Origin of the sequence: Streptomyces sp. NPDC056161, from assembly GCF_042268025.1 — a bacterium.
Lineage (GTDB): Bacteria > Actinomycetota > Actinomycetes > Streptomycetales > Streptomycetaceae > Streptomyces.
Genome location: NZ_JBHJUV010000002.1, coordinates 288,357 through 332,107, shown reverse-complemented (window position 1 = coordinate 332,107; position 43,751 = coordinate 288,357). Strand labels below are relative to the sequence as shown.

Below are 43,751 nucleotides of genomic sequence, written 5' to 3'. Positions count from 1 at the left end.
CTGTACGGGGGCGGCGCGGGCGCGCCCAGGCGCGGCGAGTCGCCGGCGGGGGGGGCGGGGGGCCGGCCCCGGGGGGGGGCGTGAGCCACATCCTCCACCGGGGGGGGGCGCCGGGTACCCCCGGGCGCCCCCTCCGTCGTGTCACTCGGCTCGCTCGGCGCTGGTCGGCCGGATCGGCTCTCACCCGGCCCCGGTCGGCCGCAACGAGTCCGGACCCAGCCGTTCTCGCCCGGCCCCGGCCCCGGTCCCGGCAACTGGCCCAGCCGCCGTCTTCTGGATTCAGCCGTCCCGGATTCAGCCGTCCTCGCGGCGCACCGAGAGCAGATCCTCCAACTGCTCCTCGCGGGCCTGGGCCGCCACGAACAGCAGCTCGTCACCCGCCTCCAGGGAGTCCTCCTTGGAGGGGGCCAGGACGCGGTTGCCGCGGATGATGGTCACCAGCGAGGTGTCCTCCGGCCACTCCACGTCGCCGACCTGGGTCCCGGCCAGGGCCGACTCCTCCGGCAGGGTCAGTTCGACCAGGTTCGCGTCGCCGTGGCTGAACCGGAGCAGCCGGACCAGGTCGCCGACGCTGACCGCCTCCTCGACCAGCGCGGACATCAGACGCGGGGTGGACACCGCCACGTCGACGCCCCATGCCTCGTTGAACAGCCATTCGTTCTTCGGGTTGTTCACCCGGGCCACGACGCGTGGAACGCCGTACTCCGTCTTCGCCAGCAGGGACACGACCAGGTTGACCTTGTCGTCGCCCGTCGCGGCGATCACCACGTTGCAGCGCTGCAACGCGGCCTCGTCCAGGGACGTGATCTCACAGGCGTCGGCCAGCAGCCACTCCGCCTGCGGGACGCGTTCGACCGAGATCGCGGTCGGCGCCTTGTCGATGAGCAGGACCTCGTGGCCGTTCTCCAGCAGCTCGCCCGCGATCGAGCGGCCGACCGCGCCGGCACCGGCAATGGCGACCCTCATCAGTGACCGCCCTCCTCTTCGGGACCCTCGGTGAACGCCGCCTCGACCTTGCCCACGTCGTCGGTCCGCATCATCACATGGACCAGGTCGCCCTCCTGGAGCACCGTCTGGGAGGTGGGCAGGACCGCCTCGCCGAGCCGGGTGAGGAACGCCACGCGGACCCCGGTCTCCTCCTGCAGCTTGCTGATCTTGTGGCCGACCCAGGCCGGGGAGGTGTGCACCTCCGCGAGCTGGACGCCACCGGTGGGGTCGCGCCACAGCGGTTCGGCTCCCGAGGGGAGCAGCCGGCGCAGCATCTGGTCGGCCGTCCAGCGGACCGTGGCCACTGTGGGGATGCCCAGCCGCTGGTAGACCTCGGCGCGACGGGGGTCGTAGATGCGGGCCGCGACGTTCTCCACGCCGAACATCTCCCGGGCCACCCGCGCCGAGATGATGTTCGAGTTGTCGCCGCTGGACACCGCGGCGAAGGCGCCCGCGTCCTCGATGCCGGCCTCGCGGAGGGTGTCCTGGTCGAAGCCGATCCCGGTGACCCGGCGACCGCCGAATCCCGGGCCCAGCCGGCGGAAGGCGGTGGGGTCCTGGTCGATCACGGCGACCGTGTGCCCCTGTTGCTCCAGGGTCTGGGCGAGAGCGGAACCCACTCTCCCGCAGCCCATGATGACGATGTGCACGACCGTCCTTCCGATGTCCATAAACCGACAGCTCAGCCCCATCAGGGTCTCAGACCGACGTTCAAGCTACACACGCACTCTCCGCGCCCGGCACCCCCGTGCAGCTTCGTCCGTGCTCAGCGGCGCGTGATGCTGCGCACGCTGAGCAGCGTCAGGAGTCCGAGGCCGACGAACGAGGCGAGGGCACCGATCAGCTCTGCGGTCGCGGGCATGGAACCTCCGGGGCGGCGACGGGCGGGTCTGCCATCTAGGCACGGCGGGCGCTCCATGCCCGGAATCTGCCGTTTTGTTCGCCTCAGATTTCACTCGTGAGGCAGATCTGGGACGGCAGGTGGGCGGCTGCCAGTTCGAAGCCTTACGATGCTCTGTCGTGTCCAAACTGACCGACGTGCCCAAACGGATCCTGATCGGCCGCGCACTGCGCAGCGACCGTCTGGGGGAAACGCTCCTGCCGAAGCGCGTCGCGCTCCCCGTCTTCGCCTCCGACCCGCTGTCCTCCGTCGCGTACGCACCGGGAGAGGTCCTGCTGGTCCTGTCCATCGCGGGCGTCTCGGCGTACCGCTTCAGCCCCTGGATCGCGGTCGCGGTCGTCGTGCTGATGTTCACGGTGGTCGCCTCCTACCGGCAGAACGTGCACGCCTACCCGAGCGGCGGCGGCGACTACGAGGTCGCCACCACCAACCTCGGCTCCAAGGCGGGCCTCACGGTCGCGAGCGCACTGCTCGTCGACTACGTCCTGACCGTCGCCGTATCCATCTCCTCCGGCATCGAGAACCTCGGCTCCGCGATCCCCTTCGTGGTCGAGCACAAGGTGCTGTGCGCGGTCGCGGTGATCGTGCTGCTGACGCTGATGAACCTGCGCGGCGTGAAGGAGTCCGGCACGCTGTTCGCGATCCCGACCTACGTCTTCGTCGCGGGCGTCTTCATCATGATCGTGTGGGGCGCGTTCCGGGGCCTGGTCCTCGGGGACACCATGCGCGCGCCCACCGCCGGCTACGAGATCAAGGCCGAGCACGGGGGCCTCGCGGGCTTCGCCCTCGTCTTCCTGCTGCTGCGCGCCTTCTCGTCCGGCTGTGCCGCGCTCACCGGCGTCGAGGCGATCTCCAACGGCGTCCCCGCCTTCCGCAAGCCCAAGTCGAAGAACGCGGCGACCACGCTCGCGATGATGGGCCTGCTCGCCGTGACCATGTTCTGCGGGATCATCGCCCTCGCCATGACCACCAAGGTCCGGATGGCCGAGAACCCCGCCACCGACCTGCTCCACCACGGTGTGGCGCTCGGCTCCGGCTATGTCCAGAACCCGGTGATCTCACAGGTCGCCGAGGCGGTGTTCGGCAAGGGCAGCTTCCTGTTCGTCGTACTGGCCGCGGCCACCGCGCTGGTGCTGTTCCTGGCCGCCAACACGGCCTACAACGGCTTCCCGCTGCTCGGCTCGATACTCGCCCAGGACCGCTACCTGCCCCGCCAGTTGCACACCCGCGGCGACCGGCTCGCCTTCTCCAACGGCATCGTGCTGCTCGCGGGCGCCGCCGCCCTGCTGGTCTTCGTCTACGGCGCCGACTCGACCCGGCTGATCCAGCTGTACATCGTCGGTGTGTTCGTGTCCTTCACGCTCAGCCAGACCGGCATGGTCCGGCACTGGAACCGGCACCTCGCGGTGGAGCGGGACCCGGGCCGGCGCAGCCACATGATCCGCTCCCGGGCGATCAACGCGTTCGGCGCCTTCTTCACCGGCCTGGTCCTCGTCGTCGTCCTCGTCACCAAGTTCACCCACGGCGCCTGGGTCGCCCTCCTCGGCATGGTGATCTTCTACGCCACCATGACGGCGATCCGTAAGCACTACGACAGCGTGGCCGAGGAGATCGCGGCGCCCGAGGAGCCGAGCGACGAGAGCGTACGGCCCTCCCGGGTCCACTCGATCGTCCTGATCTCCACGATCCACCGCCCCACGCTGCGCGCCCTGGCCTACGCCCAGCTGATGCGCTCGGACACCCTGGAGGCGCTCACCGTCAACGTCGACGCGACGGAGACGAAGGCGCTGCGCGAGGAGTGGGAACGGCGCGGTATAGAGGTACCGCTGAAGGTGCTCGACTCGCCCTACCGGGAGATCACCCGGCCGATCATCGAGTACGTCAAGAACCTGCGCAAGGAGTCGCCGCGCGACGCCGTCTCGGTGATCATCCCCGAGTACGTGGTCGGCCGCTGGTACGAGGCCCTGCTGCACAACCAGAGCGCCCTGCGCCTCAAGGGCAGGCTGCTGTTCACCTCCGGTGTCATGGTGACCTCGGTCCCGTACCAGCTCCAGTCCTCCGAGGTGGCCAGGAACCGGGCCCGCAGGCGGCAGGAGTGGACCGCGCCCGGCGCGGTGCGTCGCGGCCCGGCGGAGCAGCGGCCGAAGGACCCCGGCGCCGGCGAACCGAGCCGGGGCGAGCCCGCCGGGAAACTGACGGGGGGAGAGCCCGGCACCGGGAACTGACGCGAGGGGGTCGCGGTGCGGGGTCCCCGGTGCCCGGACCTGGGGGCTGCGGGGAGCACGTAGACTGGTGGGCTGTTGTCGGCCCGCGAGCGGGCCGTTCCCCTCACCCCGATCTGGAGTCACCCCGCCATGCAGGCACAACGGAAGCAGTCGCAGGCGGGGTCGCTGGTGGGGGAGGAGTACGAGGTCGAGGTCGGCCCCGTCGCGCACGGCGGCCACTGCATCGCCCGCACCGCTGAGGGCCAGGTCCTGTTCGTGCGGCACGCGCTGCCGGGCGAGCGGGTGGTGGCCCGGGTCACCGAGGGCGAGGAAGGCGCCCGCTTCCTGCGCGCGGACGCGGTCGAGGTCCTGGAGCCGTCCAAGGACCGCGTTCCGGCACCATGCCCCTACGCCGGCCCCGGCCGCTGCGGTGGCTGCGACTGGCAGCACGCCAAGCCGGGCGCCCAGCGCCGGCTGAAGGGCGAGGTCGTCGCCGAGCAGCTGCGGCGCCTCGCGGGCCTCACCCCCGAGGAGGCCGGCTGGGACGGCACCGTGATGCCGGCCGAGGGCGACAAGCTCCCGGCGGGCGAGGTGCCGCGGTGGCGGACCCGGGTGCAGTACGCGGTCGACGCCGCGGGGCACGCCGGGCTGCGCCGGCACCGCTCGCACGAGGTGGAGCCGATCGACGACTGCATGATCGCGGCGGCGGGCGTCGCCGAACTGGGCATCGAGAACCGCGAGTGGCCCGGCATGGACTCGGTCGAGGCCATCGCCGCGACCGGTTCGGGGGACCGGCAGGTGATCCTCACCCCGCGTCCCGGCGCCCGGCTGCCGCTGGTGGAGCTGGACAAGCCGGTCTCGGTCCTCAGGGTCGACGAGACGTCCGGCGGTGTGCACCGGGTGCACGGCCGCCCCTTCGTCCGCGAACGCGCCGACGGCCGCACCCACCGGGTGGGGGCCGGCGGCTTCTGGCAGGTCCACCCGAAGGCGGCCGACACCCTGGTGACCGCCGTCATGCAGGGCCTGCTGCCGCGCAAGGGCGAGACGGCCCTCGACCTGTACTGCGGCGCCGGTCTCTTCGCCGGCGCCCTCGCCGACCGCCTCGGCGAGAAGGGCGCGGTGCTCGGCATCGAGTCCGGCAAGCAGGCGGTGGCCGACGCCCGCCACAACCTCGCCGAATTCCCGCGCGTGCGCATCGAACAGGGCAAGGTCGAGTCGGTCCTCCCGCGCACCGGGATCACCGAGGCCGACCTTGTCGTCCTGGACCCGCCCCGCGCGGGCGCCGGCCGCCGAACGGTCTCCCACCTGGCCTCACTCGGCCCCCGCCGGATCGCCTACGTCGCCTGCGATCCCGCTGCGCTGGCAAGGGACTTGGGGTATTTCCGCGAGGAGGGTTACCGGGTGCGGACGCTGCGGGCGTTCGATCTGTTTCCTATGACGCATCATGTGGAGTGCGTGGCGATCCTGGAGCCGGTGGGGAAGGGTGCCTGACCTGCGGGTTCGGGTGGTGTGCGTTATGTGCGGTGTAGGCGTTACGGGCGATATCTTGACGCTGAAATGACGCTCCCAGGGGTATCTTGACGCTCGTTTGACGCTCGTTCTGATGGGGTGCCAGGCACCTTTTTGGGCAGCTCAGGCCCTCTCAATATGGCGAGTGCCATGGGAGAGTCGAGGACTGGTGACGCTCTCGGTGGCACGGCCGGAAGCGGGATCCGCCCTTCTACCGGTCGCACCGGCTCGTGCTACGACAACGCCGTCACCGAGAGCTTCTTCGCCTCCCTGGAGACCGAACTCATCGACCGAACCGCCTTCCTCACCCGTCACCACGCCGAGCAAGCCCTCTTCGGCTACATCCAAGGCTTCTATAACCCCCGCCGCCGCCATTCGTCGAACGGGCAGCTCAGCCCGGCCGAGTACGAACGTCGCCACACTGCGAAGACACCACATAGCATGGTCCACGCAGCCGCATAACTCGCAAGCCCATCGGTGTCTGTCAGACCGGGGCAACTCCACTCATGGGGGTGCCCCCACGCCCGTTCAGGGCAGTGGGGGACACGCTCCCCCAAGCTTTCGGCTGCGCTCAAGCAGGGGGCACCTCCATGACGCCGCTCCTTCACGGGCAAACGTCACCTGCCGGGGCACTGGAAGCAGCGGCAGGACCTCCAAGGGCCGTCACGGCCGTTGCTGGGGCCACCCGCCCTTGACGTCAGAGAAGTTGACCGCCTTCGTCTTCCTTCCGTCTCGGGCACGCGTCGGACAGTTGGACCTCAAGACTTCTGAACTTCCGCACCACCATGCGGTTCTGCCGCTGCGGCGGGCCGGCCAGGGCCAGCGTGTCGATTCGCTGGGCGAGTTGGCGGAAGGCTATCTCCGCGGTGACCAGGGCCAGTTCGGCGCCCCCGCAGCGGTGGGTTCCGAGGCCGAAGGACAGCACGTCCCTGGGGTTGGCGGCCGGTGCGGTGAATCGGTCCGCTACGAAGGTGTCTGGGTTCGGGAAGCGGCGGGGGTCTCGGCCGAGTGCGCCCAGGCACACGAGCACCAGGCTGTCGCGGGCGATGCGCAGTCCGCCCAGTTCGGTGTCCTCGACGGCGACCCTGGCGCCGTACTGGACCGGCGGGTCGTGGCGGAGGGTTTCGAGGACGAACGACGTCAGCAGGGCGTCGTCGTCACGCAGCCTGCGGAGCAGGGTGTTGTCCCGTGCGAGGTGGAGCAGTCCGCTGCCGAGCAGGGAACTCGTGGTCACCGTGCCGGCGCCGAGTACGAACACCAGGTTGCTGACCAGGTCTCGTTCGTCCAAAGCGCCGAGCTGGGCGAGCGAACCGACAAGGCTCGCGCCGTCCGCCGCCGGTGCGCCGAGCAGTTTCTCCCGGACGTAGGCGGCCAGGCGCAGCGCGGCGTCGTCGGCCTGCCGGAGCGGCTTGTCCGGCGAGTGCAGCTCGTTGCGTTCAAGGAACATGTCGAGCCATCCGGCCAACTGCTCCATGTCGTCGTGGGGGATGCCGAGCAGTTCGCCCATCACGGAGTTCGGGAGGGCGGTGAACGAGTACGCCGCGTCGGCACCGCTGCCGTCTGCGACGAGTGCGGCGACGTGTGCGGCGGCCTGCCGTTCGATCATCGGGCGCATCAGCGTGACGCGCCCGGGGTGGAAGGAGCGGGACAGCAGGCGGCGAACCGGCTGGTTGTCCGGCGGGTTGAGAAAGAGCAGGCTGCGATAGAGCAACGCGGTCGACGGATGCTCCTGCCAACCGGGCCAGGAGCGGTCGGCGTAGTCACGGTCGGGCACCTTGAACAGTCGGGTGTTCAGCAGAACGTCGGCGCTCTCCCGGAATCCCATCACCACCGCGCGCTTACCCCCGACGGGCAGTACGGGGGCCCGCTCCAGCAGTTCGCCGTAGAAGGGATACGGGTCCCTCCGCCCCTCCGGGCTGAACAGCCGCAGCAGGACGACATCTTCAGGAACGGTCACCGCGCACCTCGCCGTGCCGACACGACTTCCCGTCCGCTGACGACGAGGCCGCTCATCGTGAGGAGTCTGCCGCCGCCTCCTGCCGGATCTTCGGCGGTTCCCCGGGCTGTGCTCGGGAGCATTCCACCGGCGGCTCCGTCCGCGCTCCCGTCGGCATCGCCATCCGCATCGCCGGCCGCGGCGCCGCCGGTGTGGGTGACGCGCAGTCGCACGTCCCGCGTCTCCCGGCTCGACAACGTGAGGTCGTTGGCCGCGGTGTGCAGGGTGAGCTCCCCTATCGAGTGCGGTGTGGCGTACCGGTTCGGCGTACCGGTGGCACACGCGGTCTGCAGCAGGGCGTCCGCCAGTAGCCATGGGATGCGGTGCCGGGAGAAGAACTCCAGCTCCTGCGCCGGGATCTCCTGGCGGACCTGTGGCTCCCATCCTGCCGTTGCCGTCAGCTCGGTGAGCGTCACGTCCCGGACCTGGTCGAAGAGGCCGGACATCGACATCACCGCCGGTGCGCGCCGCACGCCCGCACCGGCCTGAGGCGCGGCGCGCCCGCCGGGCGCGGCGCTGTCGCCCGCACCGTCGCCGATGGGAACGAGCACGTCGAAGTGCTGGACGCGCCGATCGTGGTGTCCGGTGACAACCCGCGAGCGGATACCGACCCGGACGGTGCCGCGGGCGAAACCGGCCGGGTCGAACGAGGCGGTGAGCACGTAACGGACCACCTGCGGGTCCACCGCGATCGGTGCCCGGAAGCGGATGTCCCGGAAGCTGTGTACGGGCGCTGCGCCGACGAGGAAGTCGGCTGCCTCCGCCGCGAGTTCCAGTGCCAGCGCACCCGGCAGCAGTGCCCGCGACTCCCTGCGGTGTCCGAAGAGGTGTCCGTACCCGGCGAGATCGAGTTCCCAGACGGCGCCGTCCTCGCCGACCCACGAGGGAGCCCCAAGATAGGGGCGCCGCTCGGGGGTGTCCACCAGGGCCGGGAACCGGGAGCGCAGCATGCGCCGTTCCGCGTCGCCCAAGGGCACGGGCACGGCCCGGCCCGGCCGATCGGCTTCGACCTCCGCGTTGAACAACCGCTGTCCCTCCGCGTCGGCGAGCAGGCCGAGAGTCCCGGCGTTCGCCGCGTACTGTGTGAAGCCGGCCCGCGGGCCGAGACCTGACGCGCCCCACAGGCTCCAGTTGATGACGTACTCGGCGGCACCGGAGTCCGCCGACCCGTCGCACGCCGGCGCGTCCGGGTGTGCCGACGGCTCCCGGGACGCCGCCGACTCCGGGGACGTCGGCAACTCCCCGTGCGCCGACGACTCCCCACGCACCGACCTCGACCGCGCCTCCTCATAGCGCGCCGCGGCGTTCAGAACGTCGTTGGCCGGCCCGTAGTCGCTCTCGCCCACCAGCCCGAACGCCCCGGCGACCGAGCCGAAGGTGCACCACAGGCGCGGTGCGGACGCCGCGAACGCGGACTTGAGGTGGTGGTGTCCTGCGACCTTGGTGTCCCGGACCTTGCGGAAGGTCGCCAGGTCCTTCGCCGTCAGCCGCCGGGCCCCGCTGATCCCGGCGCCGTTGACCAGCAGATCGATGCGAGGCGTCACACCGCGGATCACCGCGGCGGCGCGGTGCACGGCGCTCTCGTCCGTGACGTCGCATCCCAGGTAGTGGACCCGTTCCGCACCGAACCGCTGCCGCAGGGCGGCGAGGCCGGCCAGGGATTCGCGGGACCTGCGGCAGCGGTCGTAGGTACCGCGCAACTCGGCTATCGGTACGTGGGGTTCGGCGGCTCGGCGTCTTCGTACGTACTCCTCGGCCGTGGCCGTGCCTATCTCGTGGGAGTTCGCCGCCATCGTCGCGGAGTCGGTGCTGCCGAGCAGCCAGAGCATGGACGGCGGGGTCCGCATACCCTCCAGGCACCGCGCGGTGATCCCACGGGCGCCTCCCACCGCAAGGACGACAGGACCACTTCCCGGCCGTCCCGGAGGGGCGGTGGCACCTGCGGCGTAGGCGCCGTCCCCCGGGGACAGCCCTTCCACCGGCCCCGCGTCCGCCACCGGCGACAACCTTTCCTGCGAGCGCTCCACCGGCAGCAGCCGTTCCTCCCAACGCGCGCCGGTCGCGGGCTCCCCCCGGTAGTAGGCCACCGGCAGTCCTCTGACGCAGCCGGACTCGTGCCGCAGTCGCGCCAGCGCGGTCGGCAGGGTGGCCGCGTCGGTCACCACGGCGTACGCCTCGGTGTGCGGCAACTCCCAGGTGAGGGACTTGATGAGGCCGGTCAGCAGCGCGCCGTACGGGTGGGGTGCGCCGTCCGTGAAGGGGTCGAGGACGAGGGCCACCACCGACGAGTCCGGTGGGGCGGAACGCGCGAGCCGCTTCGCAGCCAGGAAGGCCGCCTCCTGCAGGGCCAGCATACGCGGTTCGGGCGCGGCGGGCCACGTGGCCGGGTGCAGCGAGGCGATGACACGGATATGGCAGGGGAACGCGTCACCGGCGGGCAGGAGTGCGGTGATCGCGTCCTCGTCCCAGGCCGCCGCCTCCGGCGGCACGACGACGGTGGTGACGTCCGGCCGCGCCGTCCGGGAGAGGTGTACCGCGGTCTCCCGGTCGTCGGTGAGCACGAGCGCGCCGCGCGGCAGGGGGTCGCGTTCCGGCGAGACCGTCACGGCCGGCGCCGGCACGAGCCGCAGTGTGTACAGCGGGGTCATCGTGTTCCTCCGAAGTTCAGTCCCGCGCGGGCGGAAGGACGGTGACGGTCGGTCCCGCCGAGCCTGAGAACCGCCGGGGAAGTTCGCCCGCGAGGACGGCACGCAGTACGGCGACGATGCCGTCCGCGGCGAGGAAGCGCGGGGGCTCCCGCCGGTCCGCCGCGCCGGGCTCGGTACGGAGCCCGGTCCGCACGCGCGCGAGCACCGGCCAGCCGCGTTCCCGTGCGGTCTCGGGGCGGGCGAGGGCCACCGCGTAGGCGCCTTCCGCGAGCTGGTCCGGGGCGAGGCCGAGCGATTCCGCGGCCTGCTCCAGCGCGCCCGCGCTCCATGCCATCACCAGGGCGAGGTCGACGTCGCCGCGCCGCAGGTAGCAGCCCGCCGCGTGCAGCGCCGCCAGTGCGGAGTCCGGTCCCGCGTCCGCCATCATCGTGGGGCCGTGCAGATCCCTGCGGTTCGCCACCCAGCCGAGCGCGGCCGACGACATCCGGCTGATGAGGGTGTAGGCGCCGAGCGGCTCGCTGTTCGACCGGCGTTCGCGCAGGTAGTCGGCCGCCGCCCGTGCCTGCGCGCCCTCCAGCGAGCGGGCGGTAGCGGTACCCAGACACCGCAGTGTGGAGTCGACGGCGGAGCGGTTGAGGCCGTAGTGCGCGCCGAAAACGCCGGTGCGCTCCTCCAGCCCCGCCCAGAGCGGCTCGGGGCGGTGCTCCAACGCGCCGAGTCTGCCCGCGAGTTCGAGCACCAGCAGCTGGCCCGTGTCCAACTGGGCCGACACCTTCGGCGGGATCAGTGACTTCTCGAACGGCGGTACGGGATAGGGGGTTTCGAAACGGGATGTCTCCGCCGGTGCCTCGCCCCGGGACAGCCGCGCCGCGACGGCGTTGTCGTCGGGCCGGCCAGGGAGCAGGGCGCTCCAGCGGACGAGGACCAACTCGTCGCAGAGCGGGGGCGGTGCCGATCGCACCGTCTCCTGCCGGGCTCCCGGGGAGCGCAGGAGCTGGTAGCCGTTGATGCCTCCCAGTCCGCAGGCGAACACGCCCGCGAGCGGCGGATCGCCGCCCGTCGTCGACGCGTCGAGTGCCACCGGGGCCGAGGGGACGCGGAGCGGGAGTGCGCGGGCGTACTCGGGCAGTTCCGTGTGCTGGGGTTGCCGGGGGATGGTGGCGCGGTGCAGCCCCAGTGCGGCCTGGATGAGGGAGACCGCGCCGCAGGCCATTCCGGTGTGGCCGAGTGCGGGCTTGTTGCCGGTCACCCAGGGCGTGCCGCCGGAGTGCGCGGCGGCGATGGAACGCAGCTCGGTGGCATCGCCCGCGCGGGTGGCCGTGCCGTGGCCCACGACCCACGCGATCCCGCTGCCGGGCACGCCGTTGACGTTCATCGCCCGGGTCATCGCGCGAGTCTGGCCCTGCTGGCCGGGCGCGAAGATGGCCTTGCTCTTTCCGTCGGACGCTGCGCCGAAACCGGCCAGTACCGCGAGCACCGTGTCGTGGTCGCGGACGGCGTCGCCGAGCCGTTTGAGTACGACGAGCGCGGCGCCCTCCGAGAAGACGGTGCCGTCCGCGGCCGCGTCGAACGCCCGGAGCTCGCCGGACGGGGACAGCGTTCCCATCTCGGAGAAGTAGGACTGCCGCAGCGGCCCGTGCGAACTCACCCCGCCGCAGAAGGCGATGTCCACCTCCCCGTCCAGCAGGTGCCTGGCGCCGAGGTCCACGGCATACAGGGAGGACGGGCAGATATTGTCGATGACCAGGATCGCGGTGTCCTGCGGCAGGACGCCCTCGACCGCCCGCCTGGCCTGCTCGTACGGCAGGTACGCGCTGTGGTGGGAGGCCGCGCACGGATCGGCCCGTGCCAGCCGGCGTCGCATCCCGTCGGCCGGGGCGCCATCCTCCTCGGGCGGCAGGTGCGCCGCCGCGCCGGTGGCGATCAGGTCGGCGCTGAGGGCGGCGTCGATCTCGTAGCTGGTGTCGGTGGACGCGGCGAGGAAGAGACCGGGTCTGGACAACTGCCCGGGTACGGCCGTGAGGCACTGCCGCAGGGCGCGGCGCAGCCAGGAGACCTGGAGGTCGCCGGGCTGATCGTCGGTGGTGCCGGGCACTTCGCCGAAGCGCAGGTCATGGATCTGGCCGCCGTCCTCCCGGACGGCCGCGGCCAGTTCCTCGTGACCGTGGAACCGGTGCGGGAGTCCGAGCGGCAGCGGACCCTCCTGCGCACGGCGCCACAGATCCTCGATCTCCTCGCAGCCGGGTAGCACGGCCCCCGCCGCGACCAGGCAGACAGGCTCCTCGTACACCGCAGCTCACAATCTTTCGTGCGTGGGATCGGGACGCCGCTCCGCGGGTCCGGAGTCGACGTGCAGCTCTTCGCGGACGGGGTTGCGGCGCTGTGCCGCCTGCCCGGTGTCATGGCTGCGCAGCAGGTCGGCCACCGTTGAGAGGGTGAGCGTCGCCGGAGACTCGGCATTGCCCAGTTCCACGTCCCACAGCTCCGCGGCGCGCCACAGCACGAGCCGGTGTTGCAGGGAGTCCAGGCCGAGTTCCGCTTCCAGGTCGACGTTCGGCGTCACCAGTTCCTCGGGGATCTCCAGCGCCGTGGCGTACATCGTCCGCAGGCTCGCCAGCAGGGCATCGGGTTCGGGCAGCATGGTCACTCCTTGAGGTGGCGCCGGACATCGTTGTCAGTCAGGCGTTTTCTGAACGGGGCCCACGTGTGGACGGTGTCCCCCGCGATCTCGGCGACGAACTGGGAGAGGGTGTCCTTGAGGCCGCATTCCACGAAGCGGTCGACACCCGCTGCAAGCAGTCGAGTGACGGCCTGCGCGAAATCCAGCGGATGGGTCAACTGGGCCGCGGTGACGGCGATCAGGTCGTCGCCCGCACGGAGCCGACGCCCGAGGACCGGTGAGTCCACAGGTATTCGCGGTGCTCCCTGCGGAACGGCGCGCACGGCGTCGAGGTAGCGGGTGCGGGCGGCGCCGAGGCACGGGTGATGCTGCGGATACGGGCCGGTGCGTAGCGTCGTCGCCAGTATTCCGCGGGAATCGGCGGCGCTCAGCAGTAACCGCAGCTGCTCGGCCGGTCCGGAGAGGATCACCTGTGACGGGCCGTTCACCGCGGCGACGACCACGTCCCGCGCCGACCTGGCGAAGTCCTCAGCCTCCGCCGCGGACAGCATGAACGCCGCGGTGGCGCCGGTCGGTCGGGCGTGCAGTCGCAGGGCGCGGGCCCGTTCGCACAGCAGCAGCGCCCCGTCCTCGACCGTGAGTCCTCCCGCGGCGACCAGAGCGGTGATCTCGCCGAGGCTGTGTCCGACGACCACGTCGGGACGCAGGCCGAACTCTTCGTCGAGGATGCGCAGGCAGCAGAGTTGGAAGTGGTAGGTCCGCAGTTCGCTCGCCTGATCCCATGAGGTCCGTGTCCGATCCGGCTCGGTGCGCACGGTCGGCCAGCCGTACGAGGCGCTGACCGCGTCGACGCGGTCAGCGAGCTCGGCGGCGATGCGCCGGCCGGGCGGGTAGTGCGCGAAGGGGTCCGCGTAGGAGGAGCCCGCGCCGGGGAACATGAAGGCTGTGACCATGGGAACCTTGCTCGGGCTCGATCGGTACGGTGAGTTGGCCCGGTCCGTCTGATGGGAGCGACGGACTGCGGTGTGCTGTGCTCGGCGGCGTCGGGGTGACGCGCTCTCGGGCAGGGGGTATCGCCGGTGCGGCGACGTCCTTTTCGGGGGCTGCGGGGCGTGCCGATCGGGCGCGACCGTCTGTCCTGCGTAGGGCAGTGGACCGCACCGATCGACAACATCGATTGCGGATTGAACATAACTGCGCTTTGGCTGATTGGGAAGTCCTTACCTGGGAGCACGCAGGCAAGAACGGATTCGGCCATACTCGGGTCTCGCACCCGCCCGGCGCCCTCCCCCTCCGCACGCGAGGCCGCAGATCTGGCGTGAGCTGAACCGGCAGGGACAGGCAGTGGCCCGCTGTATCGTCGAGCGCCCCTTGCGCGAGTTCGGCACCACCGGCGCCGTCCGCCGCAGGAAGGTGATCACCATGCTCTCCGGCGGGCGGGTCGAACGGGCTCCCGACCGTCTGGAGCGCGCCTTCGTCGACGAGGCGGTGAACCGGTGCTGGGTGGCGGACTTCACCTACGTGAGGACCTGGGCTGCCACCGTCTACGTCGGGTTCGGCGGGACACCTTTTCCCGCTGGAGTGTCGGCTGCTCGGCCGCCACCGTCGAGGATGCCGTTTTCGTCCTGGACGCTCTGGAGATGGCCGTTCGGCAACGTGACTGCGATCAATATTCCATCCAGCCAGGAGAGTCGATTCATCACTTGTACTCCAGCCGGAGATCTTGAGGATCGATGATGGGTGGGATCGGCCGGTGGTGGGCCCAGGGGCGGAGGTGGTGCGGGAGCGGGTCTCCGCGGCGTCGGTAGTGGCTGACCATGGCGCGGGTCTGGTGAAGTCGGCGCCATAACTCGCAGGGCAGGAGGGTCTCCACGGGGTGGCGCGGATTGAGGTGGGTGGCGGCCAGGCAGTGCCGGATGGTGTGGACCGAGGGCCGCAGGAGCGGGCCGGGGATCAGCCAGCGGCCTCGCTCTCCTCGATGCCCGGAGCTTTTCCCTGATCGGGGGCTTGCTCCGGGCCGGTGTCCTGCTCGGGTTCGGGGGTCTGGTCGGGTTCGGGGATGGCGGCGCGTTGAACGCTGAGGAACGCGGTGGCCAGCATGCAGGCGGTGACGTGAAGGTGCCAGGGGGTCCACTTGCGGACCTGGTACTGGGCCAGGCCGACAAGCTGCTTGTTGATCTCGTTGTCCTCCTCGATCTGCCAGCGGCCACCGGCCCTGGCGATGACCTCCGAGACTGTGGTGCCGACGGGGGCGTGGACGAGGAAGTAGGCGATCTCGCGGTGGAGTTGTCCGTCTTTGCCACGCCGGTTGGGGTGCAGGGACCGTCGCAGCACCAGCCAGTGCGTGAAGCCCTCGGCCGGGTTCTCGTCTTTGACCTGCACGGCGAAGGCCGTCCAGTCATAGAGTCGCTCGCCCTTGGCGCCGTCGCCGCAGGCGCGGCGTTCCCACTGGTCACGGACTTTCGCGTAGTGGAGCAGGTCGTCGGCGCGCCGGACGGCCGGCTGGCTCGGCTTGCCCGGCGGGCCATCGATCGGGAGGCCGACCGGGACGCCGAACACGTACGGCACCTTCCGCACGTGGCACCAGGCCCGAAGCTGTGGGTCACGGCCGTGGCCGGCGTCAGCCGGCACCCAGGAGAACGGCACGTGGGCCGCGCGGGCCCGCACGAGCATCGAGATGGCCAACTCGGGCTTGGTGGCGAAGGTGATCTCGTCAGGCACCCCGGCCTCTCCTCACTCCACGGCCTTCAGTGGGTCGTAGTCATGGGGATGAGGGTCGGCGCAGGCGAGGCAGAGCGAGCGCCGACCACTGGCTGGGCCTCGTTGGGCGGAGGTCAGCTCATGCCTCGGCCGTGACGCTCGTTTGACGCTCCGAGCGTTCGAAGGGTCCTTCGGCGGGGCTATAAATGGCGTCTTACCTGCGAATACGTTAGATCCTCCCCATTCTGACGTCTTTCCGATGACGCATCATGTGGAGTGCGTGGCGATTCTGGAGCCTGCGGCAAAGGGCGCCTGACCTGCGGGTTCGGATGGTGTGCGTTATGTGCGGTGTGGGCGTTACGGGCGATATCTTGACGCTGAAATGACGCGCTCAGAGGTATCTTGACGCTCTTTCTGATGGGGAGTCAGGTGAGTTGCGTCGCTGGTCAGGCGGCCTGATGGCTAAGTAGCTGTTGTCTTTCCGGACGTGATCGCCGCGTTTCCGCTGGTCGGGCATAGGGTCGGTGGTTCGGTGGGAGTCGTGGCCTGTCGGGTCGTTTCTTGCCGGAAGGTCGCGGATGCCGTCGGTCGTCGGACTGCTGGAACAGCACGAGCTTGCCGCTCGCCGTCGGGTCGACGGCCTACGGGAGGAGGCTGACCGCATCCACGCCGAGTTGGCCGTGGCCGAGCTGGAATGGCAGGAGTGGGCGATCGCCCGCAGGCGAGTCGATACGGTGCTGGCTCCGGACGGCGGCGACACCGCCGGGACGGACGTCACCCCGGATCCGCGGGATGTGGACGCTCCAGCCGAAGCCCCGCGATGCGGCGAAGCCGAAGCCGCAGGTGCCCGTGTGGCGTGAGGGGCTGGCCTGGTCGGTGCTGTCGGCGGACTACCAGCGCATCCTGCAGGTGCTCGCGGACCGGTCCCGGACCGTCAAGGGCCGCTGACCTGCCAGGAGATGGCCAGCGCAAGCCACGCCCAGGTCCGGCGGAACGATGGAGCATTGCGCGTATTCGCCTACACCCAGACCCAACTCAGAAGCGCGTACCACCTGAACTTTCCAGCCATCAGTGGCCAAATTCCAGCGCCACCGAGTGAACGCCCGGTTTTTCCATACAAGTTGACCGGCCAGAGTGACACAGATCACCAAAGAAACAACAAGCCGCCTCGTGTCCACCTTCTGCGATCTTGTTACCGTTTCCGATCTTTACCTGACGCATACCTTCACATTGACATCACATGGGTGATGTTGATGAAAATGCGAGAGGTCGAAGACTCATGACGGTTCACAGACCCGCGCCACGACGGCGCGGGCGGCCTTGGCTCGGGGGGAACGTTCGCTGGACAGCGGGCGGTGTCGCCTTGGCCATGGCCATCACCCTGCTCGACGCCACAAGTTCCGTTGCAACAGCACCGCTTGAAGTCGTGAACGCGCCGAAGAAAGCGACAGCAACCCAGGCAGCTGACATTCCTTCCGCCCGAGTCGCGGCAAGGCTATCCGGCAAGCGGGTTGAAGCGCTCTCGGAGCGCACCGAGACGTCGACGACGTGGGTGAACAAGGACGGCAGCCTCACCACCGAGTTCGCGGCCGGGCCGGTCCGTTTCGAGCGGGACGGCAAGTGGGTCGATGTCGATGTGGAACTGCGTGAATCCGGCTCAGGTGTGGAACCGGTCGCGCACCCGGAGGGGCTGCGGCTCGCGGGCAAGACAGGTACGCCAGCGAAATCATTGACAGCTGCGCGCGAGGCCAAGGCCACCGACCTGGTGACGCTCGGCGAGGGCGACCAGCAGATCACCCTGCAGTGGAAAGGCGGCCTGCCGAAGCCGACACTGGACGGTACACGGGCAAAGTACGTCGACGCCGTTCCCGGTGCGGACGTGGTCGTCGAGGCCACACGCACTGGCTTCGAGCAGTACGTCGACATCAAGCAGCGCCCGGACTCGGGCGGCTACTCCTACACGCTGCCGCTGAAGGCCAAGGGCCTGAAGGCCAAGCAACTGTCCGACGGAAGTGTGCTGTTCACCGACAAGAAGAACACCAAGCGGGCCGTCATGCCTGCCCCGGTGATGTGGGACGCCACCGTCGACAAGCGGTCCGGCGAGCACACCCACAAGGCCAAGGTCGGTCTGAAGGTCGTGCAGAAGGGCTCCTCCGTCGACCTGGTCGTCACGCCGGACGCAGAGTTCCTCGCCGACCCGGACACCCAGTACCCGGTCACCGTCGACCCGTCCACCTCCTCGCTGTCCAACGTCTTCGACACCTACGTCCAGCAGGGCGAGACCGTCGACTGGTCCACCGACACCGAGCTGGACTTCGGCAACCCCGGTACGAAGAACGCAGACGGCACCCCGCGCACGGCACAGACCTTCGTCTCGTGGAACACCACACCGGTCCAGGACGCGCTGATTCTCGACGCGAAGCTGAGCCTGTGGAACTTCCACTCCGGTAACACCGACTGCAAGCTCTACCCGTGGGAGGTGTGGGCATCCGGCGCGGCGTCCACCTCCAGCCGGTGGACGAACCGCCCGACGATGACGGCGAAGAAGGCCACCTCCACGGAGACCCGCGGCAACGCCGGCTGCTCCACCCAGCCGGACGGCTGGGTCAACGCCGACGTGACGACGCTGGTGCAGGAGTGGGCATCGGCCAAGGCCACCCGAGGCCACATGGGCATCCGCGCTTCCGACGAGACGGTCGTCGCCCAGTGGAAGCGGGTCAACTCCGCCAACGCCACCTCCAACCCGCCGAAGCTGGTCGTCAACTACAACTACCGGCCGCGCACCGGCACCAAGCAGGAGGCCGGCCCGCCGTACTTCTCCTACAGTGGCGCCTACGTGGTGAACACCACCACCCCGACGCTGCGGGACACCTTCGTCGACGCCGACGGTGACAAGGTCAACGGCACTTTCCAGATCTACGACAACGCCACCAACACCCAGGTCGGCGACGTTATCGTCTCCAAGTACGTGCCCTCCGGGCAGGTCGCCTCGGTGACCGTCCCCGCCGGGGTGCTGGCCAACGGCAAGACGTACAAGTTCCGTACCAGCCCGTACGACGGCACGCACTACAACACCGGCTGGTCAGCCTGGAAGACCTTCACGGTCGACACCAGTGCCCCCTCCGCCCCGTCGAAGATCGTCTCCACTGACTACCCGTCGGGCGAGTGGGTCAAGGGCGCTGGGCAGTCCGGCACCTTCACCGTCACCCCGCCCGCGTCCGACCACAACTGGCTGGAGTGGTCCCTGGACGGCGTCACCTGGACAAAGGTCGCCACCGGCGGCTCCACCGCCGACAAGGCCATCCCCATCACCCCACCACAGGACGGCACCCACACCCTGCAAGTGCGCACGGTCGACAAGGCGGACAACAAGTCCGAGGCGATCGAATACACCTTCCATGCCGGACCGGGCGGCTTCGTCCAGCCCTCGGACGGCGAGCGCACCGCACGCCGCCTGTCCCTGGTCGCCGAGGCCGACGCGATCAGGTACGACAGCGTCTCGTTCTCCTGGCGCCGCTCCGAGGCCGACGCTTGGGTCAAGATCCCGGTAGGAGACGTCACTTCGGGTGGCAACACGCTCACCGCGTGGCCGGTCGCCCTAACCAACGGCAAGAACACAGCTCTGGTCTGGAACACCACCGACACCGTCGACCCCGACGGCACCGTGCAGATCAAGGCCGACTTCGCGGGACCGAACAGCGCCTCGGGCAGCACCGAGCCACTGACCGTGGTTGTCGACCGCAACGCCGAGGGGGCAGCCACCGAGCGGCTTGGCCCAGGTCAGGTCAACCTGCTCACCGGCGACTACACCATCTCCGAGACAGACGTTTCCGCGTTCGCACTCTCCGTTTCACGCACTGCGTCATCCAGGACCCCCAACAAGGGAGCCCAGGAAGAGGGCCAGGCTGCCATCTTCGGCAAGGAATGGGTGTCTGGCACGGTCGCGCAACTCACGGAGTCGAGCTCCGCCTACCTGCGCAAGATATCCGACACGGCCGTAGACGTGGTCTCGGCAGACGGTGACAGCATCCACTTCACCGCCAACGCCGCGAAGGACGGCTGGATCCCCGAGCCGGGCTCGGAGTCCCTCACACTGACGGGCAGTGTGAGCGGCAGCTTCACGCTGACCGACACCGAGGGGATCGAAACCACCTTCACCAAGCCCGAGGCGAGCGCCACGACATGGCAGGTGTCGAAGACCGAGCCTCTCGGCCTCACCAGCAACAGCACAACCATCGTGTCCGAGACCATCACCTCGGGCGGCAAGACACTGGCCCGCCCCAAGCGGATCATTGCCCCGAACTCCGGCGTCACCTCGACGTCCTGTTCTTCGGATCCGGCCACGAAGGGGTGCCGTGTCCTGGAGTTCGTCTACGCGACGACCACCACCGCCACAGGCAGCGCATTCGGCGACTACAGCGGGCAGGTAAAGGAGATTCGGCTCTGGGCAACGGAACCCGGTGCGGCGAACGCCACATCCAGGGTCACCCAGACCTACGCCTACGACGACCTCGGCAGGCTGCGCGAGGCTTGGAACCCGCAGATCAGTCCCGCTCTGAAGGCGACGTACACCTACGACAGCTCTGGTCGGGTCACCCAGCTCACGCAGCCGGGCGATCTGCCGTGGAACTTCACCTATGGCAAGGCAGGAGCCAACTCGGCGGCTGCTGACGGAATGCTCCTCACCGTCTCCCGGCCCGCCCTGCAGCAAGGCACCCTCGACGTGGTGGACGGCGAGGCCGTCACCAGCCTCGTGTACGACGTGCCGCTGACCGGCACGGCAGCCCCCTCCGCGATGGGCTCCTCCAACGTCAGGGCATGGGGGCAGACCGATACGCCGACCGACGCAACCGCGATTTTCCTCGCCGATGTGAAGCCTGTCTCCCATGCCGGTGACGGGCTTACGGCCACTGGCTATCAGCGCGCCAGCATCCACTATCTGGGCGCCTCCGGGCGCGAGGTCAACTTTGTCGTGCCGGGCGGTCACACGACGACCACCGAGCACGACCAGCACGGCAACACCGTCCGCCAGCTCTCCGCCGCCAACCGGGCAATCGCCCTCGGACTGACTGCGGCTGACCGAGAGCAGCAGGCCGAGTTGGGCATCGGTCAGCTGACCAGTGCCGAGCGCGCCGAATTGCTTTCCGACCGCTGGGTGTACAACAGCACCGGGACTCGCGAACTGGAAGAGTTCGGGCCCCTACACAGGGTGGATCTCACTTCCGACCTCAAAGCCGGCACGACCACTCTTGCTCCCTCCGGGACTTCGGTGACCGGACGCTCCTGGACGCTGACCACGTACGACGAGGGCCGCCCCACGAACGGCACAGCCAAGGTCAAAGACCAGGTCACCAAGGTCTCCTCGGGTCTGGAGGTGCGCGAACACCCCGGCGTCCAAGGTGAGGCGCGGATCACGGAGACCACGTACGACTGGGCCAAGGGTCTTCCTGTGAAGTCCATCCAGGACCCAGCCGGACTGGCCCTGACCACCACGACCGAGTACGACGCACAAGGTCGCGTCACCAAGAAGATTCAGCCCGGGGCCGCCGGGACCGACGCCACGACCCAGGTGATCACCTACTGGGCGGCAACCGGAACGGGAACGTGCCAGGGACGCCCCGAGTGGGCCGACCAGGTGTGCACCACCAGCCCAGGGGGTGTGATCACCGGCGGCGGATCCAACCCCACTCAGCTGCCGACCAGCGCGACAGAATACGACTGGTGGGGAAACCCGGCCAAGGTCACTGACACCGCGAACGGCGTGACCCGGACCACCACCACGTCGTACGACGGGGCTGGCCGTGTCACCACGGTGAAAACGAGCGGCGGCACAGGACAAGCTCTGCCGGAGAGCACCACCGAGTACGACACCGCCAGCGGCCGCGCGGTCAAGACCGTGTCGCCCACTGCCGGAAGCATCACCAAGCAGTACGACAGACTCGGCCGTCTGGTCTCCTACACGGATGCCGACAACGGCAAGACCACGACCGAGTACGACATCCTCAATCGCCCGGTCAAGGTGAGTGACTCCGTCCCGTCAACCATGACGTACACGTACGATCACTCCGTTGAACCGCGGGGCCTGGCCACGACCACGACAGACTCGGTCGCCGGTGCCTTCAAGGCAACGTACGACGCGGACGGCTCGGTCAGCAGCGAGAAGATGCCCGGCGGCTACACCCTCAAGGTGACCGACGACACGACGGGTGCGACTGTCAGTCGCACCTACACCCGGGACAGTGACGGCACCATCGTCTACTCGGACACGGTGGCCACAACGGCTCACGACCAGGTGTCCCGGCATGCCGGCTGGTCCGACCAAACCTATCAATACGACGCAGCGGGACGTCTCACCACTGTCGAGGACACCTCCGAGACGATCTGCACCCGCCGCGGGTACACCTTCGACGCCCGCACCAACCGCAAGTCCCTCACCGCCGCGACCAGCTCGCCGGGCGCCGACTGCCCCACCAGCGGAGGCACCACCACCAATTACACGTACGACAGCGCGGACAGGCTCGTCGACACCGGCTACACGTACGACGGGTTCGGGCGATCCACGGCGGTGCCCGGTGACGGCACGTTCAGCTTCTACGTCAACGACCTCGTCTACCAGCAGAGCGCGAACGGCGAACGTCAGACCTGGGCCCTGGACGCGGCACAGCGCTTCCGGTCATGGACGGTGGAGACCGGCAGCGGCAGCTCGTGGACCACAGTGCAGACCAGGCTGAATCACTACTGCAGCGAGTCCGACAGCCCTCGCTGGATCGTCGAGGGCACCTCCACCGGAGCAGTGACCCGCAATGTCTCCACCGCAAGCGGCGAACTGACCGCCACGACGAGTAAGACCGGCGACCGGGTCCTGCAGCTCACCAACATCCACGGCGACGTTTCCCTGCTGCTCCCGCTGGACAGCGGCGCGGCTCCGCTCGCGCTCGACAGTGACGAGAACGGTAACCCGCGGGCCGGACAGGAGGACGTCCGCTACGGCTGGCTGGGTGGAAAACAGCGCTCGAGTGAGACCCTCACCGGTCTCACTCTGATGGGGGTTCGGGTGTACAACCCGGACAGTGGGCGCTTCCTTTCGGTCGACCCGATCGTCGGGGGCGGCGCGAACCTCTACGGCTACCCTGGCGACCCGATCAGCCAGTTCGACCTCGACGGTCAGGCATGGAAGTGCAAGGCCAAGTGCGCCTTGGTCGGCAGTGACCCCAAGTGCACCGGATATGTTTGGGGCGCAGGCTCGGGCAAAACCCAGGACGCGGCAAGCAAAGCGGCGAAAAAGGACGCTTCCAGCCAGGCGCCCCGAGGCTGCCGGACCAAGCACTGTCGGACTGTGGATTGCAGCAAGAACCGTTTGAGGCAGTGGTGGGATGCCGACTTCACCCCCAGGGTCATCCACACGCGCAATCCTCCTGACTGGATGCGCCGGATGAACCGCTGGACGTGGGGCATCGCGTGGCACGATTACGTCTGGCGCGGCACGTACGGCAGCTGGTGCGGATGCGGTCCGTGACCGATCTGACAGCTGACGCCCGGTAGACGAGGGGATCGGCCACCACTCTGTACGGTGGCCGATCCCCTACACCATCCCCCAATGGAAGGACCCAGAAAATGAGTGACGCGCCTGAGCTCTGGAAAGTGGTGATCGCTCTGGAAGCCACGGCAGAGCAGAAGGAGGCTCTGGTCGACCGCTTCGTCGACGCCATCTGCCCAGATCCGAGTCATGAGGGTTGGTGCGATACACCCTGGGCCCTCCATGTAGTCGAGGGTGACTCGCTCAGCACAGATGAGCAGGAGCGGCTCCGGGACGAGATCAAGGACACCATGGAAAGCTGACAGAGAGGGGCGGCACCAACTGTCAACGGTCTCGTCTGGCTCAGAAGTCGTTGTGAACCTTTTCCAAGGCCAGGTACTTAGCGTTTCCGCAGGTCCTCTCTCTGACAGCCTTGGCTGAGACGCCCGCTTTGCCGGGTTAGGCTGGAAGGGCGAGACAGGAGTACACCCCGGCATGGCCAGCACCACCCCCCGAAGCTCCGGATCGGATCCGGCGCCCCGTCCAAAGCGGCGGACGTTTTCCGCGGAGTACAAGCTGCGTCGCCGAGTACGACGCCGCCCCGACCGGGGAGAAGGGTGCGATCCTGCGGCGTGAGCGGCTGTACCACTCGCACGTGAGCTGGACGCGGGGAACTACTGGTGTTCGCAGCGGACGATGTACCGGCTCCTGTCCGCCGCCGGGCAGAACGGCGAACGCCGCCGCCAGGCCACCCACCCGCCCAGGACGATCCCCGAACTGCTCGCGAACGGGCCCTCGGAGGTTTTCACCTGGGACATCACCCGACTGCCCGGCCCGGCCAAAGGCATCTGGTTCCACGCCTACGTGATCATCGACATCTTCAGCCGCTACATCGCCGGCCACACCGTCGAACTCGCCGAAACGGCCGAGCGGGCCAGGGAGCTGATCCGCGAGGCCATCGAGCGCAACGGCATCGTGCCCCACACCGTCCACGCAGACCGCGACACCTCCATGACCAGCAAGAAGGTCTCCCAGCTACTGATCGACCTCGGCGTCACCAGGAGCCATTCCCGCCCCACGGTGAGCAACGACAACCCCTTCAGCGAAAGCCAGTTCCGCACCACCAAGTACGCACCCGACTATCCCGAACGCTTCGACTCCCTGGCGCACGCCAGGGAGTGGATGGACGCGTTCATCAGCTACTACAACCACGACCACCGTCACTCCGGGATAGGACCTGCACACCCCCGCATCCGTCCACGCTAGTACGGCCATCAGCCGCCGCCCCTCCGCGGCGCTTAGACTCTCACCGTGGTAGGAGAGGACGCCCACTTAAAGGGAATCTCGAGAGCGAAGAGAGCCAAGCTCTACCTCGAGGGCACGATGCGGATCTGTGGGGCCTTCGCGAACACGGACTCGGACGCCTGGGCGAGGAAACTGACACTCGCCTGGCCGGAGGGCGGACAGACCTTCTCCTTCGACCTGGGCGGGTCGATGCGGGGCGCCCCGTACCACGGCGACCAGTTCTGCGCGGAGGTCAAGCACTATCAGGGGCCGGCGGACCAGGGCACTCACTTCGTCGAGTTCCTCGCCAAGTGCTACGTCGCGCACCAGGAGAAGTACCTCTTCGGTGATCACTACATGTGGATCACCTGGGCCCCCTTCAATGTGAACAGTTGGTCGCAACTACACGAGCCGCAAAGGATCGAGTCCGCTGTCGTCCAACACCGGCAACGCATCTTCGGTGACGTCTCCGAGGACGAGGCCAGGAAGAGGATCGACGCGAACGCGGTCCAGAGCGTGTCCGAGCGCGTGTGGCGCATCGTCCTGTCAAAGAAGCAGGAGGGTTTGCTGCCCCTCACGGAGTGGCGGGCCATCCTGGCGCACGAGCTGACCCTAAAGGGGGAGTGGTGAACGCCGTCGCATCGTCGATCGCCGAGGCACTCGAGGCGGACGACCCGTACCGCTCGTTCGCCGAAATCAAACGACTCCTCGAACAGCACCTTCGGCAGATCAATCCGCAGATCCGGACCAGGCGCACCGGATACTACAACCACACCCACATGCCGGACCTGGTCATGCGATGGCCGCATGACGACGACCTCAGCGACCGATACGTCTACCTGCGCAGCACGACGGACGCGGACGAGCTCGGGTTCGACATCAGGCGCCTTGCTCGCCAGGACCGGCCCATTGTTCTGACGCTCGGCGCTCTCCGCCCGTCCTTCGACGCCCGCACCCTGGATTCGCTCGCGATCGACCACCACACCCTGGTCTTGGACTTGGCGGCTTTTGCGGAGCTGACCGCTGGCGAGTCGGCCGACGCCGCGTTGAGGCGTCTGATCGCGAACACCGTCATTGAAGGTGGCCAGGGCCTCCTTGACGAGCGCTCCGTATCCCGGCTGGCCCGTGCCATGACGACCGGCGCGCAGGCAGCCCGCCGTGGTGAGCATGAGGGGACTGAGGACGCGCTTGCCTTTGCCTCGGACACGCTGTCCCCACCGATCGCGCGCCGCCTGACGGCCTTCTTGGGTACCTTATGGCGCGCCAGTGGTGCACCGGTAGCCGCACTCGAACGCGCTCCCAAATATCCGCAGCAACTGGACGAGTCGTCGCTCGATTACCTCCTCGACGGCCAGGAGATCCCTGATGGCAACTTCTGGAGCCGTATCGCCCGTGAGATCACTCTGACCGATCTGCTGCGGCACGGCAGGATCACCGTCACCGACAATCTCCAGCACCTCATGCGCGCCGCGCTGAGCACATGGAACGCCCGGGTATGCGGTGTAGCCCCCTCCTCCGTCGCCGCTCGCCGTGGCGCAGCCCCCCTGCACTGGACTACGGGCGAGGGAGTCCTGAGCTTCGACGCGCCCGGCTTCGTTCTCACGCTCGCACAGAAGGTCGACCACCTGACATCGTCGGCGGCACGAGCGGCGTACGAACTGCCGGCCCTCGACGAGGTCGGCAATCGTCTGCCGCTCCTAGGGCTGAGTCTCAAGGCCATCACACTGGTCAACGGTGGCGGAAAGGTGGCGTACGAAGGAGAGGTGGGTGCCTTGCATGGGGACCGTCTCCGCCACCTCAGTGAATCTCTCGGACCTGGAACCCTGGTCAAGACACTCGAAGCAGCCCTGCCGCCAAGTGGCGTACCGGTGAGGTACAACTTCTCCACCCGGACCGCCTCGGTAAAACCACCCCGCGGCAGTGTCCCCCTACTGGAGCTCGTGAACACGTCCATTCGACTCTTCACGGACCTATCCCACGCGGAGGAGGAACGCCTCGTCGAGGTGATCCCGTCGGGCGGCCGCACCCTGCATGCTGGAATCGATCACGACATGCAGGGGACAGAGCCCCCCGCCGACTGACGCGCGGCGGGTCCACAGTGGGCGCACCGACACGACTCCACCGCGTGAGGCTCCGTACCGGGGGAGGCGCTGCCGTACTGCGGGTAGCCATGCCACGCCAGATTGTCCGTGCCGAACCGACGTACGGCCGTGACGCTCATTTGACGCTCCGGGCGCCCGCTGGCCCTCATGGGTGCGGGTTCGGGTGGTGTGCAGTATGTGTGGCGTGGGCGTTACGGGCGATGTCCTGACGCTGAAATGACGCTCTCGGAGGCATCGTGACGCTCATTTGGCGCTCCGCCGCTGACCTGCCTAGAACGTGGCCGCGTAGGGCTCGTTGGAGCCGTCGGCCCGGGAGCGGTCCGGATCTTGTCCTCAGGGAGACGGGCCTGGTCGTCTGTCGACGCCGTACCCCTCGGCTCGTGGGCTGCTCCCAGTGGATGTGTCGGCCCGCGCAGTGCTACGGCGAGGTGGGCAGGTGCGGGGAGCGGAGTACGAGCAGGGTGATCTCGCTGGGGGCGAAGACACGGAACGGTGGGCCCCAGAAGCCGGTGCCGCGGCTGGTGTAGAGGAGGGTGCGGGTGCCGTGGTGGCTGAGGCCGGCGAGGGCGGGCTGGTCGATGCGGACCAGGTGGTGGAAGGGCCAGATCTGGCCGCCGTGGGTGTGGCCGGAGAGTTGGAGGTCGATGCCGTCGGCCGCCGCCCGGTCGACGAACTTGGGCTGGTGTGCCAGGAGCAGGACGGGCAGGTCGGGGTCGGCGCCGTCCAAGGCTCCGGCCAGGTGGGCGCGGTGGCCTGCCAGCCCGGAGGACTCGGCGGTGACGTCGTCCACGCCGGCGACCACGAGGGTGTCGCCTCCGCGTTCGAGCAGCAGATGGCGGTTGCGCAGCGGCTCCCAGCCCAGCTCGCCCATCAGGTCGACCCAGCCCTGGGCCTCGCTGTAGTACTCGTGGTTGCCGGTGACGTAGACCCGGGCCCGGGTGGCCCGCACGGTGCCGAGTGGGACGGCCTGGGCGCGGCGGCGTTCGGCCGTGCCGTCCGCGATGTCGCCGGTGTGGCAGACCAGGTCGGCTTCCAGAGCGTTCACCGTCTCGCACACCCGCGCCGACCAGCGAGCGCGATCGAGCGGGCCGTAGTGGGTGTCGGTGATGAGGACGACGCGGAGGCCGTCCAACCCGGCACCCAGCCGGGGGAGTTGCACGTCGAGGCGGCGCACCCGTGGCACGCGACGGGCCTCAGCGTATCCCCAGCCGAGCAGTACGGCGGATATGCCGAGGACGGCCCAGGTGACGATTCGGGCCCGGTCCTGACTCTCGCCGACGCCGGCCACGGTCAGGGCGAGCCGCAACAGGACGCCGAGCAGAACGGACCAGGTGAACAGGACCCAGCTCGTGCCCAGCAAAGTGTCACCGACGATCGCCGCCCGGTCCTGCTGGCGCCGGCCGTGGCCGCGCACCATCGCGAGCGGCATACCGATGAGGCCGAGGACGAACAGGGCGGTGCCGGCCAGGGTGACGGGCAGCGGCCAGTGCTGGCCGGTGTACAGGAGCACCCAGCAGGGCACGGCCCACAGCAGGACGGGGGCGATCAGGGGGATGGAGCGCATCAGGCGGCGCAGTCGGCTCTGCCGTGGAACTTGCGCTTCGCTGTCGGCGGGTCGGGTGTTGCTGGTGTCGGTCACGCTTCCCCTCTCTGATCGGGCTGCCGTCCCGCGCACTGTATCCGGTCGTCCTCGGGCCGGCCGGACGGGCGTTCATGGGTCCGGACGGGCGTTCATGGGTGCGGCCCCGTGGGCGGAAGGGCGCGAAAGCCGTCCTCACCCTGGAGCGGCAACCGGCGCTGATGGGCAAGTGGGCAGCTCTCGTCGGCGCGCTTCTCGGTTCGCATCACTCCACTCCAACTCCTGCTGAGGAAACCTCGGTCCCCGGCCCGGCCTTGGCGCAGGACAGCGGCGGACCACCGTGCCGCGACCGCCCGCACCCCGCACGGACCTGAGCCCGGCCGCCTGACCGAGGCTCCCTGGGACCCCGAGCTGACCCGTGCCAGGACCGAACACGGCACCGACGTGGTCGAGGAACTGGTGGCCGACGTCCTGTTGGCAGACCTGGCCGAAGCGATCGGGTGAGGAAACCGCTCCGGCCGGACGTGACGCCCACGCGACGGCCACGCGACGCCCACCTGACGCTCCGGGTGCCCGAAGGCCCTCCGGCGGACCGGAAAACCGGTACGGCGACGCACGAGCTGATCGCGGCCGGCTGACCGTCTTCCGCTGCCCGCGGCGACCGAAACCTCAGGAGATCGTTCACATCCGCACTCGGCGGGGAGCGCGGCTCGGAAGGCGGGCCGGCGATGGGCCGCTGTCGCGCACGGGGACCGCCTGGGCACGCCCGTCCAGGGCAGTGGGGGCCACGCACCGAAAGCCGCTCCTCGACGGGCGGACGGTGCCTGCCGGGGGCACTGGACAGCGGCCGTCACCCGGTCGTACCGCCTCGGGGGTGCATCCGGGCGTGTGGCCAGCACCGTAGAGGTACGAGGGCGCGGTGCGAGGCATCGGCGCGTGGGCGAGCACTGGGACGGCACCCGTGGCGGACGAAGCGACAGGGACGGCGGCCGGGGGCCGGGTGTCGGCGGGTGCGGCGCCGACCTGCCTGGTGACCGGCGCGAGTGGGTACATCGGCGGTCGGCTGGTGCCCGAGTTGCTGGACGCGGGGCACCGGGTGCGCTGCCTGGTGCGTACCCCGCGCAAGCTGCGCGACCATCCGTGGGCGGACCGGGTGGAGATCGTGCGGGGCGATGTCACCGACGCGGCATCGGTGGCGCGGGCCGTGGACGGCGTGCACGTCGCCTACTACCTGGTGCACGCGCTCGGCACCGGCCGCGACTTCGAGCGGACCGACCGCGACGCGGCCCGCGTCTTCGGGGAGCAGGCCCGTCGGGCCGGTGTCCGCCGCCTGGTCTACCTCGGCGGCCTCACCCCGGAAGGCGTGCCCGAGTCACGTCTCTCCCCGCATCTGCGCTCCCGCGCCGAGGTCGGCCGGGTCCTGCTGGACTCGGGCGTGCCGACCGCCCACCTGCGTGCGGCCGTCATCATCGGCTCCGGGTCGGCCAGTTTCGAGATGCTGCGCTACCTCACCGAACGGCTGCCGGTGATGGTCACCCCGCGCTGGGTGCACACCCGCATCCAGCCGATCGCCGTACGGGACGTCCTGCGCGTCCTGGTGGGCTGCGCCGGCCTGCCGGCAGACGTCAGCCGCGCCTTCGACATCGGCGGCCCGGAGGTGCTCACCTACCTGGAGATGATGCAGCGGTACGCCGCCGTCGCCGGCCTGCCCCGGCGGCTCATCGTGCCGGTGCCCGTGCTCACGCCCGGTCTGTCCAGCCACTGGGTCGGCCTGGTCACCCCGGTGCCGGCCGCGGTCGCCCGTCCGCTCGCGGAGTCCCTGCGGCACGAAGTGGTCTGCCGGGAGCGGGACATCGAGCGGTACGTGCCCAGCCCGCCCGGCTGCCCCCTCGGCTTCGACCGGGCCGTCGACCTGGCGCTGCGCCGGGTCCGGGAGGCGGAGGTCGCCACCCGCTGGTCCTCGGCGTCCGTGCCGGGCGCCCCCAGCGGTCCGCTGCCCACCGACCCGGACTGGGCGGGCGGCAGCCTCTACACCGACCTGCGGGAACGCGAGGCGGACGTGGCGCCGGAGGCACTGTGGGAGGTGATCGAGGGCATCGGCGGGGAGAACGGCTGGTACTCCTTCCCGTCGGCCTGGGCCCTGCGCGGCCGACTCGACCGGTTCGCCGGCGGTGTGGGCCTGCGCCGCGGCCGCAGGGACGCGCGGCGGCTGCGGGTGGGGGACTCGCTGGACTTCTGGCGGGTCGAGGAGATCGAGCGCGGGCGGCTGCTGCGGCTGCGCGCCGAGATGCGGCTGCCGGGCCTGGCCTGGCTGGAGATGCGGGTGGACGACAGCGGCGCCGGGCCCGTGCGGTACCGGCAGCGCGCGCTGTTCCATCCGCGCGGGCTGCTGGGCCACCTGTACTGGTGGAGCGTCTCGCCCTTTCACGCGGTCGTCTTCGGCGGCATGGCCCGGGGCATCGTCCACGCCGCCGCCCGCGCGCAGCGGGAGCGCCCGCGCACCCCCGCACCGGCCGCGGCCGGCCGACGTACCGCATCCGGACCCGCCGCGTCGGCGGAAGACGGTGCGGACAGCGAACACCGCGCCGTCCGCACCGACCGTCGCCGACCACGGGAAAGAAGCTGACCGCCATGCACGTCTCGGTCGTCCTGTTCACCTCCGACCTGCGCCTGCATGATCATCCGCCGCTGCGCGCGGCGCTGGAGGCCGCCGATGCGGTGGTCCCGCTCTTCGTGCGCGACCGGGCCGTCGAGGCGGCCGGGTTCGCCACCCCCAACCGCACCGCCTTCCTCGCCGACTGCCTCACCGACCTGGACTCCTCGCTGCGCGAGCGCGGCGGGCGGCTCGTGGTGCGTTCCGGAGACCTGGTGGAGGAGGTGTGCCGCGCGGTGGCGGAGGCGGACGCCGACGAGGTGCACATGGCGGCGGCGCACAGCGCTTTCGCCACCCGCCGGGAGGAGCGGCTGCGGCGGGCCCTGGAGTCCGACGGCCGCCGCCTGTTCGTCCATGACGCGGTCACCGTCGCCGTTCCGCCCGGCGAGGTGACCCCCTCGGCCTCCGACCACTTCGCCGTCTTCACGCCGTACTACCGGCAGTGGACACGGTTCCGCCTGCGCACGGCCGTGGCCGCGCCGCGCCGCGTGCACGTGCCCGACCAGGTGAGGAGCGAGCCGCTGCCCGCGCGCGCCGATGTCACCGGCGTCTCGCCCGCCCTGTCGCCCGGAGGGGAGCGCGAGGGCCGCAGGCGGATGACGGCCTACTGGCGCCGGGGCCTGGACACGTACGAGGACCTGCGCGACGACCTGGCCGCGGACGCCACCTCCCGGCTCTCCGCCCACCTGCACTTCGGCACCCTGTCCCCGGTGGAACTGGTCCACCGGGCCCGCCGCCGGGGCGGGGCGGGCCCGGAGGCGCTGGTGCGGCAGCTGGCCTGGCGCGACTTCCACCGCCAGGTCCTCGCCGCCCGCCCGGAGAGCGCCCACGCCGACTACCGCACCAAACGCGACCGCTGGCGCACCGAGCGCACGGCGAGGGCCGACATCGAGGCGTGGCGGGAGGGGCGCACGGGCTACCCGGTGATCGACGCGGCGATGCGGCAACTGCGCCACGAGGGCTGGATGCACAACCGCGCCCGCCTGCTGACCGCGAGCTTCCTCGCCAAGACCCTCTACGTCGACTGGCGGATCGGCGCCGCCCACTTCCTGCACTGGCTGGTCGACGGCGACATCGCCAACAACCAGCTCAACTGGCAGTGGACGGCGGGCACCGGCACCGACACCCGGCCCAACCGGGTCCTCAACCCGGTCATCCAGGCCAAGCTCTACGACCCCGACGGCACCTACGTGCGCCGCTGGGTGCCCGAACTGGAGGGCGTGGACGTGCCCGCCGTGCACGAGCCGTGGCGGCTGCCCGGCGAGAGCCGCGCCGCACTCGACTACCCCGACCCGATCGTGGACCTGGCCGCAGGACGGGACCGGTTCAGCCGGGCCCGCGAGCGGCAGGAATGACCACGGCCGGCCGGTGCCGGTCGTTCGGCGACCGACTCGGCCCGCACGGCCCGCACTCCCGCGCCCGCACCACCGGGCACCGGTCATCGTCGTCCAGGCACCGCCCCCGCGCCCTGCCCGTCGGCGCCCCGGGCTCAGCGTGCCGGTGACGCGTGCCGCGCACCGTCCACGTCGCCGTACGGGCGGCTCAGGGTGGCGACGGCGTCCCGCAGGCCGGTGCACCGCGGAAAACCCGTGGAGGTCCGCCGGTCCCAGCCCGGTCCGGCGGGCAGCACGAGGGGCCGCCCGCGTGCGCCCGCCGCTCCCCACTCCAGTCCGGCGACGTGCCGGGCCAGCGGCACCGACGCCGTCGAGCGGGTCTGCGCCCACAGCACGACCGCGGCCGGACCGGTGCGCCGTACGCACGCCAGCAGTGCCTCCGCCGGCACCGCCGCGCCCAGCGTCCGGGTCGGCACGCCGCGCTCGCCCAGCGCGGCGGTCAGCGCCTCCACGGCGAGGGAGTGCTGCTCACCGGGCGTGCAGGCCAGTACCACGGGTGGGGCCTTGGCCGCGGGCGGCGCGCTCGGCAGCAGCAGCGGCGCGCTGCGCAGGGTGGAGGAGATGTGCCAGGACAGCAGGTGCTCGACCTCGACGTAGCGGTCACCGGAGGACTCCCACTTGCGGCCCACCGCGCGCAGGGTCGGCACCATCACCTCCTCCCACGCCACCGTCAGACCGTGCCGCCGGACGGCGTCCAGCAACCGGTGTGTCAGTTCCGGCGCGTCCAGCCGGACCGCGGCGCGGGCCAGGCCCCGGCACTCCTGGCGTACGTCCCCGAGCGGAAGCCCGCCACCCGGGCCGCCGGGACGGACGGCGCCGGCCGACCCGGTGTCCGGCCCCGGCCCCGGCCCCGGTTCCGGGGCAGGAGAACCGGGCGGGACTTCGTCCGGCGCCGCCGGGTCGCGCGGGGCGAACCGCAGCAGGGCCACCCGAGCCGCCTCGGCCGGCGGGGCGCCCGTGGCGGTGAGTCGGCACATCTCCTCCGCCATCGCGATGTCCCTGGGCGTCCAGCGCCGGTGACCGCCCCGCGAGCGTCCCGCGGGGCCGAGCCCGTAACGGCGGTCCCAGGAGCGCAGGGTGGTCGGTGAGACGCCGAGCCTGCGGGCGAGCGCGCCCGTCGTCACGCCGAGGGCCGAGGAGGGGTCCGGTCGGCCGGTGCCGGGCCGCGGGTGGGCGCCGGTGCCGTCCTCGGCGGTGAGGGGTTCGTCGTTCATGGCTGTCGCGTTGCTCGGCGTCCTGGTGTCGTGGCCGGTCGGTGAAACGACCTGCCCTGCGTGCCGCACTCGGGTCGGTGGGGCAGTCCGTCGGGACCTCCCTCGGGACCTCCCCTGGGACCTTCCGCTGGAACCTTCCTCCGGGGGTTCGGGCATTTCGTTGCGATATCGATGCGAGTTGTCCCCATCCTGCTCCGGTGCGCAGTCTGGTGCAAGGCGGGGCCGGTGGCCCACCGGACCGCCACGGACGGCCCAGGAGGCTCGCGATGGACCGGTTGACGACGCCCCACGGCGGTGTGACGGTCCGTCCCGGCCTGGAGCGTCCCGCCCCGGCGCCTGGCGCCGAGACGCCTGCCGCTGCGGTGCCTGCCGCTGCGATGCCCGCCACTGTGATGCCCGCCGTCGAGATGTCCGCCGTCGAGACGCCCGGCGTCGAGGCGTGCGGCCCCGGTGCCGACTGGTCGGAGCTGCACCGGGAGTGGTCCGGCTTCGTCCACGCGGTCGCCCGGCGGGCGCTGGGCGACGCCAGGGACGCCGAGGACGTGACCCAGCAGGTGTTCGCCGCCGCCTGGCGCGGCCGTGACGGCTACCGCGCCGACCGCGGAGCGTTCCCCGCCTGGCTCACGGGCATCACCCGGCGCAAGGTGGCCGACGCCCTCGCGGCCCGCTCCCGACGCGCCGAACTGACCGCGCGGGCCGCCGAACGGCTCGCGACGAGCCCGCGCCCCGAGTCCGACCCGGAGGCGGCGCTCGACCGGGTGGTCGTCACCGCCGCGCTGGCCCGGCTCACGGCTCCCCAACGGCGCGTCCTGCGGCTGGCCTTCTACCAGGACCTCACCCAGACGCAGATCGCACAGGTCACCGGCTGGCCGCTGGGCACGGTCAAGAGCCACACCCGGCGCGGCCTGGAGCAACTGCGCCGCTGCCTGCGGGACGACCGGATGCTCGTCGCGTGAGTGGCGTGAGTGGCGTGAGTGGCGTGAGTCGCGTGAGTGGCGTGCGCCGAGGTGAGCTGCGTGAGTCGCGCTGAGCCTCGTGAAGACGCCGTCGTAGAGCGATGCACAGTCGATGCGTCCTGCTACTCGTATGCCCCGGTGCGCCGCGGCTCCGCGGTGACTGCCGTGACCACGGTGCCTACAGTGACTACGGGGAACAAGCCGGCGCCGTCCGCCCTCCATGACGGGCGGGCACCTGACGGCCTCGGACGCCACGATCCCGGACGTCTCCCCGGCTCGGCCCGTGGCCGTGAGAGGTGAGTCATGTCCCACACCGTCGGCAGACGGCCGCTCCTAGACCGGCAGCTGTCCCTCCGGGGCGTACCGGTCCGTGCGCGGCCCTCGGCCGACGGCCGTTCCTAGACCGGCAGCAGCCCCTCCGGGGCGTACCGGGTGTCGAGGCTGAAGTCCTGGTAGTGGACGGGCCGGATCGAGTGGAGCCGGACGCGGGTGACGGAGGGGAGGTGTCCCGGGGCGGTGGCGAGCACGATGATCGAGCCGGGGTTGAGGTTGGCCGCCGTGTAGGAGCCGTCGGCCGTGGTGGTGGCGCGCAGTATTCCGCGGCCGTGCTCCGTGGTGACGGTGATCGTCGCACCGGCCAGCGGCAGGCCGTTGCGATCGGTGGCGCGGCCGGTGAGGGTGCACAGCGGCATCTCCATGGTGGGGTCGTCGACCGGTGCGGCCGGCGGCAGGGCCTGCGCGCTCTCCGCCGGCGTCCGGACCAGTTCCTTCACCCAGCCGAGCAGGATGAGCAGGGCCCCGAGGGCGATCCACGCGGACAGCACCAGAGTGGGCCGCAGCAGGTTCTCGTGGTGGAAGTACCCGATGTCGCGCACCGCGTCCACCACGTTGCCCATCGGCAGCACCGGATGCAGGAATCTGAAGAACGCGGGCACCATGTCGATCGCCACGGTTCCCCCGCTGCTGGGCATCCCCAGCATCATGAAGACGACGACCGCGACGGCCGGGAAGAACCGCCCGAAGAACGCGACGAGACCGAACGAGGTCAGCGTCACCGCCTCGGCCATCAGGCAGAGGTAGAGCAGGATCAGCGGGTTCTTCGTCACGGCGTGGTAGCCGTAGGCCGGGACGACGTAGGTGAGCCCGCCGATGACCAGTGCGCCGCAGACGTAGGTCAGTACCTGCTTGCGGCGGCTGAAGCCGGCCCGTTGCAGGGAGACGACCATGAAGTAGCAGGGCAGCGTGCAGGCCAGCGCGAGGTAGAGGCCGGTGGTGCCGGAGGTGTCGTCGGGGAGGGTCGGCACCAGCTCGTGCACCTGCAACTGCGCCGCGGCCTTGGGGTGCTGAGCGGCGGTGGCCGCGCCGACGGCGTTCTCCACGACGGTTTCCAGTGAGCTGCCCTGGGCCTTCGCGAGGTAGAGCTGCGGGTTCTTGGTGTCGGGCCGCCACGCGGCGACCGTGTCCTGGTCGAGGACCGCCTCCCGGGCCGCCTGCACGCTGTCCGCCTGGCGCAGGTCGAAGGCGCCGGGTGAGGTCCGGTCGAACTCGGCCTGGAGGGTGGAGGTGGTGTGGGTGGATGCGGCCACCGCGATGCGGACGCCGTGCGGTGCGGAGTGATGGAAGGCCGGCAGGTAACAGAAGAGCAGGCCGGCGAGGAACACGGCCGGCAGCCAGAGATTCCCCAACAGTGCGCGAACGGTCGCGCCCACCTGTGTCGTGTGTTCCTGCTTCAACGCCTCGTCCATGCCCGCGAGCGTAACAAAGCTTGCATTCGTGCAAACATGCACTCCTGCACTTATGCATCGGGGCAGGTAGGCTGCGCTCGACGACGAGGTCGAGAGCGCGTGCGGAGGCCGGAGGATCATGGTGGCGGGCGAGCGGGAGCCGGGGCTCCGCGAGCGGAAGAAGGCCCGCACCCGGGCGGAGCTGCGTCGCGCGGCGATCGCCCTGGCCCTCGAACACGGCCCCTCGGCCGTGACCGTGCCGGATATCTGCGCGGCCGCCGGAGTCTCGCCGCGCACCTTCTTCAACTACTTCGACAGCAAGGAGGAGCCCCTCTTCGCCTGGGACCCCTGGCTCAGCCGCGAGGCCACCGCCCGCCTGGCCCTGCGTCCGGCGGACGAGGACCCCTTGACCGCCCTGCGGCGCGCCATGCAGGAGACCCTCCCGGGCGTCGGCACCTCCGGCGACTGGCCCGCGCGCAGAAAGCTGCTGACCACCCACCCGGACCTGGTCGGCCGCCTGGCCCAGAACCTGCACCACATGGAGGACCTGCTCGCCGGGGTGCTCGCCGAACGCCTGGCCGTTCCGCCCAGCAGCCTCTACCCCCAGCTGGCCGCCGGAGCCGCGGTGAGTGCCCTGCGCGCCTCCTTCGTCGCCTGGGACCCCGACACCGGCCAGTCCGGCCTGGCCGACCTCCTCGACCGGTCCTTCGACTACTTCGCGGCAGGGCTGCCCGTCGACGCCGGACAGGCGGATCGAGGGGAAGCCGAAAAGATCTCGGACGGTGATGTCGAGAACCGGTGACCCGGCTCCGTCCCCGGGAGGAACGCGACCCACAATGGGTCGCACCAGTACCGAGGAGAACCACGATGGCCAAGTACTTGCTGCTCAAGCACTACCGCGGTGCCCCGCCTCCGGTGAACAACGTGCCGATGGACCAGTGGACGCCCGAGGAGATCTCGGCACACGTGCGGTACATGCAGGACCTCGCGGCCCGGTTGGAAGGCACCGGTGAGTTCGTCGACGCTCAGGCCCTCGCGCCCGAGGGGACGTGGGTGCGGTACGACGGTGCGGGGCGCCCGCCGGTCACCGACAAACCGTTCGCCGGGACCAAGGATGTCATCGCCGGCTGGCTGGTGGTCGACGTCGACAGCCACGAGCGGGCCCTCGAACTGGCCGGGGAACTGTCGGCGGCCCCCGGGGCGGCCGGAAAACCGATCCACGAGTGGATCGAGGTGCGCCCCTTCCTGGCCGCACCGCCCATGGTGACGGAGTGACCTCTGCAATGGACGGGGCACTGCTCCGCAGCCTCATCCCGAACGTGCTCGGGATCCTCGTCCGCCGCGGAGCCGACTTCGCGGCGGCCGAGGACGCCGTGCAGGGCGCGCTGGTCGAGGCGCTCCGCGTCTGGCCGAGCGGATCTTCCCCGAACTCCGCGAGCGGGCCGGACTCCGTGCGGGACATGAAGGGCTGGCTGGTCACCGTGGCCTGGCGGCGCTTCCTCGACGCGACCGGGGCGGACACCGCCCGGCGTCGGCCCGAGGACCTCGTCGACGAGGAGCCGCCGCCCGGCCCGGTTCCGGCCGCGGACGACACGCTCCAGCTCTACTTCCTGTGCGCCCATCCCTCGCTGACGCCGTCGTCGGCGGTCGCGCTCACGCTGCGCGCCGTTGGCGGGCTGACCACCCGCCAGATCGCCCGCGCCTACCTGGTACCCGAGGCAACCGTGGTGCAGCGGATCAGCCGGGCCAAGCGCAAGGTCTCCGGCGTGGGGTTCGACGAGCCCGGCGACGTCGCCACCGTGCTGCGCGTCCTCTGCCTGATCTTCAACGAGGGCTATTGCGGCGGCGTCGACCTCGCCGCCGAGGCCATCCGGCTCACCCGGCAGCTCGCCGCGGCGACCGACCACCCCGAGGTGGCGGCGCTGCTCGCCCTCATGCTGCTCCAGTACGCCCGGCGTGAGGAACGGACCGAGCCCGGCGGCAGCATCGTGCCGCTCGTCGAGCAGGACCGCGGCCAGTGGGACACCGAGTCGATCGCCGAGGGCGTCAGGATCCTGCACGAGGCCCTCGCCCGCGGCCAGTTGGGCGAGTACCGGGCCCAGGCCGCCCTCGCGGCATGCCACGCCGACGCGCGGAGCGCACAGATCGACTGGGCGCAGTTCGTCGAGTGGTACGACGAACTCACCCGCCTGACCGACAGTCCGGTCGTCCGGCTCAACCGCGCGGTCGCCGTCGGTGAGGCCGACGGACTGCGCGCCGGGCCGGCGGCGCTCGCGGAACCGGGCACCGCACTGCCCCATCACGCCGCGGTGGCCGCGTACCTCCACGAGCGCGACGGCGACCCGGCGACGCCTGCACGGCTGCCCACGGAGGCGGCGGGGAAGGCGGCCAACCTCGTCGAGCGCGACCACCCGACCCGCCAGGCCGCCCGGCTCACCGTCCGCCGCCATCGCTGACGGCTCGCGCGCGGACACCCGACCGGCACCGGCGCCCGAACGCCTCGGTGCGCGGCGGGCCGTCGGCGACGGTGGCGGACATCGAGGACCCGGGCCTCGCCACCCGGCTCCTGCTTCGCGGGTGGGTGCGCGAGCCGGGTCCGGCACGGGGTGGTTACTTCGATTCCAGCCGTCCCAGCGGGTGGGAGTCACCGGCGAGGGCGGCCTGTGCCGTTTCCCAGTCGGTGTGGTCGGTGCCGGTGACGTGGCGCAGGTAGGCGAGGGTGACCTGCTGGACGAGGGCGACGCGGCCGGGATCCTCATCGGTGGTCTCCGCTGCCTCGTAGCCGGAGATGCCCCCGAGGGAGTGCCGGCCGCCGTAGACCGTCAGCAGGCTCTTGCCGCTCCGGCTGAGGGTGTACGGGTCGGTCGTCCAGGACGGGCCCCGCGTGGAGAGCGGGAGTTCGTCCTGGTCGCCGGCGACGACCAGTCCAGGTGCGGTGATCTGGGAGAAGTCCTGGTCGCGCAGCCAGGGAGCGTTCTCGACGGCGAAGGCGGTCAGTTCGTCGCCGCCCTTGCCGGCTGTGGCCAACTGGATGCTGGCCATGACCCGGGAGTCCGACATGTCCTCCGCGACGCCGGTCTTCGGATCCCTGACGCGCAGACCGACGAGGATGCCCGCGGTCTGGCCGCCGAAGGAGTGTCCGGCCGCGACGATGCGACCGTGGTCCATCCGGCCGGCCAGGCCGGGCACGGACGCCTCCAGGGTGTCGAGTTCGTCGAGGATCCGCTTCATGTCCTGCACGCGGTAGCGCCACATGTGGGGCTTGCGGGGATCGTCCGCGGCCACGGTGAAGCGCTTGGAGTCGAGGTGGGTGGCCTGGATCACCACGAAGCCGTGCGAGGCCCAGTGGTCGACCAGCGGGGCGTAGCCGTCCAGGTGCGAGCCGAATCCGTGCGCGAACAGCACGATCGGCAGGTTGCTGCCGGTGACCGGTGCGGAGACACGTATGTGCAGGTCCTCGCCGCGCTGCGGTGCGGGCAGCACGACCGGTTTGACCGACACGGCCGGGGTGGACGGGGGGCCGGTGAGACCGGTCGTCTTGTACGTGGTCATGCGTGTGCTTCTTCCAAGTGGGTGTGGTGTGGTGTGGTGTGGTGCGTGGGGTGGGGTGGGGTGGGGTGGGTCAGGCTGTCTTGAGACCGGGGATGCGTTTCGCGCGCGCCCGTCGTTCGAGCCCTTGTGGGTCAGGAGGCGAACCGGGAGAGGGTCCCGGTGAGGCGCACGTCGGTCACGCTAAAACCTCACGTTGACGTAAGAGGCAAGTCGCGTGAGCCGGGCCGGTCGGCTCGCCCCTGGCGGCGGCACTCGGCGCTCGCGCATCCCCGGGATCGACATCCGGGACATACGTCACTTGTTGCAGCACACTGAATGTGATCATCTGCGACGGAGGGCAATGCCATGGCCGGGTCCCAGCACGACGTCGAACAGCTTCTCGCCCCCATGATCAAGAAGCGGCTGTACGCGGCCGTCAACCGTCGGGTCGCCGCACCGGAAGCCATCACGCCTTACGTCGCGGACCATCTGCGCTACATGACAGACCTGGAGGAGCGCGGACTGCTGTGGGCCTCCGGGCCCTTCGTCGAACCCGGCGTGCAGGTCGGCGACGGCCTCACCATCCTGAACACCGCGACCGCCGACGAAGCCGTGACCCTGCTCAGGGACGAGCCCCTGGCCAGGCGCGGGCTGCGCACCTTCGACGGGCCCTTCCTGTGGGAGTTGCGGGAGGGGCGCATCCCGGTCCGTCTGAACGCCTCGACGTCCACGTTCCGGTTGGGGTGAGGGGCGGGGGCGAGTCCGTGTTCCGGTCGGGGCGAGGGCGGGTCCGGTCTTGGCCGCCGGGCGCCGAGGTGTCCGGTCGCCCGCCCTGTGCAAGTCGACGGGTCGAGGGTGTCACGAACCGGTCGGCGTGCCCGTGCCGTGTGTCGAGCACACCCGGAACAGGCGTGGCTGTACGTCGGTGGCGATCTTCGCTGCCTGGTCCATGTGGACGCGGGCCTCGGGGTTGGCGAGCATCGCGCGGTAGTGCTCCTCGGACTCCCACTGGGCGTAGTTGATGACGCGCAGGCCGTCCTTGGAGGCGTGGAAGTTGGCGCGGATGAAGCCGGGTTGGTGCCTCATCGTCTCCTCGGTGGCGCGGGCGAGCAGCTCGACCAGTTCGTCCTGGCGGTCCGGGGACACGGTGAAGATGTTGATGAGCGTCGCCACCGGGCGGGTGCTGTCGATCTGTGCGGTAACGGTCATGCTCCTTCTTCTCCCCTTACGGAGGGTGGGAGGGACGCGTGCGGGTCCGCTTTCGCCCGATCGGATGAGGCCACCGGTCCCGGGCCGGATCTCCTTCGACTTCCGCGCCCACCGGGTGCGGTGTCGGGCGCGGCGGTGGACGTGGCGGTGGACGTGGCGGTGGACGTGGCTGTGGACGTGGCGGCGGACGCGGTGTCGGACGTGGCGCTCGGTGCGGCTCCGGGTGTGGCTCCGGAATCGCGCTCACCATCTGCGTCGTCGCCCTGTGCGTCGCGGTTCTCCTGCTGCCGCTGCGGGCCCGCTCGTGGTCCGCCTTCTTCTCCGGCGGGTACTGCCTGACCGTGGTCCTGGCGGTCTGCATCGCCGCCGGCTGCGCCGCGCACGCCCTGGAGGTCCGCAGGGAGCGTGCCGTGCACGACGTACGCCAGGCCGAACGCCTCGCCCTCGCCCGGGACCTGCACGACCTGATCGCCCACCACATGACCGGGATCATCGTCCAGGCCAACGCCGCCCTGACCATCCGGGCCACCGCCCCCGAGAAGGTCGATCCCATCCTGCGCACCATCTCCCGGTCCGGCACGGAGACCCTGGAGTCGATGCGCCGGCTTGTCCGCGTCCTGCGGGAGGACAACCACGCCGCCCTGCGTCCGGGCGACCTGCTCACCGAACTGGCCGACCTCGTCTCCGCACACTCCGCGGACGGCGACGACACACCGGCCCGCCTCGACGTCACGGCGGCGGCCCGCACCGCCCACCTCAGCCCCGAGGTCGAAGTCTCCGTGCAACGGCTGGTCCAGGAGGCCCTCACCAACGTCCGCCGGCACGCCCCCGGCGCCCGCGCCACCGTGCACCTGGACGCGGACCGTGCCGGGGTACGGGTGACCGTGACCAACACCGCACCCCACCGCAAGGCCGCCGCGCCCGCCGGCGGGTGCGGCGGCTTCGGGCTGCTGGGACTGCGCGAACGCGTCGAAGCCCTCGACGGAACCCTCGACACCGGTGCTCTCCCGCACGGCGGCTGGCAGGTCCGGGCCGCCTTCCCGGCGGCGGCGCCCGCCGGCCAACTCCTCCACGCCGACCAGGTCATGCGGTGACGGACGGGGTGTCACCGGGCGGGACGGACCACGCCGTGCTCCCACGCCCACGCCGCGATCTCCACCCGGTTGCGGGCGGCGAGCTTCGCCTGGATCCGCGCCAGATACGTCTTCACCGTCGACAGCGACAGGAACAGCTCGTCGCAGATCTCCTGATTCGTACGCCCCACCGCCACCAGCCGTACGATGCCCAGCTCGCGCTCGCTGAGACCGGCGGTCGCGGGGTCCGCCGACGCCGGACCGCGCTCCGTCTCCTCCAGCCGGCGCAGCAGGCGGACCGTGACCGCCGGTGACACCAGCGCGTCCCCACGGGCCGCCGCCCGCACCGCCTCCACCAGCAGTCCCGGCGAGGCGTCCTTCAGCAGGAACCCGCAGGCCCCGCTCCGCAGGCCGGTGCGCACGTAGTCGTCCTGGTCGAACGTGGTGATCAACACGACGTTCGTCGGACGCGCCGCGTCCGGTCCCGCCAGTTGCCGCACCACTTCCAGACCGTCCAGCCGCGGCATGCGGATGTCGGCCAGCACCACGTCCGGACGCAGCCGACGCGCCAGATCGATGCACTCGACGCCGTCGGCCGCTTCGCCGACCACGGTGATGTCCGGCTGCGCTCCCAGGATCAGGCTGAATCCGGCCCGTACCAGCTGCTGATCGTCGGCGATCACCAGATTGATCCGTGTATCCGCCACTATCCGTTCCTACCACAGTGATCTACTGCGTCGGCCGGCTGCCGGAGCGCAGGTACGCCGGTACGCCGGAATGCCGATATGCCTCTGACGGTATGCCTACTCACGGTCCGCCGCTCAGGGGCACCGTTCGCCGAGCTTGACGACGGCGAAATCGACCTGGGCGGTGGCCGCGTGCCGACCCGCCGCCGGTGTCTGGGTGCAGACCTTCCAGTTCCCGCCGAGGAACTGCATCCGCTTCTTCCCCAGGGCGTCATGGGACGCGATGGTGGTGAACCCGGCCTGCCGGGTGGCTTCCTGCGCGGCCCGCAGAACCCGGCCCGTCGAGTCCGGCAGGACGGCTGTCTCCTTCCGGCCGTGCATGGACAGGGCCAGTAGCCCGGCGATCACCAGAACGGTGATGACCGTCCCCTTCTTCATGACGTGTCCCCCGGACCGCATCGCATCGGTGCTGAAAGAGCTGACGAGCCGAAGAGTTCAAGAGCTGAAAGAACGGCCGCAGTCACCATGGTGGCTCCGGGCGGGTGGGGTGCGCGTCGCCCGCGAGTACCGATGTCGGGCCGCTCTGTCGGCCGTTCGGCCGACACCGCCGCCGGATTCGACCACCCACGGCCGCATCTCGCGCCAGCCCTGGATCGCCCGCAGAGCCGCTGGTCACGTGCCATGGTGCTACGGCGGCTTGAAGGCGCGGGCGGCAGGGCGACGTGGGGCCGGAGTATTCCTTCGCATGCTTGTGTGAGCCCTGTACGCGCCCCCTTCCGTGCGGAGAAACTGCGCCGTGTCGGCGGACGGTGGTCGATCTCTCGTTCGCCCAGCTCCCAACTCGCCCCGGAAGGCAGGTCGTTTGCGGTGCTGCTGCGGTTTCCCACCTCCGTGTCCGAAGCCCAGGAATGCCTGGCCGAGGAGTCCGTCCCGATCGGCGGAGCGACGCTGGTGTGGGCCACCTGGCAACGCGACGGTTTTCCCCAACACGCCATGTCACTGAGGGACTTGCCGGAAGCCAACGTCATCGGACGGGAGACGCTGGGCGGCGCCGTGGTGCTGAACCGGATCGACGACCGGCTGCCCGACGTGCTGCGGCTGGCCGCCGCCACGATCGGCACCGGCGCCGTACGCCGCACCGCCACGGTCGGCGGCAACATCGTCGGCAGCGCCCTGCGGTGCCTGCTGCCCGCGGCCCTCGTCCTGGACGCCCGCGCCAGGATCCTGGAAGCCGACGGCGTCCACGAGACCGACCTGGCCGAGGT

General features: G+C 70.4%; 33 protein-coding genes and 2 pseudogenes (1 of these 35 only partly in view). 20 read left to right on the top strand and 15 right to left on the bottom strand.

The window, feature by feature from the left end; genetic code table 11:
- Positions 1 to 294: 294 nt before the first annotated feature.
- Both ACFC09_RS03335 and ACFC09_RS03330 read right to left on the bottom strand, forming a co-directional pair.
- Complete coding sequence (locus ACFC09_RS03335; RefSeq protein ID WP_376523451.1) at positions 295 to 966, bottom strand: potassium channel family protein; 672 nt, start codon at positions 964 to 966, stop codon at positions 295 to 297.
- Entirely contained in the window at positions 966 to 1,637 is a 672-nt protein-coding gene (locus ACFC09_RS03330; RefSeq protein WP_376523640.1) for a potassium channel family protein, read from the bottom strand. Before ACFC09_RS03330 ends, ACFC09_RS03335 begins: the two co-directional genes overlap by 1 nt.
- A 370-nt stretch (positions 1,638 to 2,007) precedes the next feature.
- Between ACFC09_RS03330 and ACFC09_RS03325 the strand changes: the two genes are divergently transcribed.
- The 3 genes from ACFC09_RS03325 (at position 2,008) to ACFC09_RS03315 (ending at position 6,063) form a co-directional block, all read left to right on the top strand.
- Positions 2,008 to 4,113 carry an APC family permease gene (locus ACFC09_RS03325; RefSeq protein WP_376523448.1) on the top strand — a complete coding sequence of 702 codons (2,106 nt, stop codon included), beginning with the start codon at positions 2,008 to 2,010 and terminating at the stop codon, positions 4,111 to 4,113.
- A gap of 129 nt (positions 4,114 to 4,242) precedes the next feature.
- The gene (locus ACFC09_RS03320) at positions 4,243 to 5,583 is read left to right on the top strand and encodes a class I SAM-dependent RNA methyltransferase (RefSeq protein ID WP_376523446.1); all 1,341 of its coding nucleotides are present in this window, start codon (positions 4,243 to 4,245) and stop codon (positions 5,581 to 5,583) included.
- 168 nt (positions 5,584 to 5,751) lie between these two features.
- On the top strand, positions 5,752 to 6,063 hold the full coding sequence (locus tag ACFC09_RS03315) for an IS3 family transposase (RefSeq protein ID WP_376523443.1): 312 nt from the start codon (positions 5,752 to 5,754) through the stop codon (positions 6,061 to 6,063).
- A 235-nt stretch (positions 6,064 to 6,298) separates the two neighbouring features.
- Here ACFC09_RS03315 and ACFC09_RS03310 read toward each other — a convergent pair whose 3' ends face one another.
- From ACFC09_RS03310 to ACFC09_RS03290, 5 genes are read right to left on the bottom strand one after another with little or no spacing between them, the layout of a single operon-like run.
- Entirely contained in the window at positions 6,299 to 7,558 is a 1,260-nt protein-coding gene (locus ACFC09_RS03310) for a cytochrome P450 (RefSeq protein ID WP_376523440.1), read from the bottom strand.
- On the bottom strand, positions 7,555 to 10,245 hold the full coding sequence (locus ACFC09_RS03305; RefSeq protein WP_376523438.1) for an SDR family NAD(P)-dependent oxidoreductase: 2,691 nt from the start codon (positions 10,243 to 10,245) through the stop codon (positions 7,555 to 7,557). The genes ACFC09_RS03310 and ACFC09_RS03305 overlap by 4 nt, the downstream gene beginning before the upstream one ends.
- Before the next feature lie 16 nt (positions 10,246 to 10,261).
- The gene (locus ACFC09_RS03300) at positions 10,262 to 12,535 is read right to left on the bottom strand and encodes a beta-ketoacyl synthase N-terminal-like domain-containing protein (RefSeq protein WP_376523436.1); all 2,274 of its coding nucleotides are present in this window, start codon (positions 12,533 to 12,535) and stop codon (positions 10,262 to 10,264) included.
- A gap of 6 nt (positions 12,536 to 12,541) precedes the next feature.
- Positions 12,542 to 12,886 (bottom strand): acyl carrier protein, encoded by a 345-nt coding sequence (locus ACFC09_RS03295; RefSeq protein ID WP_376523433.1) that lies wholly within the window; start codon positions 12,884 to 12,886, stop codon positions 12,542 to 12,544.
- Between the two features lie 2 nt (positions 12,887 to 12,888).
- Positions 12,889 to 13,818, bottom strand: a complete 930-nt coding sequence (locus tag ACFC09_RS03290) for an ACP S-malonyltransferase (protein WP_376523431.1) — start codon at positions 13,816 to 13,818, stop codon at positions 12,889 to 12,891.
- Between the two features lie 391 nt (positions 13,819 to 14,209).
- Between ACFC09_RS03290 and ACFC09_RS03285 the strand changes: the two genes are divergently transcribed.
- The gene (locus tag ACFC09_RS03285; RefSeq protein ID WP_376523429.1) at positions 14,210 to 14,602 is read left to right on the top strand and encodes a hypothetical protein; all 393 of its coding nucleotides are present in this window, start codon (positions 14,210 to 14,212) and stop codon (positions 14,600 to 14,602) included.
- 216 nt (positions 14,603 to 14,818) lie between these two features.
- Here the strand turns inward: ACFC09_RS03285 and ACFC09_RS03280 are convergent, their stop codons facing one another.
- Positions 14,819 to 15,586, bottom strand: coding sequence for a transposase (locus ACFC09_RS03280; protein WP_376523426.1), 768 nt, complete (start codon positions 15,584 to 15,586; stop codon positions 14,819 to 14,821).
- A 540-nt stretch (positions 15,587 to 16,126) separates the two neighbouring features.
- On the opposite strand from ACFC09_RS03280, the pseudogene ACFC09_RS03275 reads away from it, so the two are divergent.
- The 6 genes and pseudogenes from ACFC09_RS03275 to ACFC09_RS03250 all read left to right on the top strand — a co-directional run.
- Positions 16,127 to 16,533 (top strand): annotated as a pseudogene (locus tag ACFC09_RS03275) (hypothetical protein); the annotation flags it as partial.
- A 401-nt stretch (positions 16,534 to 16,934) separates the two neighbouring features.
- Positions 16,935 to 23,081 carry a DNRLRE domain-containing protein gene (locus tag ACFC09_RS03270; protein ID WP_376523423.1) on the top strand — a complete coding sequence of 2,049 codons (6,147 nt, stop codon included), beginning with the start codon at positions 16,935 to 16,937 and terminating at the stop codon, positions 23,079 to 23,081.
- Between the two features lie 98 nt (positions 23,082 to 23,179).
- Positions 23,180 to 23,404, top strand: a complete 225-nt coding sequence (locus ACFC09_RS03265; RefSeq protein WP_376523421.1) for a hypothetical protein — start codon at positions 23,180 to 23,182, stop codon at positions 23,402 to 23,404.
- 337 nt (positions 23,405 to 23,741) lie between these two features.
- A pseudogene (locus tag ACFC09_RS03260) lies at positions 23,742 to 24,342 on the top strand (transposase); the annotation flags it as partial.
- A gap of 122 nt (positions 24,343 to 24,464) precedes the next feature.
- Positions 24,465 to 24,995: a hypothetical protein gene (locus tag ACFC09_RS03255; RefSeq protein WP_376523419.1), complete on the top strand. Its 531-nt coding sequence runs from the start codon at positions 24,465 to 24,467 to the stop codon at positions 24,993 to 24,995.
- A complete protein-coding gene (locus ACFC09_RS03250) occupies positions 24,992 to 26,446 on the top strand; it encodes a hypothetical protein (protein WP_376523417.1) in 1,455 nt (484 codons plus the stop codon). Before ACFC09_RS03255 ends, ACFC09_RS03250 begins: the two co-directional genes overlap by 4 nt.
- Before the next feature lie 439 nt (positions 26,447 to 26,885).
- Here ACFC09_RS03250 and ACFC09_RS03245 read toward each other — a convergent pair whose 3' ends face one another.
- Positions 26,886 to 28,106 carry a metallophosphoesterase gene (locus tag ACFC09_RS03245; protein ID WP_376523414.1) on the bottom strand — a complete coding sequence of 407 codons (1,221 nt, stop codon included), beginning with the start codon at positions 28,104 to 28,106 and terminating at the stop codon, positions 26,886 to 26,888.
- 204 nt (positions 28,107 to 28,310) lie between these two features.
- On the opposite strand from ACFC09_RS03245, the gene ACFC09_RS03240 reads away from it, so the two are divergent.
- The 3 genes from ACFC09_RS03240 to ACFC09_RS03230 all read left to right on the top strand — a co-directional run bounded on the left by ACFC09_RS03240 (position 28,311) and on the right by ACFC09_RS03230 (position 32,054).
- Positions 28,311 to 28,550, top strand: a complete 240-nt coding sequence (locus ACFC09_RS03240; RefSeq protein WP_376523639.1) for a DUF2399 domain-containing protein — start codon at positions 28,311 to 28,313, stop codon at positions 28,548 to 28,550.
- Between the two features lie 496 nt (positions 28,551 to 29,046).
- On the top strand, positions 29,047 to 30,672 hold the full coding sequence (locus ACFC09_RS03235) for an SDR family oxidoreductase (RefSeq protein ID WP_376523636.1): 1,626 nt from the start codon (positions 29,047 to 29,049) through the stop codon (positions 30,670 to 30,672).
- Positions 30,673 to 30,677: 5 nt separating this feature from the next.
- Positions 30,678 to 32,054, top strand: a complete 1,377-nt coding sequence (locus ACFC09_RS03230; RefSeq protein WP_376523412.1) for a cryptochrome/photolyase family protein — start codon at positions 30,678 to 30,680, stop codon at positions 32,052 to 32,054.
- Between the two features lie 134 nt (positions 32,055 to 32,188).
- Here ACFC09_RS03230 and ACFC09_RS03225 read toward each other — a convergent pair whose 3' ends face one another.
- Positions 32,189 to 33,307: a MerR family transcriptional regulator gene (locus ACFC09_RS03225; protein ID WP_376523409.1), complete on the bottom strand. Its 1,119-nt coding sequence runs from the start codon at positions 33,305 to 33,307 to the stop codon at positions 32,189 to 32,191.
- 377 nt (positions 33,308 to 33,684) lie between these two features.
- On the opposite strand from ACFC09_RS03225, the gene ACFC09_RS03220 reads away from it, so the two are divergent.
- A complete protein-coding gene (locus ACFC09_RS03220) occupies positions 33,685 to 34,263 on the top strand; it encodes an RNA polymerase sigma factor (RefSeq protein WP_376523407.1) in 579 nt (192 codons plus the stop codon).
- A 398-nt stretch (positions 34,264 to 34,661) separates the two neighbouring features.
- Here the strand turns inward: ACFC09_RS03220 and ACFC09_RS03215 are convergent, their stop codons facing one another.
- Positions 34,662 to 36,008, bottom strand: coding sequence for a carboxypeptidase regulatory-like domain-containing protein (locus tag ACFC09_RS03215; RefSeq protein ID WP_376523405.1), 1,347 nt, complete (start codon positions 36,006 to 36,008; stop codon positions 34,662 to 34,664).
- Positions 36,009 to 36,126: 118 nt separating this feature from the next.
- Between ACFC09_RS03215 and ACFC09_RS03210 the strand changes: the two genes are divergently transcribed.
- From ACFC09_RS03210 to ACFC09_RS03200, 3 genes are all read left to right on the top strand, one after another.
- Entirely contained in the window at positions 36,127 to 36,789 is a 663-nt protein-coding gene (locus ACFC09_RS03210) for a TetR/AcrR family transcriptional regulator (RefSeq protein ID WP_376523403.1), read from the top strand.
- Positions 36,790 to 36,854: 65 nt separating this feature from the next.
- Positions 36,855 to 37,262: a YciI family protein gene (locus ACFC09_RS03205; protein ID WP_376523401.1), complete on the top strand. Its 408-nt coding sequence runs from the start codon at positions 36,855 to 36,857 to the stop codon at positions 37,260 to 37,262.
- An 8-nt stretch (positions 37,263 to 37,270) separates the two neighbouring features.
- Complete coding sequence (locus tag ACFC09_RS03200; protein ID WP_376523633.1) at positions 37,271 to 38,443, top strand: RNA polymerase sigma factor; 1,173 nt, start codon at positions 37,271 to 37,273, stop codon at positions 38,441 to 38,443.
- A gap of 154 nt (positions 38,444 to 38,597) precedes the next feature.
- Here ACFC09_RS03200 and ACFC09_RS03195 read toward each other — a convergent pair whose 3' ends face one another.
- Positions 38,598 to 39,539, bottom strand: coding sequence for an alpha/beta hydrolase family protein (locus tag ACFC09_RS03195; RefSeq protein ID WP_376523398.1), 942 nt, complete (start codon positions 39,537 to 39,539; stop codon positions 38,598 to 38,600).
- A 345-nt stretch (positions 39,540 to 39,884) separates the two neighbouring features.
- Here ACFC09_RS03195 and ACFC09_RS03190 point away from each other — a divergent pair, with 345 nt between their 5' ends.
- Positions 39,885 to 40,265: a YciI family protein gene (locus tag ACFC09_RS03190; protein ID WP_376523395.1), complete on the top strand. Its 381-nt coding sequence runs from the start codon at positions 39,885 to 39,887 to the stop codon at positions 40,263 to 40,265.
- A gap of 111 nt (positions 40,266 to 40,376) precedes the next feature.
- Here ACFC09_RS03190 and ACFC09_RS03185 read toward each other — a convergent pair whose 3' ends face one another.
- The gene (locus ACFC09_RS03185; protein WP_376523392.1) at positions 40,377 to 40,727 is read right to left on the bottom strand and encodes an antibiotic biosynthesis monooxygenase family protein; all 351 of its coding nucleotides are present in this window, start codon (positions 40,725 to 40,727) and stop codon (positions 40,377 to 40,379) included.
- A gap of 341 nt (positions 40,728 to 41,068) precedes the next feature.
- Between ACFC09_RS03185 and ACFC09_RS03180 the strand changes: the two genes are divergently transcribed.
- Positions 41,069 to 41,821 carry a sensor histidine kinase gene (locus ACFC09_RS03180; RefSeq protein WP_376523390.1) on the top strand — a complete coding sequence of 251 codons (753 nt, stop codon included), beginning with the start codon at positions 41,069 to 41,071 and terminating at the stop codon, positions 41,819 to 41,821.
- An 11-nt stretch (positions 41,822 to 41,832) separates the two neighbouring features.
- Here the strand turns inward: ACFC09_RS03180 and ACFC09_RS03175 are convergent, their stop codons facing one another.
- The gene (locus tag ACFC09_RS03175; protein WP_376523387.1) at positions 41,833 to 42,507 is read right to left on the bottom strand and encodes a response regulator; all 675 of its coding nucleotides are present in this window, start codon (positions 42,505 to 42,507) and stop codon (positions 41,833 to 41,835) included.
- Positions 42,508 to 42,621: 114 nt separating this feature from the next.
- A complete protein-coding gene (locus ACFC09_RS03170) occupies positions 42,622 to 42,924 on the bottom strand; it encodes a hypothetical protein (RefSeq protein WP_376523385.1) in 303 nt (100 codons plus the stop codon).
- A 429-nt stretch (positions 42,925 to 43,353) separates the two neighbouring features.
- Here ACFC09_RS03170 and ACFC09_RS03165 point away from each other — a divergent pair, with 429 nt between their 5' ends.
- On the top strand, positions 43,354 to 43,751 hold the 5' portion of the coding sequence (locus ACFC09_RS03165; RefSeq protein ID WP_376523382.1) for an FAD binding domain-containing protein. It continues 328 nt past the right edge of the window; only the first 398 of its 726 coding nucleotides appear in the window; its start codon is at positions 43,354 to 43,356; the stop codon falls past the right edge of the window.

Coding starts and splice junctions, on each gene's coding strand:
- ACFC09_RS03335 (WP_376523451.1), bottom strand. CDS start 966: ATGAGGGTCGCCATTGCCGGTGCCGGCGCGGTCGGCCGCTCGATCGCG.
- ACFC09_RS03320 (WP_376523446.1), top strand. CDS start 4,243: ATGCAGGCACAACGGAAGCAGTCGCAGGCGGGGTCGCTGGTGGGGGAG.
- ACFC09_RS03315 (WP_376523443.1), top strand. CDS start 5,752: ATGGGAGAGTCGAGGACTGGTGACGCTCTCGGTGGCACGGCCGGAAGC.
- ACFC09_RS03305 (WP_376523438.1), bottom strand. CDS start 10,245: ATGACCCCGCTGTACACACTGCGGCTCGTGCCGGCGCCGGCCGTGACG.
- ACFC09_RS03295 (WP_376523433.1), bottom strand. CDS start 12,886: ATGCTGCCCGAACCCGATGCCCTGCTGGCGAGCCTGCGGACGATGTAC.
- ACFC09_RS03290 (WP_376523431.1), bottom strand. CDS start 13,818: ATGGTCACAGCCTTCATGTTCCCCGGCGCGGGCTCCTCCTACGCGGAC.
- ACFC09_RS03270 (WP_376523423.1), top strand. CDS start 16,935: ATGGCCATCACCCTGCTCGACGCCACAAGTTCCGTTGCAACAGCACCG.
- ACFC09_RS03265 (WP_376523421.1), top strand. CDS start 23,180: ATGAGTGACGCGCCTGAGCTCTGGAAAGTGGTGATCGCTCTGGAAGCC.
- ACFC09_RS03255 (WP_376523419.1), top strand. CDS start 24,465: ATGCGGATCTGTGGGGCCTTCGCGAACACGGACTCGGACGCCTGGGCG.
- ACFC09_RS03230 (WP_376523412.1), top strand. CDS start 30,678: ATGCACGTCTCGGTCGTCCTGTTCACCTCCGACCTGCGCCTGCATGAT.
- ACFC09_RS03225 (WP_376523409.1), bottom strand. CDS start 33,307: ATGAACGACGAACCCCTCACCGCCGAGGACGGCACCGGCGCCCACCCG.
- ACFC09_RS03220 (WP_376523407.1), top strand. CDS start 33,685: ATGCCCGCCACTGTGATGCCCGCCGTCGAGATGTCCGCCGTCGAGACG.
- ACFC09_RS03215 (WP_376523405.1), bottom strand. CDS start 36,008: ATGGACGAGGCGTTGAAGCAGGAACACACGACACAGGTGGGCGCGACC.
- ACFC09_RS03210 (WP_376523403.1), top strand. CDS start 36,127: ATGGTGGCGGGCGAGCGGGAGCCGGGGCTCCGCGAGCGGAAGAAGGCC.
- ACFC09_RS03205 (WP_376523401.1), top strand. CDS start 36,855: ATGGCCAAGTACTTGCTGCTCAAGCACTACCGCGGTGCCCCGCCTCCG.
- ACFC09_RS03200 (WP_376523633.1), top strand. CDS start 37,271: ATGGACGGGGCACTGCTCCGCAGCCTCATCCCGAACGTGCTCGGGATC.
- ACFC09_RS03195 (WP_376523398.1), bottom strand. CDS start 39,539: ATGACCACGTACAAGACGACCGGTCTCACCGGCCCCCCGTCCACCCCG.
- ACFC09_RS03190 (WP_376523395.1), top strand. CDS start 39,885: ATGGCCGGGTCCCAGCACGACGTCGAACAGCTTCTCGCCCCCATGATC.
- ACFC09_RS03185 (WP_376523392.1), bottom strand. CDS start 40,727: ATGACCGTTACCGCACAGATCGACAGCACCCGCCCGGTGGCGACGCTC.
- ACFC09_RS03170 (WP_376523385.1), bottom strand. CDS start 42,924: ATGAAGAAGGGGACGGTCATCACCGTTCTGGTGATCGCCGGGCTACTG.